Origin of the sequence: Emticicia sp. C21, assembly GCF_003418935.1 — a bacterium.
Taxonomy (GTDB): Bacteria; Bacteroidota; Bacteroidia; order Cytophagales; family Spirosomataceae; genus Emticicia.
Genome location: NZ_QVMT01000017.1, coordinates 1 through 57,671 on the forward strand (window position 1 = coordinate 1; position 57,671 = coordinate 57,671).

At 37.6% G+C, this 57,671-nt stretch carries 56 protein-coding genes (1 of these 56 running past the window's edge); 28 read left to right on the forward strand and 28 right to left on the reverse strand.

The window, feature by feature from the left end; translation table 11 throughout:
- Nucleotides 1–408 precede the first annotated feature (408 nt).
- A complete protein-coding gene (locus D0T08_RS25055) occupies nt 409–588 on the reverse strand; it encodes a twin-arginine translocase TatA/TatE family subunit (protein ID WP_116985500.1) in 180 nt (59 codons plus the stop codon).
- A gap of 91 nt (nt 589–679) precedes the next feature.
- Entirely contained in the window at nt 680–1,111 is a 432-nt protein-coding gene (locus tag D0T08_RS25060) for a YkvA family protein (RefSeq protein ID WP_116985501.1), read from the reverse strand.
- 345 nt (nt 1,112–1,456) lie between these two features.
- Between D0T08_RS25060 and D0T08_RS25065 the strand changes: the two genes are divergently transcribed.
- From D0T08_RS25065 to secG, 3 genes are all read left to right on the forward strand, one after another.
- The gene (locus D0T08_RS25065; RefSeq protein ID WP_116985571.1) at nt 1,457–2,401 is read left to right on the forward strand and encodes a malate dehydrogenase; all 945 of its coding nucleotides are present in this window, start codon (nt 1,457–1,459) and stop codon (nt 2,399–2,401) included.
- 194 nt (nt 2,402–2,595) lie between these two features.
- Nucleotides 2,596–3,258 carry a hypothetical protein gene (locus D0T08_RS25070; RefSeq protein ID WP_116985502.1) on the forward strand — a complete coding sequence of 221 codons (663 nt, stop codon included), beginning with the start codon at nt 2,596–2,598 and terminating at the stop codon, nt 3,256–3,258.
- A gap of 57 nt (nt 3,259–3,315) precedes the next feature.
- Nucleotides 3,316–3,684, forward strand: coding sequence for a preprotein translocase subunit SecG (gene secG / locus D0T08_RS25075; RefSeq protein WP_116985503.1), 369 nt, complete (start codon nt 3,316–3,318; stop codon nt 3,682–3,684).
- A gap of 79 nt (nt 3,685–3,763) precedes the next feature.
- Here the strand turns inward: secG and D0T08_RS25080 are convergent, their stop codons facing one another.
- Complete coding sequence (locus tag D0T08_RS25080) at nt 3,764–4,138, reverse strand: DUF2304 domain-containing protein (RefSeq protein WP_116985504.1); 375 nt, start codon at nt 4,136–4,138, stop codon at nt 3,764–3,766.
- Nucleotides 4,139–4,291: 153 nt separating this feature from the next.
- Nucleotides 4,292–5,533, reverse strand: coding sequence for an ABC transporter permease (locus D0T08_RS25085; protein WP_116985505.1), 1,242 nt, complete (start codon nt 5,531–5,533; stop codon nt 4,292–4,294).
- A gap of 254 nt (nt 5,534–5,787) precedes the next feature.
- On the opposite strand from D0T08_RS25085, the gene D0T08_RS25090 reads away from it, so the two are divergent.
- Nucleotides 5,788–7,350, forward strand: coding sequence for a M20/M25/M40 family metallo-hydrolase (locus D0T08_RS25090; RefSeq protein WP_116985506.1), 1,563 nt, complete (start codon nt 5,788–5,790; stop codon nt 7,348–7,350).
- A 25-nt stretch (nt 7,351–7,375) separates the two neighbouring features.
- On the opposite strand, the gene D0T08_RS25095 is transcribed toward D0T08_RS25090, so the two are convergent.
- Nucleotides 7,376–8,638 carry an RNA polymerase sigma factor gene (locus D0T08_RS25095; RefSeq protein ID WP_229239050.1) on the reverse strand — a complete coding sequence of 421 codons (1,263 nt, stop codon included), beginning with the start codon at nt 8,636–8,638 and terminating at the stop codon, nt 7,376–7,378.
- Between the two features lie 2 nt (nt 8,639–8,640).
- The gene (locus tag D0T08_RS25100; protein WP_116985508.1) at nt 8,641–8,994 is read right to left on the reverse strand and encodes a YciI family protein; all 354 of its coding nucleotides are present in this window, start codon (nt 8,992–8,994) and stop codon (nt 8,641–8,643) included.
- Between the two features lie 206 nt (nt 8,995–9,200).
- On the opposite strand from D0T08_RS25100, the gene D0T08_RS25105 reads away from it, so the two are divergent.
- Nucleotides 9,201–10,463: an asparagine synthetase B gene (locus D0T08_RS25105; RefSeq protein WP_116985509.1), complete on the forward strand. Its 1,263-nt coding sequence runs from the start codon at nt 9,201–9,203 to the stop codon at nt 10,461–10,463.
- A gap of 78 nt (nt 10,464–10,541) precedes the next feature.
- On the opposite strand, the gene D0T08_RS25110 is transcribed toward D0T08_RS25105, so the two are convergent.
- From D0T08_RS25110 to D0T08_RS25120, 3 genes are all read right to left on the reverse strand, one after another.
- On the reverse strand, nt 10,542–10,736 hold the full coding sequence (locus D0T08_RS25110; protein WP_116985510.1) for a DUF2188 domain-containing protein: 195 nt from the start codon (nt 10,734–10,736) through the stop codon (nt 10,542–10,544).
- Between the two features lie 41 nt (nt 10,737–10,777).
- Nucleotides 10,778–11,374, reverse strand: coding sequence for a DUF4142 domain-containing protein (locus D0T08_RS25115; RefSeq protein WP_116985511.1), 597 nt, complete (start codon nt 11,372–11,374; stop codon nt 10,778–10,780).
- A 414-nt stretch (nt 11,375–11,788) separates the two neighbouring features.
- A complete protein-coding gene (locus tag D0T08_RS25120) occupies nt 11,789–12,148 on the reverse strand; it encodes a LytTR family DNA-binding domain-containing protein (RefSeq protein WP_116985512.1) in 360 nt (119 codons plus the stop codon).
- A 409-nt stretch (nt 12,149–12,557) separates the two neighbouring features.
- Here D0T08_RS25120 and D0T08_RS25125 point away from each other — a divergent pair, with 409 nt between their 5' ends.
- Nucleotides 12,558–12,857 (forward strand): GNAT family N-acetyltransferase, encoded by a 300-nt coding sequence (locus tag D0T08_RS25125; protein ID WP_116985513.1) that lies wholly within the window; start codon nt 12,558–12,560, stop codon nt 12,855–12,857.
- A 3-nt stretch (nt 12,858–12,860) separates the two neighbouring features.
- Nucleotides 12,861–13,421, forward strand: coding sequence for a DinB family protein (locus D0T08_RS25130; protein WP_116985514.1), 561 nt, complete (start codon nt 12,861–12,863; stop codon nt 13,419–13,421).
- Nucleotides 13,422–13,501: 80 nt separating this feature from the next.
- On the opposite strand, the gene D0T08_RS25135 is transcribed toward D0T08_RS25130, so the two are convergent.
- Together D0T08_RS25135 and D0T08_RS25140 are read right to left on the reverse strand one after the other, a co-directional pair.
- Nucleotides 13,502–14,974, reverse strand: a complete 1,473-nt coding sequence (locus D0T08_RS25135) for a hypothetical protein (RefSeq protein ID WP_116985515.1) — start codon at nt 14,972–14,974, stop codon at nt 13,502–13,504.
- A 306-nt stretch (nt 14,975–15,280) separates the two neighbouring features.
- Nucleotides 15,281–16,456, reverse strand: coding sequence for an aldose epimerase family protein (locus D0T08_RS25140; RefSeq protein WP_116985516.1), 1,176 nt, complete (start codon nt 16,454–16,456; stop codon nt 15,281–15,283).
- A gap of 173 nt (nt 16,457–16,629) precedes the next feature.
- Between D0T08_RS25140 and D0T08_RS25145 the strand changes: the two genes are divergently transcribed.
- Nucleotides 16,630–18,621 carry a M1 family metallopeptidase gene (locus tag D0T08_RS25145; RefSeq protein ID WP_116985517.1) on the forward strand — a complete coding sequence of 664 codons (1,992 nt, stop codon included), beginning with the start codon at nt 16,630–16,632 and terminating at the stop codon, nt 18,619–18,621.
- A 17-nt stretch (nt 18,622–18,638) separates the two neighbouring features.
- On the opposite strand, the gene folB is transcribed toward D0T08_RS25145, so the two are convergent.
- The 3 genes from folB to D0T08_RS25160 form a co-directional block, all read right to left on the reverse strand.
- Nucleotides 18,639–19,019 (reverse strand): dihydroneopterin aldolase, encoded by a 381-nt coding sequence (gene folB, locus D0T08_RS25150; protein ID WP_116985518.1) that lies wholly within the window; start codon nt 19,017–19,019, stop codon nt 18,639–18,641.
- Nucleotides 19,020–19,073: 54 nt separating this feature from the next.
- Entirely contained in the window at nt 19,074–20,675 is a 1,602-nt protein-coding gene (locus tag D0T08_RS25155; RefSeq protein WP_116985519.1) for a DivIVA domain-containing protein, read from the reverse strand.
- A 194-nt stretch (nt 20,676–20,869) separates the two neighbouring features.
- On the reverse strand, nt 20,870–21,775 hold the full coding sequence (locus D0T08_RS25160; RefSeq protein ID WP_116985520.1) for a WD40 repeat domain-containing protein: 906 nt from the start codon (nt 21,773–21,775) through the stop codon (nt 20,870–20,872).
- 104 nt (nt 21,776–21,879) lie between these two features.
- Between D0T08_RS25160 and D0T08_RS25165 the strand changes: the two genes are divergently transcribed.
- Nucleotides 21,880–22,389: a phosphoheptose isomerase gene (locus tag D0T08_RS25165; protein WP_116985521.1), complete on the forward strand. Its 510-nt coding sequence runs from the start codon at nt 21,880–21,882 to the stop codon at nt 22,387–22,389.
- A gap of 79 nt (nt 22,390–22,468) precedes the next feature.
- On the opposite strand, the gene D0T08_RS25170 is transcribed toward D0T08_RS25165, so the two are convergent.
- Entirely contained in the window at nt 22,469–23,659 is a 1,191-nt protein-coding gene (locus D0T08_RS25170) for a class I SAM-dependent rRNA methyltransferase (RefSeq protein ID WP_116985522.1), read from the reverse strand.
- Between the two features lie 145 nt (nt 23,660–23,804).
- On the opposite strand from D0T08_RS25170, the gene D0T08_RS25175 reads away from it, so the two are divergent.
- Nucleotides 23,805–24,788 (forward strand): sugar phosphate isomerase/epimerase, encoded by a 984-nt coding sequence (locus tag D0T08_RS25175; RefSeq protein ID WP_116985523.1) that lies wholly within the window; start codon nt 23,805–23,807, stop codon nt 24,786–24,788.
- 67 nt (nt 24,789–24,855) lie between these two features.
- Here D0T08_RS25175 and D0T08_RS25180 read toward each other — a convergent pair whose 3' ends face one another.
- The 3 genes from D0T08_RS25180 to D0T08_RS27680 all read right to left on the reverse strand — a co-directional run bounded on the left by D0T08_RS25180 (nt 24,856) and on the right by D0T08_RS27680 (nt 26,271).
- Nucleotides 24,856–25,671 carry a purine-nucleoside phosphorylase gene (locus tag D0T08_RS25180; protein WP_116985524.1) on the reverse strand — a complete coding sequence of 272 codons (816 nt, stop codon included), beginning with the start codon at nt 25,669–25,671 and terminating at the stop codon, nt 24,856–24,858.
- Between the two features lie 100 nt (nt 25,672–25,771).
- Nucleotides 25,772–26,011, reverse strand: a complete 240-nt coding sequence (gene rpmB / locus D0T08_RS25185; protein ID WP_116985525.1) for a 50S ribosomal protein L28 — start codon at nt 26,009–26,011, stop codon at nt 25,772–25,774.
- Between the two features lie 89 nt (nt 26,012–26,100).
- Complete coding sequence (locus tag D0T08_RS27680) at nt 26,101–26,271, reverse strand: DUF5522 domain-containing protein (RefSeq protein WP_310586306.1); 171 nt, start codon at nt 26,269–26,271, stop codon at nt 26,101–26,103.
- A gap of 60 nt (nt 26,272–26,331) precedes the next feature.
- Between D0T08_RS27680 and D0T08_RS25190 the strand changes: the two genes are divergently transcribed.
- Nucleotides 26,332–26,775, forward strand: a complete 444-nt coding sequence (locus D0T08_RS25190; RefSeq protein WP_116985526.1) for a GNAT family N-acetyltransferase — start codon at nt 26,332–26,334, stop codon at nt 26,773–26,775.
- Here D0T08_RS25190 and D0T08_RS25195 read toward each other — a convergent pair.
- On the reverse strand, nt 26,767–27,270 hold the full coding sequence (locus D0T08_RS25195) for a hypothetical protein (RefSeq protein WP_116985527.1): 504 nt from the start codon (nt 27,268–27,270) through the stop codon (nt 26,767–26,769). The two genes, D0T08_RS25190 and D0T08_RS25195, sit on opposite strands and share 9 nt — an antisense overlap.
- Before the next feature lie 33 nt (nt 27,271–27,303).
- Nucleotides 27,304–27,879 carry an RNA polymerase sigma factor gene (locus D0T08_RS25200; RefSeq protein WP_158561344.1) on the reverse strand — a complete coding sequence of 192 codons (576 nt, stop codon included), beginning with the start codon at nt 27,877–27,879 and terminating at the stop codon, nt 27,304–27,306.
- A 137-nt stretch (nt 27,880–28,016) separates the two neighbouring features.
- Between D0T08_RS25200 and D0T08_RS25205 the strand changes: the two genes are divergently transcribed.
- Complete coding sequence (locus D0T08_RS25205) at nt 28,017–28,361, forward strand: DUF6249 domain-containing protein (RefSeq protein ID WP_116985529.1); 345 nt, start codon at nt 28,017–28,019, stop codon at nt 28,359–28,361.
- Between the two features lie 19 nt (nt 28,362–28,380).
- Here D0T08_RS25205 and D0T08_RS25210 read toward each other — a convergent pair whose 3' ends face one another.
- The gene (locus tag D0T08_RS25210) at nt 28,381–29,400 is read right to left on the reverse strand and encodes a YCF48-related protein (protein WP_158561345.1); all 1,020 of its coding nucleotides are present in this window, start codon (nt 29,398–29,400) and stop codon (nt 28,381–28,383) included.
- 46 nt (nt 29,401–29,446) lie between these two features.
- Here D0T08_RS25210 and D0T08_RS25215 point away from each other — a divergent pair, with 46 nt between their 5' ends.
- Nucleotides 29,447–30,799, forward strand: a complete 1,353-nt coding sequence (locus tag D0T08_RS25215) for a BatD family protein (RefSeq protein ID WP_158561346.1) — start codon at nt 29,447–29,449, stop codon at nt 30,797–30,799.
- Nucleotides 30,800–30,801: 2 nt separating this feature from the next.
- On the opposite strand, the gene D0T08_RS25220 is transcribed toward D0T08_RS25215, so the two are convergent.
- The 6 genes from D0T08_RS25220 to D0T08_RS25250 form a co-directional block, all read right to left on the reverse strand.
- A complete protein-coding gene (locus D0T08_RS25220; protein WP_116985532.1) occupies nt 30,802–32,454 on the reverse strand; it encodes an amidase in 1,653 nt (550 codons plus the stop codon).
- A gap of 154 nt (nt 32,455–32,608) precedes the next feature.
- Entirely contained in the window at nt 32,609–34,933 is a 2,325-nt protein-coding gene (locus tag D0T08_RS27840) for a ChbG/HpnK family deacetylase (RefSeq protein WP_199538219.1), read from the reverse strand.
- Between the two features lie 64 nt (nt 34,934–34,997).
- Nucleotides 34,998–35,639: an alpha/beta hydrolase gene (locus D0T08_RS25235; RefSeq protein ID WP_116985533.1), complete on the reverse strand. Its 642-nt coding sequence runs from the start codon at nt 35,637–35,639 to the stop codon at nt 34,998–35,000.
- A gap of 58 nt (nt 35,640–35,697) precedes the next feature.
- Nucleotides 35,698–36,987, reverse strand: coding sequence for an NAD(P)/FAD-dependent oxidoreductase (locus D0T08_RS25240; protein WP_116985534.1), 1,290 nt, complete (start codon nt 36,985–36,987; stop codon nt 35,698–35,700).
- A 149-nt stretch (nt 36,988–37,136) separates the two neighbouring features.
- On the reverse strand, nt 37,137–37,664 hold the full coding sequence (locus D0T08_RS25245) for a DinB family protein (protein ID WP_116985535.1): 528 nt from the start codon (nt 37,662–37,664) through the stop codon (nt 37,137–37,139).
- A gap of 133 nt (nt 37,665–37,797) precedes the next feature.
- The gene (locus tag D0T08_RS25250; protein ID WP_116985536.1) at nt 37,798–38,361 is read right to left on the reverse strand and encodes a YceI family protein; all 564 of its coding nucleotides are present in this window, start codon (nt 38,359–38,361) and stop codon (nt 37,798–37,800) included.
- A 513-nt stretch (nt 38,362–38,874) separates the two neighbouring features.
- On the opposite strand from D0T08_RS25250, the gene iolB reads away from it, so the two are divergent.
- The 9 genes from iolB (at nt 38,875) to D0T08_RS25295 (ending at nt 49,948) form a co-directional block, all read left to right on the forward strand.
- Complete coding sequence (gene iolB / locus D0T08_RS25255) at nt 38,875–39,741, forward strand: 5-deoxy-glucuronate isomerase (protein ID WP_116985537.1); 867 nt, start codon at nt 38,875–38,877, stop codon at nt 39,739–39,741.
- A 10-nt stretch (nt 39,742–39,751) separates the two neighbouring features.
- Nucleotides 39,752–40,771, forward strand: a complete 1,020-nt coding sequence (gene iolC / locus D0T08_RS25260) for a 5-dehydro-2-deoxygluconokinase (RefSeq protein ID WP_116985538.1) — start codon at nt 39,752–39,754, stop codon at nt 40,769–40,771.
- A 27-nt stretch (nt 40,772–40,798) separates the two neighbouring features.
- Nucleotides 40,799–42,265, forward strand: coding sequence for a CoA-acylating methylmalonate-semialdehyde dehydrogenase (locus D0T08_RS25265; protein WP_116985539.1), 1,467 nt, complete (start codon nt 40,799–40,801; stop codon nt 42,263–42,265).
- Between the two features lie 51 nt (nt 42,266–42,316).
- A complete protein-coding gene (gene iolG / locus D0T08_RS25270) occupies nt 42,317–43,348 on the forward strand; it encodes an inositol 2-dehydrogenase (RefSeq protein WP_116985540.1) in 1,032 nt (343 codons plus the stop codon).
- Nucleotides 43,349–43,401: 53 nt separating this feature from the next.
- On the forward strand, nt 43,402–45,012 hold the full coding sequence (locus D0T08_RS25275) for a sodium/sugar symporter (protein WP_116985541.1): 1,611 nt from the start codon (nt 43,402–43,404) through the stop codon (nt 45,010–45,012).
- Nucleotides 45,013–45,102: 90 nt separating this feature from the next.
- Nucleotides 45,103–46,047 (forward strand): class II fructose-bisphosphate aldolase, encoded by a 945-nt coding sequence (locus D0T08_RS25280; RefSeq protein WP_116985542.1) that lies wholly within the window; start codon nt 45,103–45,105, stop codon nt 46,045–46,047.
- A 49-nt stretch (nt 46,048–46,096) separates the two neighbouring features.
- Nucleotides 46,097–47,962, forward strand: a complete 1,866-nt coding sequence (iolD, locus tag D0T08_RS25285; protein WP_116985543.1) for a 3D-(3,5/4)-trihydroxycyclohexane-1,2-dione acylhydrolase (decyclizing) — start codon at nt 46,097–46,099, stop codon at nt 47,960–47,962.
- Nucleotides 47,963–48,008: 46 nt separating this feature from the next.
- Nucleotides 48,009–48,908, forward strand: a complete 900-nt coding sequence (gene iolE, locus D0T08_RS25290; protein WP_116985544.1) for a myo-inosose-2 dehydratase — start codon at nt 48,009–48,011, stop codon at nt 48,906–48,908.
- On the forward strand, nt 48,905–49,948 hold the full coding sequence (locus D0T08_RS25295; RefSeq protein WP_116985545.1) for a LacI family DNA-binding transcriptional regulator: 1,044 nt from the start codon (nt 48,905–48,907) through the stop codon (nt 49,946–49,948). Before iolE ends, D0T08_RS25295 begins: the two co-directional genes overlap by 4 nt.
- 9 nt (nt 49,949–49,957) lie before the next feature.
- Here the strand turns inward: D0T08_RS25295 and D0T08_RS25300 are convergent, their stop codons facing one another.
- Entirely contained in the window at nt 49,958–50,818 is an 861-nt protein-coding gene (locus D0T08_RS25300; RefSeq protein ID WP_116985546.1) for a dienelactone hydrolase family protein, read from the reverse strand.
- Between the two features lie 589 nt (nt 50,819–51,407).
- Here D0T08_RS25300 and D0T08_RS25305 point away from each other — a divergent pair.
- The 6 genes from D0T08_RS25305 to D0T08_RS25330 all read left to right on the forward strand — a co-directional run.
- Nucleotides 51,408–52,457 carry a sensor histidine kinase gene (locus D0T08_RS25305; RefSeq protein WP_116985547.1) on the forward strand — a complete coding sequence of 350 codons (1,050 nt, stop codon included), beginning with the start codon at nt 51,408–51,410 and terminating at the stop codon, nt 52,455–52,457.
- A complete protein-coding gene (locus D0T08_RS25310) occupies nt 52,457–53,200 on the forward strand; it encodes a LytTR family DNA-binding domain-containing protein (RefSeq protein WP_116985548.1) in 744 nt (247 codons plus the stop codon). Before D0T08_RS25305 ends, D0T08_RS25310 begins: the two co-directional genes overlap by 1 nt.
- A 190-nt stretch (nt 53,201–53,390) precedes the next feature.
- Nucleotides 53,391–53,882, forward strand: a complete 492-nt coding sequence (locus tag D0T08_RS25315; protein ID WP_116985549.1) for a hypothetical protein — start codon at nt 53,391–53,393, stop codon at nt 53,880–53,882.
- Between the two features lie 182 nt (nt 53,883–54,064).
- On the forward strand, nt 54,065–54,697 hold the full coding sequence (locus D0T08_RS25320) for a hypothetical protein (RefSeq protein ID WP_229239051.1): 633 nt from the start codon (nt 54,065–54,067) through the stop codon (nt 54,695–54,697).
- Nucleotides 54,698–55,752: 1,055 nt separating this feature from the next.
- Entirely contained in the window at nt 55,753–56,430 is a 678-nt protein-coding gene (locus D0T08_RS25325; protein WP_116985573.1) for a response regulator transcription factor, read from the forward strand.
- A gap of 9 nt (nt 56,431–56,439) precedes the next feature.
- A protein-coding gene (locus tag D0T08_RS25330; RefSeq protein WP_116985551.1) for an ATP-binding protein crosses the window boundary here: on the forward strand, nt 56,440–57,671 show its 5' portion. 136 nt of this gene lie beyond the right edge of the window; 1,232 of the gene's 1,368 nt are visible here — the first part of the coding sequence; the start codon lies at nt 56,440–56,442; its stop codon lies off the right edge, out of view.

The window sequence follows — 57,671 nt, forward strand, 5'->3', positions numbered from 1 at the left end:
AAGCATTACTAATTAGATATGAGGCTAAAGCTTTAAACTGGCTTTGTCTAAATATTATAGGGATAGCTGTCTGTTTTGTAAGAAAAATAAATCGTCAACTAAAATGTTAGACAAGTTCTATATAAGAGTATACGCAAGGGTATATAAAAACGGCAACAGAACGTTTGATAAAGTAAAATATACAAAGAGTTTCAGCATTAAATCAGGAGCCTCCGATTGGTGTAAAAGAAGACATTGGTGATACATGGCACTAGTAGTAAGAAAATACCGAAGAATAGATACTTGTGATTTTGAAGAACAATATGTAATTGCGTATTAAACTTAGCAGTCTATAAACAAAAAACAATAGCAATCCATGCAAAAACATGAATGCTATTGTTCTATAGATTAGGGCTGAATAAGAAAATATTATTTACTATCTTCTGTTGCTGCCTTTTCGATATTTTCTTTTACTTCACGAGAAGCATCTTTGAATTCACGGATACCTTTACCTAATCCACGAGCTAATTCTGGAAGTTTTTTAGCTCCGAAGAAGAAAAGGACAACTACTAAAATCAAAACCATCTCTGTTGTTCCAAGACCAAACATGACGTAATAAGTTTAAATGTTTTCTACAATAATTTAACACAAATATAAACGAAATTCGAACAACTAAAAAATTAAATTCCTCTTAAATCCTTTACTTTGGCTGAGGGACAGCCTTTTTCCATTGTTCAAATTTTTCAATTTCATCACTGATACTTTTAATAATAAACATCAGCAAAGCGACATCGTCGGTCAGACCGACAAAGGGCAAAAAATCCGGTAACAAATCAATTGGGGAGATAAAATAAATAAACCCCGCAACGACTTTTAACAGATTCGGTAATGCAATATTTCTATATTCGCCTGTTGCATAGGCTTTTAATAATCCACCTAATAAAACGATTCTGTCTCGCAGTACATCAAATGTTGCTCCCACTCCCATACCCTGTACTTTGACAAGCGCGCTCTTTAAAAGATTAAGCAAACCTGGCGCGTTTTTCACCATTCTTGGGGCTTTTCTTAAAGCACTTTTATAAAAGGCTGATTCTAATACTCTAATAAGCAGGTTTTTGGTGTCTGATGCCATTTAAGTTTTATAAAGCTTTATGTACTTATATAAACGTTTAATTTACAAAAAAAGATAAGCCTTTAAGAAAAAATACAAAAAAAACGTATAAAAACCTTGTATTATATTAGTTTTGTCCAATAAATTTGGGCAAAATTTCTTAGTTACCCACTTAAAGCGCTTAATCTTATATCATAAAAGAGAAAAAAGCCCCGATTAGTTCATAATCAGAAGTTGGTAGCTCAATTATTACATTTATTTATTTAAAATATTTATGAAACTTCATGTGAATAAATTACCCCAAAACATGAGATGTTTCCAACCAAACAAGCTCTTTTCAGAGCATTTATGGGGTATTATTATCAAATGAAAGTAACCGTAGTTGGTGCAGGTGCTGTAGGAGCAACCACCGCCGATAACATCGCTCGCAAACAGATAGTTGATGAAGTAGTATTGCTAGACATCAAACAAGGTGTAGCAGAAGGAAAAGCAATGGATTTAATGCAAACCGCTTCATTAGAAGGTTTTGATACAAGAATCATTGGTTCGACTAATGACTATGCTAAAACAGCAAAATCTGATGTAGTAGTTATTACTTCTGGCTTGCCACGTAAACCGGGTATGACTCGTGAAGAATTAATCGGTATCAATGCAGGTATTGTAAAAGGAGTAGTTACTCAGATCCTTACGCACTCGCCAAAAGCTATTTTGTTGATTGTGTCAAACCCAATGGATACGATGACTTACCTTGCCTTGCAGGTAGCTCAATCGATGGGTGTGAACAAAAAACGTGTAATCGGTATGGGTGGAGCGTTGGACTCTTCACGTTTCCGTTACTTCTTATCTCAGGCAATGGGTGTTTCTCAGGGAGACTTACATGCTAATGTAATCGGTGGACATGGTGATACAACTATGATTCCATTGACTCGCCTGGCTACCTGGAATGGTATTCCGGCAAGCAGATTTATCTCTAAAGAAGCTTTGGCTAAAGTTGCTGCTGATACTATGGTTGGTGGTGCGACTTTAACAGGTCTTCTAGGAACTTCGGCATGGTATGCTCCAGGTATTGCTTCTTGCTCAATGGTAGAAGCGATTATCCGTGACGAAAAACGTATTGTTCCTGCTTCAGTTTCTTTGAATGGTGAATATGGTCAAAAAGACATTTGTTTAGGTGTGCCGGTAGTTTTAGGGAGAAATGGTTGGGAGAAAATCGTTAACTATCGCCTGAACAAAGAAGAGCAAGAAGCTTTCGCAAAATCGGCTGATGCAGTAAGAAACATGAATAATGTTTTAAGTACTTTAAGTATCTAATAGGTAATAGAATAGAAGATTTATTTCTGTTTTTTTATACTAAAGAATCTCGTAGCTATTTCACTACGAGATTTTCTTTTCTAGAAGCAATTATTCTAACAAAACAATCATATTTAATGTTTTATTCATAAATTTGATTAAGAATCCTAATATAAAAGCTATATCCCTAATTGTTTCTATAACCGTGCTTACAAATGCTTGACAAGAATAATTTTATCGACTTCCTGAATAATCCGCAGTCGTTAAGTCTTAACGACATTATGCTCATGGAAAATATGACCAAAAAGTATCCATATTTCCAGTTGGGCTATACGATGATTGCGAAAGGGATTTACACCAAAGCCCCCGAAATTGCCCACGATGCTATCCGCAAAGCAGCCATTTATGCCCTAAGCAGAAATGCGCTTCGCAAAGTGATAGAAAACGATATTGACTGGAACGCCAATATTACCGCCCGATTAATTGACACACCCACAGAAGTTAAATTTTCGCCTGATTCCATTGAGGAGGAACTAAACCGTGAAAAGTTGGAAGAAGAACTGATAGAATCTATTGCTAAGCCTGCTCTACGTAATATTCAAGAAGAACAATTAGCGCTTATTGAGCAATTTATTAAGAAAGAACCCCGTATTCAGCCTATACGTACTAATATTAATGCAGAAGAAGTTGAAGACCTTAGTGAGCGTAGCACTACCATGAAAGGCCCACTTTTAACCGAAAGTTATGCAAAAATTTTATCTCGTCAGGGAAGATTTGCACAAGCCATAGAAGTTTATCATAAACTTATTGCAAAAAATCCCGAAAAAAATACTTACTTTGCAGAAAAAATAGCGGAATTAGAAAAGAAGATTCTCTGATAAGGAGGTTCTTGATTCGAGATAAATCATTGGTCAATTTAATTTTTATTTGAAAAGATGTACACTACAATCTTAGTTTTGATGGTTATTGTTGCCATTTTATTAGTTTTAATTGTATTAATTCAGAATCCAAAAGGTGGTGGCATATCAAGCGAGTTTAGTGGTGCTGGTTCACAAATGTTTGGTGTGCAACGTACAGGAGATTTATTAGAGCAACTTACCTGGGGTTTCTTTGCATTTATTATTGTAGGAGCTTTGGTATCAGGTATTTTTATCGATAAAACCGGGTCTGGTGCACAAGACAATGGTCTGAATGTAGAAAAAACACAGACTCGTCCGGCAACTACTCCAGCTCCAACACAAGCCCCTGCAACTGCTCCGGCTCAAACACCTGCTAATACAACTCCTGCTCAACCGCAGAAATAATATTAGTCTAAGATATTTAAAAGCCCTGATAAGTTCTTTATCAGGGCTTTTAGTTTTATAGACTTGTGCAAATAGATTATTAATTGTTAGTCTTCTTAACTGACTCTGTTTCTTTCATTTTCTGCTCGTTTTCTTGTTTTAAGAGTGCAATCTCCTGCGCTAATTTCGTCATATTCTTTTGCAGTTTCGAATTAACTATTGAGAGGTGAAGTAGATAAATTAAGATAATAAAGATAAATCCTGTAAAAACCAGATTAGGTGCTTCGTAAACGCCAAACAATCTGGACATAACTTCAAGACCATTCCTCCAGATAGAGAAGACTCCTAAAACAATAGTACAAATCAGCCATACAATCGCGTATTCTTCCCGTAATTTTCCTTTTATAATTAGATAAGCAATCGAAAGGATGAAAAAGAAATTAATAACAATGGTAATAATCTGAATGCGTGCCATAGTAGTAACAGATAATGTAGATTTAAGGATAAGCTGTCTTATTTCTGCGAATAACAGAAGTAAAATTAAGAAAATTACTCACAAAAACATCATAAACAATAAAGGGTATAGAAACTGATTTCTATACCCTTTAGTTTTGCGATTATACTTTGCTTATTCGTAACGAAGTGATTCGATTGGATCTAATTTTGATGCTTTATAGGCCGGGTAAATTCCTGAGATGATACCTACCACTACGCAGACGATTATACCCATAATCATCCAGCCCCAGGGAACAATAAAGCTACTTTTCTCACTAATTACTTTAGCAATCACATTCCCGACGGATATGCCTAATATAATCCCTCCTATCCCTCCTAAAATACATATAACAATGGCTTCCATCAGGAATTGTAATCGTATTTTAAATGGGGTAGCACCAATCGCTTTTCTGATACCAATTTCGCGGGTACGTTCTGTTACCGAAACCATCATAATATTCATCAAGGCTATAGCCGCACCTAACAAAGTAATAGTACCGATACCAAAACCACCTATTCTTAAGTAACCCGTTACATCTTCAAAATCTTTTGCTAAAGCATCAGACCTTTCCATCTCAAATGATTTAGGTTTGCTAACAGGGTCTTTTCTTACACGTCGCATAACAGCCTCTGCCTCTCCCATAATATAATCCATATCTGACACATTGGGAACAGAGGTGGTTATATCAAAAGTAAGCGTTCGGTTACCTGCTATTTGTCTGCCGGTCTCTAAAGGGACTAATGCCACACGGTCGTCCCCTCCCCCATTAATACTTCCTTTTTTCTCTAAAACACCAATTACCTTAAATCTCAAACCAAGCAAAGTGATGTCTTTATCAATTGGGTTTTCTTTTGGAAATAATAAGGTAGAAAGTTCATTACCCAGAATCACCACATTATTGGTAAAGTCAATGTCATTTTTATTAATATCTCTACCTGCCTGCAGCTTATAGCCCTTAATCGTCAGGAAATCCTCATCAATCCCACGTATCAGAGTATTAGGATTAGTTTTAATTGATTTATACTTTAATTGTGCTGCCCCTGCCACATTGGTATAGATACTGATGGTAGCAGGTGTTTTGCCTTGAAACAAAGTTTTATACAATTTTGCCTGACGGTAATCTATTGGCGGAAAATCTTTATCGTTTACGCCCCCACTTCTGCGTCTCCAGGGCCTTGGGCCTTTAATATCAAATGAATTAGCCCCCAGGCCTGCAAAACTATTATCTACCGAGCTTTGCATACCATCAATGGCCGTTAGGATACCTACCAGAGAGGTAATACCGATAGCAATAATCAATGCCGTCAGCACCGTACGGAGCATATTTCCTTTGATAGACCGAAGTCCTTCCCGGACGTTTTCTTGTAAATTCATTTGATACTCGCTTAAAATGGAGAGAACAGGGAGACGCCAGAGGCATCATTTATATTTACAAAGTTCCATAAGAGTTTTGAAACCTACAAACCAATGAGATAATTGATTCAGCCGTTTATCATTATTTTCAGACGAATCGTCTCTTTTTTCTCAAAAACAGGGCCTCATTTGATACTTTTAGATAAAATTAACCAAAATAAACAGAGAAATACCTAATTTGGGTATTTAAATAACCTCATCTAACAAATTCTTTCATGAAAAAAACTACCCGTTCTCTTATTGTTGGTCTGATGCTATCTGGTAGCTTTAGTTTTGCACAAACCAAAGAGACTTCGAAAGACCCTGTTATTGCCAACATTATTAAAGAAGAAACTGAAAACTCTCAACTGGAAAAGATTGCCTCTGAGTTAATGGACGGCATCGGCCCACGTCTGGTAGGCTCTCCACAAATGCAACAGGCGCACGATTGGGCTATTGCCAAATACAAAGAGATGGGAATCCCAGCCAGAAATGAGAAATGGGGCGAGTGGCGCGGTTGGGAAAGAGGTGTATCCCATATTGATATGGTTTCGCCACGTGTCAAATCATTAGAGGGGATGCAATTAGCCTGGAGCCCAAGTACAAAAGGACAGGCAGTTATAGCCGAAACAATTATTATACCTGATTTGGCAGATTCATTGGCATTCAAGAAATGGTTACCTAACGTAAAAGGTAAATTTGTGATGATTTCTATGAATCAACCAACGGGTCGCCCAGATTATAACTGGGAAGAATTTGGTACCAAAGAATCGGTTGAAAAAATGAAAGTTGACCGCAATACTCAGACTGAGGCATGGACAAAACGTATTAATAAAACAGGTTACACTGCACGTACGCTTCCTGTGGCTTTAGAAAAAGCAGGTGCAGTGGGTATCGTGATGTGTTATTGGTCGAAAGGTTTTGGTGCCAACAAGATTTTTGGTGCGAATACAAAGATTGTCCCAACCATTGATATTTCAGTTGAAGATTACGGACTTTTATACAGATTAACTGAATCGGGTATTAAGCCTAAAATCAGTGTTCGCGCCGATTCTAAAGAATTGGGTGTTGTCCCTACATTCAATACTATCGCTGAAATAAAAGGCACTGAAAAGCCAAATGAATATGTGATGCTTTCGGCTCACTTTGATTCTTGGGATGGCGGTACAGGAGCAACCGATAACGGAACTGGTACGATAGTAATGATGGAAGCCATGCGTTTGTTGAAGAAATTCTACCCAAATCCTAAAAGAACTATTCTGGTAGGCCACTGGGGTAGCGAAGAACAAGGTCTGAATGGTTCAAGAGCTTTTGTAGAAGATCATCCTGAAATTGTGTCAAATCTGCAAGCTTTGTTTAATCAGGATAATGGTACTGGCCGTGTGGTGAATATTACAGGCCAAGGTTATTTGCATGCGTACGATTATTTAGGCCGTTGGTTATCAAAAGTACCTGCTGAATATAAGAAAGGACTAGAAACCCGTTTCCCTGGTGCTCCGGGTGGTGGTGGATCTGACTTTGCATCTTTTGTTGCAGCAGGAGCTCCCGGATTCTCTTTGAGTTCATTAAACTGGTCGTATGGCACGTATACATGGCATACAAACCGTGATACTTACGACAAAATCGTATTTGATGATGTGCGTAATAATGCTATTCTGGCTGCTATATTAGCGTATCAGGCAAGTGAAGATCCTGCCAGAACTTCAACAGAGAAAAGTGTTTTACCACTCAATGAAAAAGGAGAAGCAGGTGCCTGGCCTGCAAAGAGATCTCCAACGCGTAAAGGTGGTTTAGATTAATATTTACAAAGGCCTATGAAGAAAATCATAGGCCTTTTATTTGATTCAATTTCTTTTCTATTAATCGTTTTTCTGGTTCTGACCTGACTAAGGTCAAAGCTTTTTCATAACATTGCCGGGCTAAAGTATAATCTGTTAACTCGCTATGCAAATCGCCCTTGGCAGTATGATAGATATAACTTTGATTCAGACTATATAAATTTTCGAGGTCTTCTAAAGCTACTTTTGCACCATAGACATAGCCCTTAGCAATAGCTCTACTTAAATATACGAAAGGCGTTGGTTTCAAATCTGCCAGCAGATTGTATAATCTTAAAATTACCTCCCAATTAGTTTTCTCAAAACTTTCAGAAGAGGCATGATATGAGGCAATGGCGGCTTCAATATGATACTCACTGATTTCAATACCTGCTGAAGACAGTCTGAAAAACTGGTATGCACGAGAGGTCATGAAATTATCCCATAAACTGCGGTCCTGGTCTTGCAATAAAACGATAGCGCCTTTATCATCTATTCTCGCTGGAAAACGCGCCACCTGAAAGCACATCAAAGCCAGAAGCGCATTGGTATTGGGCTGGTTAGTTACCGGGTTTCTGGTTAAGAGCAAGCAAATACGAATTGCATCTTCACACAAATCTTGTCTGATTAACTGATCCGGGTAAGAGGAGCTATACCCCTCATTAAAAATCAGGTAAATGATTTTTAGAACTGCTTCTAATCGGGCGGTTAATTCTTTTGATTGAGGTACTTCTAGTTCAATACTTTCACTCCTTATTTTTTCCTTTGCTCGATATAAACGTTTATTAACGGTATCTTCAGTTGTCAGAAAGGCCCGTGCAATTTCGGCAGCATTCAAACCGGCTAATGTTTTAAGGCTTAGCGTAATTTGAGATTCTAAGGCTATAGCAGGGTGACAACAGGCAAATAACATTCTTAGCTGGCTGTCTTCTATTTCGTCTGATAAGAATAGTTTGCCAAGAGTATTTTCTTCATGGTCTGAAAAATACGTTAACTCCTGACTTATTTCATTGAATAGTTTTTCGCGACGTAATAAATCAAGCGCCTGATTTTTAGCGACTCGATAAAGCCAAGCTGAGGGATTATCAGGTATCTTACTCCTCCACTCATTAAGGGCCTTTAGAAGCGTATCCTGTACTATGTCTTCAGCAATTTCAATGCGGTCAAAACCAAACATACGCGCTAAAACAGCAGTCATCTTTCCTGCCTCATGACGGAAAAGATGACTAACTAGCTGATTGATATGCTCGTATTTGTTGTTTTCAGTCAATTTTACTCAAAATTCTGAATTGGTCTTACTTCCACTATGCTATCGTATTCATACATGGGGCAACCTTTTGATAATTGAATAGCTTCTTCAATTGAATCGGCTTTCAGAAGCATATAGCCGCTTACAATTTCTTTGGCTTCGGTATAAGGGCCATCAGTTACTATATGATTTAACCCCTTAACGCTCTTGCCTGTAGGGTAAAGTGCATCAGTAGCTATCAGTTTGCCTTGTGCGGCTATGCCACCAATCCAGGTATTCCACTTTTGTAGTTCGGCCTGCATGTCTTCAGGTGAAAAATTTTCGTACATTGATTCAACTTGCATTTCGTTGCGGAAGATAAGCATAAATTTTTCCATGATTCTGTAGTTTTAAATAGTGATAAAATTAAATTTCGCTCTGAAGACGAATCAAACTTTCAGTTTTGGACAATCATTCAATATTTTTTTTTAAATTGCTTAATAGCTGAATTTTAAAGAACAGGTCAAATCCAATAAGGCTACTTTTTTTTCGTTTATTGGTATAATGATTGCTGTAATATCATAAATTAATCCGGTTTTTACCCATGAAGAAATTATTAATTTTAATATTGTTTTCGATTTCGTTTGTCACTCAGGTATTCGCAAATAAAATACTGATTCCGATGGACGAAAGGCAAAAAAATCACCTGAAAGCTTATGGCATTGCATTCTGGCTTTTGAAAGAACATGGGACAGAGATTGAATGGTTGTTGAATTACAGAGGTGGAAGTTTTTTATTTGATGCTTCTCAAAGTTACATTAATGAGTGTGTAATCAGAGGTGTTAGTTACGAAACTATTTCGGATGCTGAATCACAATCTATTTTAGCGCAGATTGCCTCACCTGATGCCAATATGGATGCCGTAAAGCTAAATAAAGCGCCAAAAATAGCAGTATATTCTCCTAAAACAACCCAGCCTTGGGATGATGCCGTGACACTGGTTTTAACCTATGCCGAGATCCCTTACGACAAGATATTTGACGAGGAGGTATTAGAAAATAAATTGCCTGAATACGATTGGCTACACTTACACCATGAAGATTTTACGGGGCAATTCGGTAAGTTCTTGCGTATGCGTGGGCAAGCCTGGTATCAGGAACAAAAGCAGGAAGCAGAAACCATTGCCAGAAAATATAATTTCTCAAAAATTTCAGATCTGAAATTATCAGTTTCTAAAAAAATCCGTGATTTTGTATTTGGTGGGGGCTATATGTTTGCCATGTGTAATGCAACCGATACTTTTGATATTGCGCTGGCAGCGGATGGAATCGACATTGTTGAATCTCCTTATGATGGTGATGGTGCAGACCCGAATGCAGACAAAAAGTTGAAATTTGAAAACGGTTTTGCTTTTCAGAATTACAGATTGTTCATGAATCCTTACGAAATGGAGTTTTCAACGATTGATAATCAGCAGGAAGAGCGGGGTGTAAATGAAACTAATGATTATTTCTCGTTATTCCAGTTTTCTGCTAAGTGGGATCCGATTCCGACCATGCTTACGCAAAACCATGCAAACCTTATTAAGGGGTTCATGGGACAAACTACTGCTTTTAAGAAACAATATATCAAACCTGATGTCATTACGATGGCAGAGAATCGTTCATTAGGCGAGGCACGTTATATTCATGGAACAGCGGGCAAAGGCTTCTGGACTTTCTACGGTGGCCATGACCCCGAAGATTATCAACACTATGTAGGTGAAGAGCCGACCGATTTAAATCTTCATCCTAATTCGGCAGGTTATCGTCTTATTTTGAATAATGTATTATTCCCTGCGGCAAAGAAGAAAAAACTGAAGACTTAATTTTTTTTACAATACTTAATGCACTAAAAGAGCCACTAAGACTAACGCTAGTGGCTCTTTTATATTCTTATCAATTCGTTAAGATTCACCTTTCTTAACTTTCTTACCCCTGTTTTTTGCCCATTCTTCTGCTTTAGAAGTGGCAATTGCAATGGCTGAACCTTCTTCTCTCCCGTCTTCTAATAAAGCGTTGGCAATTTCAACCGCTTTATTTCTGACTGGTGCAGAGAGATTTTTCATGGATTGCGGATAATCTGATTTTGTCCATGGCATAACTGTATTATTTAAGAGAATAGATTACCTATTCTCGTTTTCTACATTTTATCTGTTATTTTCTCAATTCTTTCGGCTTCCTCCTTATGATGTTTTAGTGTTGGAAGCGTTTTAGCTGCAAATGCCTTCAAGTCAGCATCATTACCTTTATCAGCTAATTTCTCGAATTTATCGATGTCTTTTTTATGGTCTTCTACCATTTCGTCCATATATTTTCTATCGAAATCTTTACCGCTTTTTTCTGATACATCATTAATAGTTTTCTGATGTGCATCAGGTAAAGTTGTTGGTAAAACTATGTTTTTGTTACTAGCCAGAGTTTTCAGTTCATCATTGGCTTTGGTATGATCATCAATCATCATTTGTGCAAATTTCTTTACTTCTGAAGAGGTAGCTTTTGTAACTGCAATTTTTGCTAACTCAACTTCCATCATTCCGCCACCTGCTAAATCTACTACCATTTCTGCATCATCTTTCTGTGCTGAGGCTACAGAATCTGTTGGTGCTGTAGCTTCAATTGCTTCATTGTTTACTTGCTCGGTGGAGTCTTTAGAATCTTCGCTACTGTTTGAATTACATGACGCCATTCCTAATGCAAAGACGATGGCTGAGCCTAATAATATGCTTTTTGTTTTCATGATAAAATAAAGGATTTAGTTTACATAGAAGAACTTTAAAAAAGCTGTGCCAATCCTTAAAAAAGCAATTTTCTGGGGTTTATTTTCTACTTATATTTTTTAATAATAAAATATAGAGTTTGTATGCCAATGAAGAGTTCTGGATATTTTCTTTACTAGAATGGGCAATATATTCTACATATTGGGAGTTTATTTGCCGAGCAGTGGGGATTAAGGAAATGTTTAAAATTTGCTTAAGATATACTGAAATTGAGACATTAAGTGGATTAAATTACCCATTTGTGATATAATAAGACTTATCTACTATCTTCAATAAATACACAACTAATTTATAATGAATGAATTATAAAAAAAAGCGATCGGATGAATAGCAATTTCATCGGACCGCTTACGATATATTTTAAGATGCTAAAGCTAAATTTGCTTGTATCTTGCTTCAAAATCTTTAATCCGACGTCTTGAAATAGATAGTTCTTCGCCTGATTGAAGGTAAACCGAACCAGTCAATTTCTCCAGTTTTATTTTTTCAATATGAAGCATATTAATAATTACTCCTCTGTGAATTCTGAAAAAATAAGGTAATCCCATGAGTTTTTGCTCATAAACCTGTAAATTTCGTGCGCTCAATAAGGTTCTTCCTTTTGTCAGATAAAGAATCGTATAATTAATTTTACTTTCAAGGAATATGATTTCGTCGGGGCGAATGAACTTAGATTTGCCTCCACTCAAAAAACGTAAGGTAAATGATGGATTCATTGGAAAGGAAGTTTTCATGGCGTTTATAACAAATTCTACTTATTTCTAAGCAAAACCGCTACCAAAGTAATAAAATATAATACAATTCTTTTAAATGATGTAAAATATGTATGCCACTGCTAGCAGATGTGCGGTAATATAATCTTCCCATTTGCTATTGAAACCAACAATCCCCGCAATATTACTCTTAGTTTATGACTTATTCTCAGCTGCCTTTAAAATTTCAAAGTGATTCCTATTTAATTAAATCATCTTTGATGGTTGCATCTTGGTAGATTTATAAGAATTAAAATTGTAAAAATGATTCAATAGAAAATCTATTCTTTATTAACTTATTTCATACTGAATAGCTAAAAAACATTTTATTTTCAGGAAAATCTGTAATTTTATAACGTTTCAATTTTCAATTACTACATATGAATATATTATGACAGATACCCTTAAAGTTACGCATCAGCCAGAAGATAATCTTTTTCTTATCAATATTGGTGAAAATATGGCTTATCAGGAATACATTCAAACAAAAACTGATCTGGTTATTATACATACTGAAGTGCCCAGAGAACTGGAAGGGAAAGGTATAGGAAGTTTACTTGCAAAAAATGCCTTAGTTTATGCAGAAGAAAATGGACTGAAACTCATGCCGTTATGTCCTTTTATGGCTGCTTATGTACGAAAACATTATGAAGAATATAAGCACTTACTAGCTCCTGGTTTTAATGTCTGACGAATGAAAATATCACGAAAAAATGCCTTAAAATCATTGTTCGGAACATTGATAGGCCTGCCTGCTCTGGCAAAGAGTGATGATAAAAAAGACCTGTTAGGATTTAAGGAAGAATTTAGCGCAGCCTGGAAAAGCTCGCAAGACTATACGCTCAAAATCTTTAACCAGATGCCCGAAGAAAAACTCGAATATAAGTATACGCCTGAGTCTTTTTCTTTCAGAACTCAGTTCGTGCATTGTATTACTTTTACAACAGCACAAATTTGTGGGAGATTGAATCTGCCAAACCCCTATGACGAAAAAGAAAAGCAGAATGGCTATTGGGCGAAACTATCTAAAGTAGAATTAGAAGCCGAATTGAAAGGATTTTATGCATGGGTTGAAAAAACTGTATTACAAACCAAGCCTGATAAATTGGCACAATTGGAAGGCTATGCTGGTGACAAGATTCCGGTCTGGAGATTATTATATGCTTTAGAAAACCATATCATTCATCATCGTGGGCAAGCAATCTGCTATTTACGTCTGAACGGTATAATACCTATTGGATATATTGGCTGGTAAAATTCATTTATTAATATGCCAACAAAAAACCTCTGCAAGTATTACTTACAGAGGTTTTTTTATTTCAGGTAAACAATTTCTTATTTTTCTACACAAGAGCCTTCTTTACCATCTTTGCAACAACGGTTGTAAGATTTGCTTAGTTTTTTGTATTGGCCTTCATCGATGCTTACATATAATTTATTGTAGTCACCAACCATTACATCTTGTTTTGTAAAGTTATAATTCAATGTTACCGGAATATTTACATTTTGATCAGGAAGTGGGTTACCGTTAGCGTCACACACTCTGAAGATTTTAGAAACGTTGCTTAAACCTGAAGTAACAACTTCGTAGCTAGATTTAACAGGCACCGAGAAAGAACCTAAGCAAAGGTATTTTTCTGGCATTTCGCCTTTAGCTAATTTACCTGCTTTTTTGTATACACCAATTACAGTTACGCTTGGGCTTGCACTCTTAATGCTACCATCCTGAATTTCAGTTCTACCTAAGAAATTGATTTTCTGGTCAGCACATTTAGCAGCACCTGCTGTTCCAATAGTAACATCAGACGGGCTTTCAGATAAAACTTTTTTCTCGAAAGTCTGAGTACTTGCAGTTGTAGCACTTGGAGAAACCGGACAATCTTTGTACGCTTTACCTAGAGCTTTGAATTGTTTTTCGTCAACGTTTAAATAGATTTTATCTCCTTCGCCAACCATTACTTCTGATTTTGTAATTTTATAATCCAGGTTCAAAGGTAATACAAGATTCATTGCTGCAGGAGCCGCTGCACCTTGATCAACACAAACTGGAATTGTTTTTGAATAAGCCATTTCGCCTTTTACGTTGAAATCGTAGGTAGCACGAGAAGCAACCGGATATGAACCTAAGCAAAGACCTTTAGTTCCATTTACAGCGATAATTTCCATTGTTTTGCTGGCGTTCAATACATCACCACTTGAGATTTCACCTTTAGCACTGATACTGATTTGTTGCTCAACACAAACAGTTGGTGGTACCGGCGGCACTGGAGGAACAAATGGGAAATAAGAAGGAATATGGAAAGCATTACCGCATTTTTTCATTACATATATGTAACAATCGCCTGTTTTTGCTTTTATTTTGAAAGTTTCAAAATCGCGTCCTAAGATTGACCACACATATTTGTGACCTCTTGCATAAGCACCCATCCAGCCAGTAGCTCCTTTTTGGAGAATTTCAGGTGTGATGGTACTTACAGTAAATGCAGGATCGTTGAATCCTGTATAGCCCAAGGCTATCAATAAATCATCCATCTCTTTCTTGATGCCTCTTTGATTTCTCTGATAAACCCTCTTCAGGTGGTTATAGGCAGATTGTGCCGTATGACTAGGAATTTCTCCAAATTGTGGGCTGGTACCAAGTCTGTTCAAAACAACAGGTTTTCTATCGGCATTGCCTTGGAACACTTTATAAGGTAATGTGTTACAAGGGTTCAGTTGTTGTTGACTCGGCGTTGGATTCTGTTGGGCATAACCCAGCAACGGTAATAATACCACAAGTGTGAGAATTCTAAATGAAGAAGTTTTCATTTTTTTAGATTTTTAAAGTGTCTGAATAAATTTCTAATCCAATCGGATACAAAAATAATTTATTTAAATTAAAGTGACAGAAACGGATCCTTTATGAAAAGATTATTTCTATCTATTAGGTTTTGTGAGTTTTTAGGTCTCTTAAGGTGTTTTAGAGAATGATTACGAGACTCTTTCCCGCAAAAATGGTAATTATTTAATTTAAAAACAAAAACTAACACAGAATGTTATTAGCTCCTGGCGGTTTTCTTTATTTTTTTGCATCGAACGGTTTAAACAGGCTTTTATTAAAAAACAGGACAATTCTTATTTGCTCGAAAATTTATATATCGTGGTAGTCTTATACGTTTCACCCGGACGTAGAACTACAGTCGGAAATTTAGTCTGATTTGGTGAGTCAGGGAAGTGTTCTGTTTCGAAACAGAAACCATAACGCTTCTTATATACTACACCGTTTTTTCCGGTAATTGATCCGTCTAAAAAGTTTCCGGTATAAAACTGTACTCCAGGTTCAGTAGTCTTTACTTCCATAAAACGACCAGTAGTTGGCTCATATGCCGTTGCTGCCAGAATCAACGAATCCTTTTTAGGTTGATTCAGCACCCAGCAATGGTCATATCCACCTCCTGCTTTTATTTGTGCATCAGTCGAATCATTAATTCCTTTGCCAATTGTTTTTGGTGTTGTAAAATCAAATACTGTACCTTTTACTGCTTTTAACTCGCCAGTAGGTATTAATGTTTCGTTCACTGGCAAAAAACGATCTGCATTAATCATTACTTCATGTCCTAAATGGTCTGTTTTACCGCCTGTCAAATTGAAGTATGAGTGTTGAGTCAGGTTCAAAACCGTTGGTTTATCAGTAGTTGCCGTATAGTTTATTTCAAGCGCATTATCCTCGGTTAAAACATAAGTAATTTCCACATTCAGATTGCCCGGATACCCTTCATCACCATCTTTACTTACATGATTTAACTTCAATCCGTTTCTACCATCTTTTAACTCTTCACTTTTCCAGATTACTTTATCGAAGCCGATTTTTCCGCCATGCAGGTGATTAGGGCCATTATTTTTTAATAAATTATAGGTTTTGCCATCTAAGGTAAATTTCGCATTGGCAATTCTATTACCGTATCTACCTACTAAAGCACCAAAGAATGGGCTCGATTTCAAGTAGCCAGATAGTGAATCATACCCTAATACTACATCTTCATATTTACCATCTTTGTCAGGTGCCGTCCAGTGAGTAATCAATCCGCCATAATCACTAATTTTTACCTCCATACCTTTTGAATTTTTCAAGGTATAAAGGCTTACCTCCTGGCCATCAGGTAGTTTCCCCCACGATTGTTTTGAAATAGATGCTTCTGCTTTTGTTGTTTCCATTGTATTTTCGCTCTTTTTAGACTGACAGGCAATACTGGTGTACATGAGTAGGATTCCTGCCAAAAACAATTTGGACTGCGTTTTAAAATTATTCATAATTATTGAAGGGGGTTGTTTTGATTGCCAATATTACATAAAAACTGTTAAAATAAGACTTTGTTCGATAAAGATTTATGAATTTTAACCTCTCTCGTTAAACGAAAAGCCTATCTTTACCGTTAATTGAGCATTATTTAACAATTTCAAACCAATATTATCTTCATCCAGATATGCAAATACGCAAGATATTTATTGTCGGCCTATTAGTTGCGACACATATAACTCAGGCACAAACCCCCGCTGTATCCAAATACGATCACAGGGATGCGTTTAACCCTTTGTTTAATTTCATGCCCGGTACTGCTTACCGTAGTGGTACAGGTGCACCAGGGCCTATGTATTGGCAAAACAGGGCAGATTATAAAATCAATGCTACGCTTGATGAAAACGCCAATACCCTTACAGGAGAAGTAGAAATTACCTATAAAAACAATAGCCCTGACAAACTTCCTTTTGTCTGGTTACAGTTAGATCAAAATCAGTTTAATGACAATTCTCGTGGGGGTAAAACTACTGCCATTGTGGGTGGTCGTTTTGGAAATACAGGTTTTGAGGGAGGGTATACTGTACAATTTGTCAGTGCCGAGAAAAAAGTTGCTACAGGTAAAAAATCGTCGCAACGGTCGGTATATGCAGAGCATTTAATTGATGACACGCGCATGCAGATACGTTTATCTGAACCATTAGCAACTGGCGAAGAATTAAAGATAAAAGTAAGCTACTCATTCAAAGTTCCGCGTTATGGTTCTGATAGAATGGGTAAACAGGATACACAAAACGGAACAATTTATGAAATGGCGCAATGGTATCCTCGAATGGCTGTGTATGATGATGTAGAGGGCTGGAATACGCTTCCTTATCTTGGTGCCGGAGAGTTTTATCTGGAATACGGTGACTTTGAATATAATGTTACTGTACCCTGGGATCATATCGTAGCAGGCTCAGGAGAGTTGACAAACCCTAGTGAGGTGATGACTGCCGAGCAAATCAAAAGATTTAATGAAGCAAAAAACAGTGATAAGACAGTTATTATCAGAAGCGCAGTGGAAGTGACAGATGCTAAGTCAAGACCAAGAAGCAGTGGCACATTGACATGGAAGTTTAAATGTAAACAAGCACGCGATGTAGCCTGGGCATCATCTAAAGGATTTGTATGGGATGCCGCTAAAATTAACCTACCTAGTGGTAAAACCTCTATCGCTCAATCGGTATATCCGGTTGAAAGTGCAACCAATGATAGCTGGAACCGCTCTACGGAATACGTAAAAGGTTGTATTGAGTTTTACTCGAAATATATCTATGAATACTCGTATCCTTCAGCAACAAATGTGGCAGGTGTAGTAGCAGGTATGGAGTATCCGGGTATTGTTTTCTGTAGCTACAGAGACAAAACCGAGAGTCTGTGGGGAGTAACTGACCATGAGTTCGGGCATAACTGGTTTCCGATGATTGTGGGAACCAATGAAAGAAAATATGGCTGGATGGACGAGGGATTCAATACTTTTATTAATACACTTTCAACCAAAAACTTTAATAATGGGGAATACTATCAGCCTGAAAATGCTCGTCAGTATGCGCCGTATTTTTATGATCGTGACCCAATCATGAATATTCCTGATGTTGTTCAGGCAAATAATCTGGGCTTGGCGGCTTATGTAAAACCCGGTTATGGTTTGACAATGTTGAGAGAATTAGTTCTGGGTGAAAAACGTTTTGATTATGCTTTTAAAGAATATGTAAACCGTTGGGCATTTAAACATCCTACTCCTTTAGATTTCTTCAGAACCATGGAAGATGCAGCTGGTGAAGATCTGGGTTGGTTCTGGAAAGGCTGGTATGTGAATGATTGGAAAATTGACCAGAGTGTAAAAGATGTAAGCTATATTCAGCAGGATGCGACAAAAGGCTCGGTAATCACGATTGAAAATCTTGAAAAAATGCCAATGCCGGTAATTGTTGAAATAAAAGAGGCTAACGGTACTACCAAACGAGTTGACTTACCTGTGGAGGTATGGCAACGCGGAAGTTCATGGAGCTTTAAATATCCATCAACTTCAGCTATTGAATCAGTTGTCGTTGACCCAGATAATAAACTACCAGACGTAAATGCCAAGAATAATATCTGGAAACCTACCAGATATAGTTCGCCACAGGCAAATTAATAGAGAATAAAAGCTTTTCAGCCTTCTTCTACCGGAGGAAGGCTGAAGGGTGTAGTGATTGAAATTTTTGAACGTTCGCAGACCCCTCCAATAGGTGGATTGAATTTTGAAACATCCACCGTTATCTGTTGAATTTCGGGGAATTGTTCCTTAACCGCTTCAATAATTTTATAAGCAATATGTTCTAATAGCCGATGTTTTATTTTCATAACATCGGCTATTATTGTATAAACCACTTCATAATTGACTGTCAAACTTAATCTGTCTTCCTGTGCTGCACGATTCAAGTCGGCTGTGATGGCAATATCAATAGAATATTTATTACCCATCTTTTGCTCTTCGTCGTAATAACCATGATAAGCAAAAAACTCTAAGCCTTCAAGCGAGATTATTCCCATAAATTTTACTAATCAATTAAATTTTGTGTGAGTATCTATTTGTTTTTGAGTGTATCAGATATTATCAAAGAATGAGCCACCCCCACTAGTATCATTATTTTTACCAATCACATCATTGACAGTTGGTAATGGGGAGGTATCTTTTGCTGGGCTATCTGCTTTCTCTACCATAGCCTTTCTAATAGCTGCTTTTACCTTGTTTACTTTTTCAAGCATTTCTTCGGTAATAGACTCAATATTATTATCAGCTACCGGTTTAGGTTCTTCGGCTTTCGTAGTTTCGACTTTATTAAAAGGCACTTCATTAACAGGAACCTCCTGTGGCTTAACTGGGGTCTCTTTTTCTTCTTCCTGAGTTTCACCAATAGTATCAAAAAATGCTACGTTACTATCAATGCCTCTTTCTTCTACATCTTCTACTATCCTGCCACCTACCAGACGGTCTTTCATTTCTTCCAGCTCTGCAAAACGGCCTTCCGCGGCTAGCAAGGATTGCTCTACCCAAGTACTTGGGTCGTGCATGGCGTAATGAGGGCCTGCGTTTTCAAGAATCTCACGAATTTTGAAAACTGGTGTAGTAGCTAAGTCTTTGAAAGTAAATATGCCGGAATCATACAATAGCATGGCTATTTTTGGTCCAATTCCTTCTATTATTTCTAATTCATCAGGTTTCTTTTGGTCTGCAACTGACACTTTTTGTGCTACAGGCGTTTGTTCAATAGGGGCTTGTGGCTCAGGCTCAGATTCTTCTACCTTGGTTTTAGCCTCTTCCTCTTCTGTTTCTTCTACAGGACCTTCTTCAATAATATCATTGGCTGATGAATGAACGGTGCTTTCTTCCGTTTCTTTTTCCTCATAATCCGCATGATTTACAGGCGTGGCTTCTACTTCATTTTCTAATTCTTTAACCCCATTTGCTTCCGTCTCTTCTTCAGTTTCCTCAGAAGTTTGCTCTATTGCTTGCTCCTCAACTGGTTCAGCAGCTACTTCGGCAGAAGTTTCTTCGCTTTCTCTTATTTCTTCAACTATCGCTTCTGTTTCCGGCACTTCCGGTTCGTCTTCTTCAAGCTCTGGTGTTTGTTCTGCACCTGATAAGATACTGCCTGCTTCCTGAATCTTCTTATTGATACCCTCTTTATCAAATTTATCTTCAAAGCGTTGTACATGCTCTAAAGTAGCATTAGAAAGACTACGCATTTGAACCAATAAGTTAGTCTTGTAATGATCCATGGCTTTGAAATCACGTTCCAAAGCTTTTACTTCTCCTAATACTTCATCTTTGATATATTTGGCTCTGGTTTGGGCTTCCCGTAATATTTCTGCTGCTTTAGTATTTGCTTCTTCCAGTATTTGCTCACTTCTTTGTTTCGATTCCTGAATATGCTTCTCAGCTTGCTGATTAGCCTGTTCAGTAATCATAGTACTTGTATCTTCTGCTGTTTTAAGAGTCTTAAATAAGGTCATTTCAATCTCCCGAAGCTTGCTTGCTTCTTTTTCAGCCATTTCAAGTTGCATTCTAAGCATCTTGCTTTCGTTAAGTATGCGTTCCCATTCCTGCGAGAGATTCGCTAAAAAATTATCAACTTCTTCGATATTGTAGCCTCTGAAAGTTTTTTCAAATTCATGTTGGCGTATTTCGAGCGGTGTAATTTTCATTGTGTCAATGTTTTATGGAAATATTAAGGCAAAATTAATAAAAAAACTATCGGTACTCCTTATTTAAGCTATTTTCTTCAATTTTGCAAGAAAGCAGGTAAATAAAAATTCGGTTTCAATTAGTTAAAATAGTATAACTAATTTAAATAACTGTTTTGTTGGGGTTTTGATTATATTTTTTTTATCGAAAGGCGCTATTCGAGCAATTTCCATACTGAAATTGTACGGTCATCACTACATGAAACAATTTGTTGGTCATAATCTGACCACAAAACCTTGTTTACTGAAGTACCATGTCCAGCATGTCTTGCACGGTCTATTACCTTTAGTAGTTTCATTTTTTCGGCATCCCAAACCTTAATAGACTTGTCCATACTACAGGTAACAAATCGCTGACCGTCAGGACTAAACGATAGATGATTAATGGCAAAAGTATGCGCTACAATCTCTTCTTCTAAGGTATATTCACGCTCTACATTCCAGATTTTCAGGCGAGCATCTCTACTTCCTGACAATAGTAAATTAAAATCGGGAGAGTACTTAATGGTAAAGACAGAATTGTTGTGAGCGGCTATGATTTTCTTTAAATCAAAGGTCTTTAAATCGAATATTTTAATAGTATTATCACTATAACCTGCTGCTAATTCTCTTTCTACCGGATTAATTGCCAGGCATCTTACACTCACATTTGCAGCTTTAATATGTTTACGAAAACTCAAAGTTTCGGTATCAATAACTGAAATGATACCATCACCACCTGCAATAAACGCCTGATTATCGTATATCTGAATATCAAAATACAAGGCAGGAGCTAATTTTAGTGAGCGGATTTCCTGTTTGGTTTGAATATCTATTACATGAATGCCCTCCTGATTCTCGGCTATCCATAGATGATTAGGTTGTGGCAGATAGGCTAAAGTATAAACCGAGTTTTTTACTTTGGCGATGAGTTCCCCGACATCAGGCTTTTGGAGATTCCATCTAACGATAAAACCATCTCCTGCCGCTGAAAAAAAACGGTGATTTTCTCCTGACTTTTCTAAGGCATATACGCAATCGCGATGGCCAGTAAATGTATCTATTTTATCAACTTGTATCATGGCTTTACATGATTTTTTCAGTCATGTAGCTAATTGTTTTCTGACAATACTTACTTTTGCTTGCAAAACTAATTCTTAAATATATCCATTAATCTTTTTATCTCATGAATTTTTCGGCAAACATAGAAAAAAACGTTGTTTTTAAAGAGGTAGAAAAAGTAATTACCGATTTAGGATTCACTATTGCCAATCAGGATCAGAGCCGTCCATGGGGTGGTTTCTTTGTCCTGGATGAATCTCAGGCATCAAAATTTATCGAAACATATTTTCCTCATTTATCTATTAATGATTTTGGAGTCGGACAAAAGCTAAGCCCGAAAATCCTGGTCGTTGCGCCTAATAAGCGTCTATCCTGGCAATATCATTTCCGTAGAGCCGAAATCTGGAAAGTGGTTGGCGGCATTGCAGGAGTAGTTACCAGCGAGACAGATGAAGAAAATGAATTGCAAACTTTAGCTTTGGGAACCATAATTAACCTGAAACAAGGTGAAAGACATCGTTTGATTGGCCTGGACCAATGGGGAATTATTGCCGAAATATGGCAACATACAGATCCTGAAAACCCATCGAACGAAGATGATATAGTACGTGTACAAGACGATTTCGGTCGTTAATATGTGTACAACGATTTTTAAATCGTTGAAGAAAACGTTTGCTTTGAAGAATGTTTATAAGCAAGCGTTTTCTTAAAATCTATTCTACATACAATACCAGTCCTTTCAGATAGTGCCCTTCCGGATGGAAAAGGTTTACCGGGTGGTCAGCTCCCTGGTTCAGATGATGTAACACTCTTACCTGTCTGCCTACTTCCAATGCCGCCGAAACAATAGTGTTATAGAAAAGTTCTCTGTCTACTACCTGTGAGCAGGAGAATGTAACCAGAATCCCACCTTTGGCCAAGCGTTTAATGCCCTCCATATTCAATCTTTTATAACCCTGCACAGCCTGATGACGTTTGGCGATACTTTTGGCATAAGCTGGCGGGTCAAGCACGATTAAATCATAAATCTGGTCGTTTTGTTTCAGGAAGCCCATAACATCTTCAGCATAGGCTTTATGATTATCAACTTCACCAAAATTGGCCGCTACATTCTGATTTACCAGTTCAATAGCTTTTTTGGAGACATCAACTGAGTGTACCAAAGCGGCACCTGCCTTTAAAGCATAAATTGAAAAGCCACCTGAATAACAAAAAGCATTTAATACTTTTTTATCTTTGGCATATTTAGCCAATAAGGCTCTATTATCTCGCTGGTCAAGGAAGAAACCTGTTTTCTGCCCCGTTTCCCAATCAATCAGGAATTTATTCGCGTTTTCCAGAACTGGGTGTGGTAAAATATGACTAATGTCTCCTTTAGAAAAAAGATAAGTATTGGTTACTGACTTAGAGAATTCATCTGGCAAAGTTTCAGCACTTTTATCATAAATAGCCACCAAAGCATTTTCATAAACTCTTTTGAGCGCATTGACAATTTTTTCTTTTTCACGCCACATGCCTATCGTATGTGCCTGAAAAACGATGACATTCTGATAATAATCTAAAATTAATCCCGAAAATCCATCTCCTTCGCCATGTGTCAAACGGTAACAAGTGGTGTTATCACCTAGTTGAATAAGCTGTCTGACTTCAAAGGCTGTTTTTAGCTTTTTATACCAGAAATCTTCATCGACCGTAACCTGCTCGTACGAGAAAATTTTTATGGTTATGCTTCCCTTATAAAAATGACCTGTGGCCAGATAATTTCCTTTTTTATCACAGACCTCTACTATATCTCCATCGTTTGGTTGACCCTCTGTTCTGGCAATGGCTCCCGAAAACACCCACGGATGTAGCCGCTTAACTACCTGTTCTTTGCCTGCCTGTAAAAATACTTTTGCGTACATATCTACTGTTTAATTCTCTTTCGTTATACAAAATAAGAAAATATCGTGCGCAAAGAAAACGTTTTTACGATTTTATATTTACATTTACTTTCCTATAAATTACAGTAGACTTTGTTTCTAACCCCTTAACATCATTAAAAGCACTATGAAGCTAAACCGTCGAAATTTTCTACGTAACACGGGCCTGTTGGCAGCTACTCCTTTGTTAGCTAATCAATTGTGGTCATGCACTCCCTCATCAAAAACAGAAGAAAAAAGCGCCGATTCAACCGCTACCTCCTCAATGGTGGCCGACCCCTCAGTAAAAGATTTTGGTATTCAACTCTGGACAGTGAAAGAAGACCTTGCTAAAGACCCTAAAGGGGTTCTGAAAGCATTGGCAAGCTATGGATACAAACAAATTGAGAGTTTCCAGGGTGATAAAGGTGTTTTCTGGGGAATGACCGCCAAAGAATTTAAGATATTAATGGATGATATTGGTAGTAATCTGATAAGCACACACTGTAGTCAGGATTATACCATGAAAAAGGAGAAAGAGGATGAGTTTAAAAAATTAGTGGATGATGCGGCCAGTATTGGCATGAAGTATCTAATTAACCCATACTTAGGTGATTTAACAAAAGAAGACGAATGGAAAAAAGCTGCTGAAGGCCTGAACCGTCAAGGAGAAATTGCTGCTAAGGCTGGCTTACGTATGGCTTATCACAATCATAATTTTGAGTTCAAGAAATTTGCAAATGGTACAATGCCAGAAACTATCCTATTAGATGGAACCGACCCTAAGCTGGTAGATTTTGAAGCTGATTTATATTGGGTAGTTGCCGCAGGAGAGAATCCGGAAGAATGGTTGACTAAATACAAAAATCGTTTCCGTCTGGTACACGTAAAAGATATGCTGAATGATGCAAAAGTTGCTGAAATCACGGAGAAGGAAAAAGTGAAAGACCCGCTTTTCTCGTTCTCAACTACTATAGGCCAGGGCAAGATTGATTTCCCTAGATTATTGAATGTAGCTAAACAAAACGGTGTGGATTATTTCATTGTTGAACAGGAACGTTTTGATGGAACAACCCCACTAAAAGCAGCAGAAGCGAATGCGGGTTATATGAAGAATTTAGTTTTTGCTTAAAATAGAGTTTACTATCCAATGAAACAGGGCAGACTTCCTTCTGCCCTGTTTCATTGGATAGTAAGTATTAAAGGTTACCAATCAGTTCTTTCATGATAAAAGTCATGGTAGGCTCTGCCTTATGAGCGGCCTCAAGAATTCTGCTTAACTCTGCCTTTTTTAGTAATTCAGGAATACCCATGTCTGTAATTACCGAAATACCAAATACAGGAATTTCCATCTGTCTGGCTACGATTACCTCCGGAACTGTGCTCATTCCTACGGCATCTGCGCCAAGCATTCTCAGTAACCTGTATTCTGCTTTGGTTTCAAGACTTGGGCCTGCAACACTTACATATACACCTTTATGAATACCTTCTAAACCATTTTGAGTGGCAATTAGTAAGGCTTTTTCTACCGTTTCTATCTCATATGGTTCGCTCATATCCGGGAAACGGTCTCCCATGATATTCTCCCCTATCAATGGATTCTCGGGTAAGAATAAAGAGATATGGTCTTCGATAATCATCAAATCGCTCTCTTTATAAGTAGGGTTTAAACCACCTGCTGCATTGGAAACAAAGAGTCTTTCAATGCCCAGCATTTTCATTACCCGCACAGGGAAAGTAACCTGTTGCATAGAATATCCTTCGTAATAGTGGAATCTTCCCTGCATACAAACTATTTTTTTGCCATTAAGCGTACCAAATAATAATTTTCCTTTATGAAATTCAACTGTGGCAATAGGAAAATGTGGTATATCGCTATAATTGAGAGTAAAAGCAACTTCTATTTCATCGGTTAGTTTTCCTAAACCTGTCCCTAAAATGATTCCGAATTGCGGTCTGAAATCACCTATCTGAGATTGTATATAAGCGGTAGATTCTTCAAATAATTTAAGCATAAATACAGAAAAAAATTGTTTAGGTAAACAAGGTACGAAATAAACTAAAAAAGCACGACTCTCCGAGCCATGCTTTTTTATCTACGAACGAGAATATATCTTACAACGCCAATGTACCTTTGCGAGCCGCATCAACTAAAGTAGCTTCTAAGCCTTTTTTGTTGATAGTACGAAGGGCTGAAGTCGAAACTTTCAATGAAACCCATACACCTTCTGATTCTAAGAAGAACTTCTTAGTTTTAAGATTCGGGAAAAACTTACGCTTTGTTTTATTGTTAGCGTGCGATACATTGTTACCGACTTGCGTTCTTTTACCAGTGATTTGACAAACCTTTGCCATTGCCTTATAAATATTTTCTATGTAAAAAAGATAATTCCTTAAACGGGAGTGCAAAAGTCGTAATTTTTTCGGAAATAAAAAAGTATGTTTCACTTTTTTTTGAATCCATACGGACAATGCCGGCAGCTATTTTTACAGCAATACCCCCTTTTTTTGTGATATATTTCTGTGAAAACCATTAATCCTCTCTCAAAATAATAGTCTTCTTCTGTTAAAGGTGGTAACAATGGCTCAGTCTTTTTATTTTTTCCGTTTGCCAATTTTGATATAATCTTTTGTTCTATTAACTTTTGTTTTCAATTAAACGTTTCCTGAAACCAATGAATCTGACTATCCGCTTAGCAACTATTGACGATGTTCCTATCATTTTAAGCATTTATGCAGCAGCCTTAGACAATAATAAGGTGCTTTCAACCGAAGAGGCCCAAAAGATTTTTATCCAACAAAGTAAATATCCTGATTATCATGTTTTTTTAGCCGAGATGGATAATGAAGCAGTAGGCACCTTTGCGCTTTTAGTAATGGAAAATATGGCTCATATGGGTACCCCATCAGCGGTGGTGGAAGATGTAGGGGTGCTACCTAATCTTCAGGGAAAAGGCATCGGAAAAAAAATGATGGAATATGCCCTGCAATATGCCAAAGAAAAAGGTTGCTATAAGATGAGTCTTTCCAGCAACCTTCGTCGTGAGCAAGCTCACCAATTTTATGAATCTTTAGGCTTCAAAAAACATGGTTTCAGTTTTCTGATGGAATTAGCCTAGTCTCATGCTACGCTGTTTGAAATATGGGCGAAGTACTTTTCTATCAAATAGTGCCAGTAGTACCATTAGATTTAACAGAATGGCAATCTGGGTGAAATAACTTCTTATAAAGTCATTGAAAACTTCAACAACCTGATTTGGTTGCTCTATCGTTGTTTCAGAAGATGGCAGATAGAATATAGCAACCAAAATCGTCGTAATCAATACCCCTATCATCGTTCCAAAGAAACCATACATAAATTTTGCACTCCATTTCTTCTTCTTTGCAATTACAAAAACTGGTTTTTCAGATGGAAGTGCTGCTAATATATTGGCAGTAAAATCAGCTGATGTTTTCTCTAATGGCATATCTGCCAAATCAAAATGTATCGCTGCCAGTTCATTAAAATATTGCTGGTAGACTACCGAACCAGCCAATAGATGTGTATGCTTCTGCAGAATTTCTGCATCGGCACAGCCATCAAGAATGTCGAATATCTGTTCGTCTGTTAGCATAATTCTTTCATTATTTATCCTTTCTACACCTATCTATATTAAGCTTCTTACTTCTTCTTTCCAATGTTTTTTCATTTCTTCTGCCAGGCGTTTTCTTGCCCTATGAATTTTTACTTTAGCAGTATCGGCACTGATTTGTGTAATAGCTGCTATTTCTTCTAAAGATTGCTCTTGCAAATAGAATAAGGTTATTAATAAAACATCATCAGCCTGTAATTGTTGCATGGCCCGCCTGATAGCCTGCTGACGTTCGTTTTTTCTTATATCTTCGCTCGAATCACTCAGGTTGCTTACCAATGACGCTTGAGGGGATTCTGATATATCTTCTGTAAATATACGGTTTTTCCGTTTCTGCATCAAAGCCGCATTAAAAACTATCCGGTAAAACCAGGTAGTAAATTTTGCTTCAAAATTAAAAGAGTGAACGTTCTTAAATACCTGTAAAAACGCATCCTGTGCTATTTCCTCGGCATCTTCCCTACTATTTAAGATACGATAGGCTACTGTAAACGCATATTCTTTATGGCGATTGATTAACTCTTTATAAGCTAACCGATCACCTGCCTGAATGCGTTTCAATAGGGTAATATCTTTTTGTTCGTCGTTCACTGTATCATTGGATGCAGTTTTTTGAAAAACGTTACACCTTAGAAGAAAAAATATTTTTTTTAATCAGCCTGTAACCTCCCGCTAAAGGCCTGCATCCTATCGCTAAAATATTGTTTCACTATTAAAATAAATAAATTATGCCTCCAGCAGTAGCTATAGTTGTTCCGGTAACTGCAATCGTATGTATTGTAGGTCTATTGGCTCTTTTAAGAAAATTTGATAATGACGAACGAATGGCCATGATTGAAAAAGGCCTGACACCCCCGCAAAAAGATAGCATGAGAGTAAACCCAGCATCCGCTTTGCGTTGGGGTTGTTTATTTATGGGTGTGGGTTTGGGTATATTTATAGCAAATATATTTCAAAGTGCATCAGACAAGGATTCGGAGGCATTGTATCCGGCATCGATTTTATTCTTTGGTGGTTTAGGCCTTCTTTTTTCTTATTATATACAATTAAAATTAGATGAAAGACATAAATAGTTCGTCCATCCAGAACTGTCTATTTTTTCCATTTTGCTAAATTACCCTTAGCCCCAATAGTCCAACAGTCATTTTTATAACATGAGATTGCATGGAAAGCTTCGGTATCGACAGCTTTCCATTTTTTACCCATATCTGCAGAAAGACCTGTACCTGAAGTCCCTACTACCAATAAACTTTTGTCAGATAATACCCAGCTTGATTCTTTCAAACCATCAGGTTTGGCCTGGGCCGCCAAAGCCCATGTTTTTCCTCCATCGTGAGTAATAGCAACATTATCAGATACTATTTTATCATCTTTATAATCGCCTCCGGTAGCAATTCCGTCTTTATCTGTATAAAAGTGTAAGCCAAAAATACCTGAGGTTTCCCCTTGTTTAAAAGGAGTTTCGGCTACCTGCCAGGTTTCGCCTTTATCGGTTGTATAGAAAACCCTGCTTTGGGTGTTAATCCATGCCAGTTTTTTGCTCCGTGTATTTACGCAAGTACCGCTGGAAGCAAAAGAAGCTTCTTTAGGTTTAATAGCCGGGAGTTTTTCTTTTGGTATCCTCTGCCAGTTTTCTCCGTCTAAAGTTCTTAAAATATAAGGCTTCTCATCAATAGGATCTCCTATCAGAATACCCTCCTTATCGTTCCAGAAATCGAAAGAGTCGAAGAATGCTCCTTTTTCTGTGGTTTGATAAATTATTTTCCATGATTTACCTCCATCCGTGGTTTTATAGATTCTGGCGGCTCCTTTATCTGCATCACCCGCGCTCATAGCATAAACTACTTCAGCACTTGCACCATGTATATCTCTGAAATCTAAAGCTTCTGCTCCCTCTACTTTTAAAACCTGCCATTGTTGTCCACCGTCAGTTGTTTTTAACACTGTTCCTTTGGTACCTCCAGCCCAGACAATCTTACTATTCACTGCACTGATAGAGCGAAAAGAAGCATCAGTACCGGAATTTTGCTTAATCCATTGGGCTTTTGCGGTGGTAATAGATAAAATTAAAAGAAGAGATAAGCGTTTTTTCTTAAAAATAAAGGTAATCATATCAATCATTAAGAATAGTGTCTATTTTTGTACGATGAACCAACGAATGTACATATTTCTTTCTACTCTTTTCTTTTTTGCTATCAGCTTTTTTGCTTCTGCGCAAGAAGATGTAAGAATAGAGTTCGGGAAAAAGAACCTGTTGATTGATGAAAATTTAGTGATAACTGTGGTGATTACGGGTAGTGATAAATCTACTGTTAGTACTTTCCCTGAAATACAAGGATTCACCAAAGCGGATAGAAAAATTACCCATGCTAAAGGTCAAACTCATAACATAACTCAATATTATACTCCTACTAAAGAAGGTACTTTTAGAATTGTTTCTTTTGAATTGACTGTAAACGGAAAGGCCTATGAATCTGAATTGACTACCATTGTAGTTACATCTCCCAAAGAAGACGATGAAGAAGACGGTACTGAAGCAATCAGCTTAGAAAACATTAAGGAGAATGCCTTTTTGGCAATGAATGTTGATAAAGGCAGTGTTTATGTTGGCGAGGGATTCAGAGTAACACTAGCATTTTACATTGCTGAAACAAATACCATGCAAATGGGTTTTGCAGATGATTTGAATGCACAGGTAGATGCTATTGCTAAGAAAATCAAATCTCCGGATTGCCTGGAAGAGCGAATAAATATTACGAATATAGTTGAAGAACACCGGACTATTAATGGTAAACGATTCTTAGCTTATAAATTTTTTGAAGCACTCTATTTTCCATTGAATGGTCAGCCTGTAAAAATCCCTTCGGTGGAGTTAAGAATGGATCAGAGTAAGAAAAACGGGGGTGAAAAAGAATCAATTAGCTTTACTAATAAACCTTATACTGTTAAAGTATTGACTCTGCCAGATCACCCGTTGAAAGACAAGGTAGTAGCAGGCAATTTTAGTTTAGTAGAGCAGATTGAAACCAGAAAGATTAATACTGGTAAGAGTTTTAACTATAGTTTCAAGATAGTTGGGCAAGGGAACTTCTCAACTATCAACGTTTCGTCTCCTGTTAATGATAGTTTTTTTGATTTTTATCCACCGGAAGTAAGAGAGGTACATAATAATGACTTAACCGTTCGGGAGAAAGAGTTTCGTTACCGTGTTGTGCCTAAAGATTCTGGACAACAAGCTTTGGATAAGTATTTTTATTGGGTGTATTTCAATACCAAAAGTAAGACCTATGATACGCTTAAATCGAAACTGAAGATAAAGATTCTGGGCAAGGCAATTGCAGATAAAGAGTCTGATACTTCAGAAGATATATTTGCAGGTATTGATAAATTAGATACTTCGGTGATTCAGACGAATTATCAGGAGGTTGTTAAAAATATTTCAAATCTCCTGATAATCTGTATGATTATGGGTTGCATTTACTTATTCACCTGGAAACGAAGAGCGAAATAGGCTTATAATACAGGGTGTTTTTTATGGAAATCGGTTGCGTCCTGATAAGCCTTAGCAACTTGTAATAACTTAGCTTCTCCAAACAATTTTCCCATAAAAGTGATACTTGTTGGGCGCCCCTCCATTCTGAATCCATTGGGTAATACCACACAAGGGTGACCAGTTAGATTGGTTAATGTCAGGTTCCTACCAAAAGATGGAGATAGATATACATCAATACCTTTTAAACGGCGTTCCATTTCCTGAATCAATAAAGTGCGATGGCGATTCGCCTGAATATACTCTACCGCAGGAATAAATCGGGCAGAGCGAAAGGCATTCGGCCAGGCATTTTTATTCTGACGAACCATCAAATCATCTTTACCCGAACGTGTCAGTTCATCAAAAGCAGCTGCGGCTTCTACCCCAAGTAAGAAACTAATGTCATTTGAGGGTAAATTTGGCAACTCCATCGGAATCAATTCTGCGCCTAGTTTCTGCAAAACTATTAAACTCAATGAATCTTGTGCTTTTGTTGGATATTTACGTTCAAAGTCACTTTTCAGGTAGGCAATTTTGATACCTTTTAAATTTTTATTTGTGCCGTCATAATTGAATGGTGCTTGCATACAAGTAAAGTCTTGCCCGTCTACTCCCTGAATGCTATTAAATACAATGGCACAATCTTCTACAGTCCGGCAAATTGGCCCCAATTTATCCATACTCCAGCTTAAGGTCATGGCTCCAGTCCGGGGAATTCTACCAAAGGTTGGTCGTAAGCCTGTAGTACCACACTCTGTTGAAGGTGAAACAATTGAACCTAATGTTTCACTACCAATGGCAAAGGGCAACATTCCGGCCGCAACAGATGAAGCTGACCCTGCTGATGAGCCGCTTGAACCACGGTTTAAATCCCAGGGATTAAGGGTTTTTCCACCAAACCAAACATCGCCCATGGCTAATTCTCCTAATGTCAATTTAGCACAAAGCACAGCTCCGGCTTTTTCCAATCTTTGAACTACTATGGCATCCTGGTCAATTATCTGGTCTTTATAAGGCCCTGAACCCCAGGTTGTTTTATAACCTTTTACGGCCAATAAATCTTTTGCTCCATAAGGAATGCCATGTAGAAGTCCTCTGTATTTTCCTATTTTTATTTCATTATCGGCTTGTGTAGCTTGTTTCAAAGCTAAATCTTCTGTAATGGTGATAGCATAGTGCAATTTCCCATCATACTTTTTTAGCCTTTCAATAAAAAACCGAGTGAGTTCAACACAGGAAATCTTCTTAGTACGAATCAACTCAGCTAATTCTCTTACAGAATAATAAGCCAAATCATCCCGATTTGCGGGTAGGTTTACCACTCCGATTTGAGAGGCTTTAAAAGGTAAATAAGTTTTTTCAAATTCAAAACCCACCGGCAACGGATTAAAGTATAGGGCCGGAGTAACACTATTATTTAAGGGTATTTTTCTGATACTTTCAAAATCTTTACGATTGTCATTCAAATCATTAATCATCGAATCGGCTTCGGCATCAGTGAAATCTAAACCAAGAATCTTTTCAGCCTGGTTTATTACTTCAACTGTTATAGGAGGGCTATCGACTATTTTTGTGATAAATGCTCCCAGACCTAATGATATAATGCAGGCAACGGGTAGTAAGAGTTTTTTCATGATTAGAGTAATAGTATTGTTGAGTAAGTTTTGAGGTAACAATATAGATAATATTTGAGATAATCTTTATCTGGATTTAAATTAAATACCCTTAAAAAGATTGAGACAGGGCATCGCCCTGTCTCTACCTGTAATACATTAAAAAAAATAAGAATTACTGTTTCATCGCCTTAATAACATCTTTATAACTTACCAATTGAATACCTTTTTGCTCAATGGCTTCTTTTACTTTCTCGCTGGTAAAGATATTTGTTACATCCTGACGACCTTTGGCTACATCTTCGTAACCAATATGGTAGATAGCTCTAAGTTCATCATTATCAAGACCAGGATGCTCTACATAAACATACGTTTTGCCTTCTTCAAGTTTATCTAACATAGTAATAAAACCTTGAATACGTTCGTCAGTAGTTTTATTTCTGAAATCGAATCCGGTATAACTAATACCTGAATCTGTATCAATCATAGCCAGTTTATATTCCTTAGCTACCCTTTTGGTCATTTCTTTTACTTCAGGTGTAAAGGCTGTACTGCCCATGTGGCCTGAGATATGGCTTAATCTTGGAATATATTTTAAAGCCATCTCTATCTGCGCTCTTAATTCTTTTTCTAAGTCCGCCAATTTCCAGGCGTTATCAATCACCGCCTGTTGCGGATAATTGTTGTTATGAAAAAGCATCGGATAAAAGTAGCCATCTTTGTTTCTTAAACTTGGGGCATCAGTCAATGGTTGCCATTTGATATTATCCCATTCGGCAGTTATGGCAAAATGAAGACCTACATCTACCTTTTTGTTTTGTTCTAATAATTTTACTGCCTCCGGAAACCATGGCGATGGTACAATTACCTCAATGGAAGTTTCGATACCTTCTTTATAACATTTTATCAGGGCATCATTACCTGAATGAGAAAAGCCCATGTCGTCACCTCTGACAATTAATTTAGGTGGATTAGCTAAACTTTTTCTTAGTACCCCGTTTTTACTTGACTTACTGAAAATATTGGCAAATTCAATGTTAACCTTATCTCCATCAAAGGCCAATTTAATGGTTTCTGTATGAGGGCTTTCAATGTATCTGAGTGTCAATTCTAAATTGTTATCGTCTTTCCAGGTATAGCTTCCTGCTACTTTAAATGTAGGTAAATTACTTCTATTAGCTTTTGCCCTGGTTACCAGATACGGGCCAAACTTAGTCGTTTCGCTGTATTCCCATTTGCCCGAACCGAATGGAATACGATGGGCAATAGAATCAGTTTTTAAGCTTAAATAACAGATATTGTTTTTGAATTCAAGACCTATATTTTCGAGTGTTCTATCTTTAGCTATTACGCCAAAAGTTCTACCTGAAATCTTAGTTTCCATAGAGGAAGTAGCACTTTTTTGAGGAATCGCCAAGGCTAACTGGCTTACTCTCTCTTTCAGACTCGCTAACGCTTTTGGGTTTGCAGGTAGTTTTTTAGGTTTGAAAGCCGGAAGAATATATTTCCAAACCAGATTTATTTCTGATTGCATATCTGGTGCTTCAGCAGTTAAAAGTACAACGGCATCCTGGTCTGGCATAACAATAATAAACTGCCCATTGGCACCATCACCTCTGTAGGCATTGTTGCGGCAACGCCACATCTGGTAGCAATAACCCTGCAGCCAATCGCTTGAATCTTTTTTGGCTTGTGAGGCATTTGGGTCTTGCATGATTTTCATGGTTGAAGCTTCTTCTACCCATGAAGCAGGTAAAATCTGTTTGCCTTTCCACAGGCCTTTTTGCAGGAACAACTGGCCAAATTTTGCCATATCTTCGGTTTTTACTCTCAATCCCCAGCCGCCTGTATTAATTCCTTGAGGGCTAACTTCCCAATCTATACCTTCAATGCCTAGTGGGTCAAATAATCTTGGTTTTAGGTAATCTACTATCTTTTCTCCAGTTACTTTCTGCACAATGGCTGAAAGCATATAGGTTGCTACTGAGTTGTATAAGAATTTTGTTCCTGGTGCATTTACAATTGGCGTACCTAAAAAAGTTTTTACCCAGTTATCGCTTACTGCCACCGGCCCTGTCGGGTCGGGTACTTGTCCGGCACTCATGCTTAATAAATCTTTTACTTTGAGTTCAGCTAGATTAGGACTAACCTTGGCTGGTAAATCATCAGGAAAGAAAGAAATAACTTTATCATTAACAGTAAGTTTTTTCTCAGCTACTGCAAAACCCACTGCTGTGGCAGTAAAACTTTTACTACACGAATACATCGTATGTTTTAAATCAGCCCGGTAAGGATTCCACCAACCCTCTGAAACTACCTTACCATGACGAACAATCATAAAACTATGAAACTCATGCTTACTTTTGGATGCAGCTTCTAAAAACTGATTGATGCCCTCACTTGAAACTCCTTCGGCTTCTGGAGTGCTTCGCGGAAGAGAGGTATTTTTCTGGGCAAATGCATAAACACTAAGAAAAAGGAAAAAGAGAATTTTCTTCATGAGTATCGGTTGAATAGGTTAATGAGAATAGAAAAACTCATGAAAGATACTGATAATAGAGTTTTTATGCAAGAGTCACCCGAAGTATCTCATTTAGCTCTTTTGCCTTATTTACTGTCATAAAGTGCCCTCCACCTTTTATAACAATATCAGACTTGATACATTGTAAAGGTAGAATATGATCATTATCTCCATGTATATGTATGATATTTGAGTAAGTAGTTTGGTTCTTCCAACAAACAATTTTATCAATCGCCCATTTCAAAAAATCTCTATCTAAATCATTGAGGATTTCAGAAAGCATTATTTTGTGCTCTTTCTCTTTTATTCCAAAAAACCAATCACTTAAAAAATTATGCTGTTTGAGAAGTTTAGAAGACAGTATCTTCTGTAATTGTAAACAGCCTGCCCAACGATAATAGAGTGGAACTTCTTTGTAAGTTTTGGCAGAAGCAAGTAGAATAATCTTTTCAATTTCTAAATATTTTGCTACCTCCAGAGCCATCATTCCACCAAAGGAGAGACCAATTAATATGGGAATTGGAGTAATTATCTGAGCAGTTAATCTTTTCGCATAATCCTCTATACGCTCATTTTCATCAGGCTTTATCCATTTAATAAAAGTTACATCAAATCCTGTAAAATCCAGGTATTTGAATACTCTTTCGTCTACGCCTAAGCCACTGAAAATGTAGATATGCTTCATACTTGCACTAAAAATAAAATGGAGAGGAACTCAATCCTCTCCACTTTAAAATACTCATTTATGAATTACTTACTTTCGTCTTGGGTCTGATAATCAACCTTAGCGATTGGTCGTAGGTGACATAACTCCAAAGCCAGTTGATAAATACCATCACTTTGTTTTTGATACCTAAGATTGACATCAGGTGAACAAACATCCAGACATACCAGGCAAAAGCTCCCTGGAATTTCCAGAAAGGTAAATCAACCACCGCTAGATTTCTACCCACGGTTGCCATTGAGCCTAAATCTTTGTATTCAAAAGGGGTTGGCTCCTCCCCTCTCATGAATTTAAGGATATTTTTTGCCAATAAATTCCCTTGTTGAATGGCAGGCTGGGCTACTTGCGGGTGTCCGTTCGGAAACTTCTCATCACCACTCATTAAGGCTATATCTCCGACAGCAAATACGTTAGAGAAGCCTTCAACCTGATTGAACTGGTTTACTTTCATACGTGCTCCCCTACCATAAATTTCTGGTGCAAATCCATCTAAGGTATTACCCTTGACACCTGCAGCCCAAACAACGTTGTTAGTTCGTATTTTTTCGCCAGTACTTGTATGTGCATGTTTTCCGTCAAAATCAGTAATTCTTACACCTGTCTTGACAATCACTCCTAGGCGTTCCAAATACTCTCTACCTTTTGCGGAAGCCTCATCGGACATTACCTCCAAAACCTCATTTGAAGATTCAAACAAATAAATCTTCATCGTATTAAAATCAACATCAGGGTAATCTTTTGGTAAAATGATATGCTTCATTTCTGCCAATGTTCCCGAAACTTCCACACCTGTAGGTCCACCCCCTACTACAACCATATTCAGCATGCCTTCTCTGGTATCGGCATCTTCCGCTGTGAGGGCATCTTCAAAATTCTGTAGTACTCTATTGCGTAGATAAATGGCTTCTGAGACTGATTTCATCGGTATGGCATTGTCAATCATGTTTTGCATGCCGAAGAAATTCGTTCCTGCGCCTGTGGCCAGTACCAGGTAATCATACTTAATCTCCCCTAGTTCTGTTTCAATCTTGCTTTGTTCTGGCATTACTTTCAGAACTTTAGTAATGCGGATATGCACATTTTTCTTTCTTTGAAATATTTTGCGAAGAGGGAAAGAAATCGAACTGGGTTCGAGACCCGCCATCGCCACCTGATAAAAAAGCGGCTGAAACTGGTGGTAGTTATTTTTATCAATCAATACAATCTGGACATCTCGTTTGGCAAGTTTTTGTGCTAGTGCCAACCCTCCAAAACCCGCACCAACAATCACGATGCGCTTTTGGGAAGTATCAGGAATATTAGGTTCCATAATATTTGTAGCCGAAGCCGTTTTTTGGATTATTCTAATAATAGAACGCCAAAGCAAATACTTTTGTTCGACTTTTTCAAGATTTATTCAAGATATTTCCACAAATAAAAAACCCGTTTAAAGAATACTTCAAACGGGTTATATTTTGCTTAGAATAACATTTCATTCGGTGGTTTTATACCCTTCATACGGATATAAATCGTGGTTTGTCCACGGTGGTGGGTCTGGTGTTCAAAGGCTTTGGCAAAAACCATTTCTTTGTTCATTTCATTATTACCCATTTTCACCATTTCTTTCATTTGTGCGTCAGTCATACCTTTCAAAGCATTAATCACGAAATCGTAGCTGTCTAGTACCGTTTTAGTTGTGGTTGCTTTCGACTTATCTGCAGATTTCTCAAGCGACCCTCTTTCAACAGGGCTTTTAACACCGCTCGCCAAAGAAGCAAAGTTATAATTGGCATTAGATAAGTGCATCATTTGGTCGGCAAATGAACGAATATCAGGTGATGGTTTGAAATCAAAGCCATCGTCAGGCATTGTTTCCAGGTACAATTTAGTGTAGGTTTTGGCTCTCTCCCACTCTTTTATCATTTGCTCTTTATCAAGTGCGCTGGCATTTGTAAAGCTAAAAACAAATAGTGTCAATAGGCTTAGTAGTAAAGATGTTTTTTTCATAGTAATAGAATTTTAAAAGTTAAAAGAAACTGTTGGAGTTAAAATTTTATGAATCAAACAGTTTTCAAAGTAAATGTAACAAAAAAGAGACTTACTGCTCATAGTAAGTCTCTTTTTAACAATTTATTAAAAATTAGTTTGCTACGAATTCGCCACTGGCTCTTAGTTCTACTTCTTCGCTAACAACTGCTGCAGGCATTGCACCTACACCAAAAGCTGTACGGTTGATTGTACCAGAAGCTTTGAAACCAGCTAGTTTTTTACCTTGACGGTTTTGGCCAGTACCAACCAAAGTCAAGTCTACAGTTACAGGTTTGGTTACGCCTTTAATTGTCAAATCACCAGTTAACTGGAATTTCTTAGGGCCCACTGGTTTGATAGATGTGCTTTTGTAAGTGATTGTTGGATATTTTTCTGTATCAAACATATCAGCTCTGTTCAAGTGAGCATCTCTATTTTCCTGGTTGGTATTTACACTTTTTGCATCGATAGTGAATTCAAAAACTGCATCTGAAAAATCTTCTTTAGATGAAGTAAGTTTAGCATCGAAATTTCTGAATGTACCATCTACTTCTGATAGCATTAAGTGCGTTACAGTAAAGTTTACTTTTGCGTGAGCTTTGTCAACTGACCACGTCTGAGCAAATGCGCTAACTGACGCCAATAGGCTAAGTACCAAAACAACTGTTTTTTTCATTAGTCTGAGTAATTTTAATTAATAATAGTGAATTGATTAAGAGACAAATGTAGATACATAGAATTTATCTACAAGTATTTTTTCTTGTTTTAACAAAATATTAACTTATTTAAGTTCAACAAAGATTAGAAAACAGGTCGCAATACCTCTGCGCAAGTCGACATATTCCGTAAATCACTCGGCATTCTTTTGTATTAAGCAGATTTTATAATTCACTCAAAACAACTAAAAAATCCAACTAAATGTTTACTCTCATCGGTACACTTTACATTTCTGGTTTTTACCGAAACAATTTAAAACGTTTGCACGACGATTTGAAACGTTTGCGAAAATAAATATTTTTATATTTAGTCTTTATATAATACTATTGCATCTGTTATTTGTCTTCCCGACAATTATTCTCTGTCTAAAGTTTGTCTGCACAAAACAGATAAACTAATTTTGCCCCAACTTGTCTATACAAGTTACAACAAAAAATTAACCTATAGCCTGCTATTTAGCTGTATCCTTTGTATGAACAACCTGAATCTTTTAGTTAAAGCACAACAAAAACATGTTTATCAAAACTTTACTGCCGATGAAGTTGGTTGGACATATCTGAATTTTGGTGCGCGGCTGATGCAAAATGGTGAAACCTGGGAACATGATACTACCGAGCATGAAATGGCCATTGTGATTTTAGGTGGGAATTTTAAAGTAAATTCAGATAAAGGCAACTGGGAAGTAACCAACGGACGCAAAGATGTTTTCAGTGGCATTGCTCATACCCTTTATTTACCCCGTCATACTAAATTCACACTTACAGCTACTAGTGATACGCTAGACATCGCTTACTCATGGGTAGAAACTGATCAGGATTTTCAGCCGTATCTGAAACAACCGCAAGAATGTGCGATAGAATTAAGAGGAGGTGATAATGCCAATCGTCAGATAAATAGCCTGATTCAGCCGGGTTTTCCTTGTCATAAAATTGTTTGCGTGGAAGTGTATACGCCATCTGGTAACTGGAGTTCTTTCCCTGCACATAAGCATGATGAAAGAAAAGTAGATACAGATGGGAAACTGATTGAAGCTGAACTTGAAGAAATCTACTTTTATAAATTCCAGTCTCCGCAGGCGTATGCCATTCAGCAGGTGTATACCTACGATAGAAGCTTAGATGAAATCATTCGTGCCCGAAACAACGAGGCAGTATTGGTTCCTAAGGGTTATCACCCTGTTGCGGCTTGCCACGGATACCACGCTTATTATCTCAACTTTTTAGCCGGAAGTGATCAGGTTCTCACTGCTACTAATGATCCAGACCATGAATGGATTTATGGTACCTGGAAAACACAAGACGCCAGATTACCATTGGTAACGGCAGATATGAACGTATAACTAATTTTGCATGCAAGAAAATACTAAGAAATATGATATTCTGACAATGGGGCGCTCCTCTATTGACTTATATTCTAATGATATAGGCTCGCCTTTTGTTGATATTACCTCATTCGGCGCATTTGTAGGGGGTTCACCTTTGAATATTGCGGTTGGTTGTAAACGCCTGGGTTTGAATACCGCGTTTTTAACAGCTGTAGGCAATGATCAGGTTGGGAAGTTTATTCTCAACTTCTTAGATAAAGAAGGTATTAACACGGCTGCAATTCCGACTATTAATACTGCTCGTAGTTCGGCAGTTATTTTAGGGATTGAGCCGCCGGATAGATTCCCCTTAGTGTATTACCGCGATAATTGTGCAGATATTCAAATAAATCTTGACCATATCCGACAAGCTGATATTTCACAGTATCGCTCGGTTATGTTTTCAGGTACTGCTTTTAGTAAAGATCCTAGCCGTACTGCCATGTTTTATGCCATTGAAGAAGCAAAAAAACATGGAGCTGTAACGGCACTTGACATCGACTTCCGTGCTGACCAATGGTTCGACCCACTGGCTTTTGGTGTAACCATCAGAGCCGCGCTTCCTTACATGGATTTTGTCTTAGGCACAGAAGAAGAAATTCTGGCTACCTTTATGACAGACCCCAAACAATTAGAAATTAAGCATCAACAAATCTCTGCTCCTGAAATCAGAGGTAATATCGACAATGCCATTCAGGAGATTTTGCGGAAAGGCGTCAAGACGCTGATTGTTAAACGAGGAGCAGAGGGTGCTTCCATTTTCCGCCAGGGGGAAGAAGAAGTAAAAGTACCAGGCTTTCCGATTGAGGTAGTTAACGTATTAGGCGCAGGAGATTCATTTGCTGCAGGCTTTATGTATGGCTATCTGCAAGGCTGGGAGCTATTCAAAGCGGTGCGAATGGCTAATGCCACAGGTGCTATTATGGTAACTAAGCATGGCTGTGCAAATTTTATGGCAACGCTTGAAGAAGCAATGGCTTTTGCCAATAGTAAAGGGGGGTTATAATCAATCAGAAAAATTCTATTAAAATACATGGTAAAGTTAAATAACTATATAGACGGACATTGGGTAAGTAGCTACTCTGAGGCGACATTAGATGTGAAAAATCCTGCTAATCAGGAAGTGATAGCGAAAGTGCCACAAGGTTCGGTACAAGATGTACAAAAAGCAGCTGAAGCTGCTGCCAAAGCATTCCCGGAATGGAGAAATATTCCGGCTCACCGCAGGGTACAATACCTATTTAAACTGAAAACACTATTAGAAGATAATATTGATGATATTTCAAGAACCATCGTACTTGAAAGTGGCAAGACCTTTGGCGAAGCAAAAGCAGAAATGCAACGTGCCATTGAAAACGTAGAAAATGCTTGTGGCATACCAACAATGATGCAGGGGGATTTCTCGGAAGATATTGCCAGAGGAGTGGATGAATTTATGATTCGCCAGCCAGTAGGCGTGTGTGCCTGTATCTCTCCTTTCAACTTTCCTGGCATGATTCCGTTCTGGTTCCTGCCTTATGCTATTGCCTGCGGTAATACCTATATTATAAAGCCATCTGAGAAAGTACCTTTAACTATGACAAAGGTTGTAGAATTGATGGAAAAACTTGATTTACCAACAGGGGTAATAAATCTGGTACATGGCACCAAAGAGGTGGTTGACGGTATTTTGCAACACCCGGTTATCCGCGCTATCAGTTTTGTAGGCTCAAGTAATGTTGCTCGCTATGTGTATTCACAGGGCGCTTTGTATGGTAAAAGAGTACAGGCACAGGGTGGAGCTAAAAACCCGGTATTGGTATTACCTGATGCGGATATTGAAATGACAACTCAGATTATTACTGATAGCGTATATGGCTGTGCCGGACAACGTTGTTTAGCGGCTTCAACGATTATTACTATTGGAGACCATAAGCAAATTACAGAAAGTCTCGTTGAAGCGGCAAAAGGTCGTACAACTGGTTTCGGATTAGACGAAAAGAGTCTGATGGGGCCTGTCATAACTCCTGAAAGCAAGAACAGAGTTGAGCAATTGATTCAACAGGGAGTGCGTGAAGGTGGAAGGCTATTGGTTGATGGAAGCAATGCCAAAGTATCAGGATTTGAAAACGGTAACTTCATCTTACCAACTATTATAGAAGACATTCCATTAAGCAGCCATGTGGCAGAAACCGAAATTTTTGGCCCGGTAATGTCACTTATGCACCTGAACAATGTGGATGAAGCCATTGAGTATATTAATAGTGGTAAATATGGTAATGCGGCCTGTATTTTTACAAGTAGTGGTGCCAGTGCGAGAAAATTCAGACATGATGCAGATGCCGGAAATATTGGTATCAATATTGGAGTGGCCGCCCCGATGGCTCAATTCCCATTCTCAGGCTGGAAAGATAGTTTCTTTGGCGATTTACATGGTCAGGGTATGCACTCGGTTGAGTTCTTTACCCAAACCAAAGTGGTGATTGAACGCTGGTTGAAAGAATGGACACGTAAATTCTAATGAATCCACCCAACAATTCTATTCGAACTATAATTTACCTATATAATATTAATGAAAAATACTTTAAAAATCGGTATCGTTGGATTAGGTCGTATCGGACAAATCCACCTTTCCAATATAGCCACTCGAATAAAAAATGCTGAAGTAGTTGCTGCGGCAGACATCTCTGAGAATCTTCTGGATTTTGCTAGAAGACACGGCGTAGAAAACGTTTCTACAAGCCCTGAATCGGTGCTAACTAACCCGGAGGTTGATGCAGTGGTTATCTGTACCCCTACCCCAACGCACGTACCATATACTATTCTAGCAGCGCAACATGGTAAACATATTTTCTGCGAAAAACCACTTGATTTAAGTATAGACCAGATTCTGGCAGCTAAAGAAGCGGCTGAATTAGCTAATGTGCAATTAATGCTGGGCTTTAACCGTCGCTTTGATGCCAACTTTTTGAAAGTGAAAGAAATGGTGCATGAAGGATTGGTTGGTGATCCACATATATTGAAAATTACCAGTCGCGACCCTAATCCGCCGCAGATAGAATATGTAAAATCGTCAGGTGGACTATTTATGGATATGGCTATTCATGATTTTGATATGGCACGTTACGTAATGAATAGCGAAGTGGTAGAAGTATATGCTAAAGGTAAAGTATTGGTAGATTCACGCATTGGTGATGAAGGTGATATTGATACGGCCATCACTACCCTGACATTTGCGAATGGAGCTGTAGGTGTAATTGATAATAGCCGTAAGGCAGTCTATGGCTACGACCAACGCATTGAGGTTTTTGGCTCGGGAGGTATGACACAAACCAAAAATAATACGCCTGATACCCACGAGTATTATAATGAAAAAGGAGGGCATTTATCGTTGCCTTTGAACTTTTTCTTAGAAAGATATGCCGAGTCTTATGTGAATGAAATAAATGTATTTGTTTCGAGCGTGTTGAAAGGTGAGAAAGTACCTGTAGATGCACATGATGGATTAATGGCTACAGCCATTGCTATTGCCGCTAAACAGTCTTGTCAGGAAGAAAAACCCGTTAAAATAGAAGAAGTGTTAAATGCCTTAATGGCACAATAGTCTGAGAGTGCCTAAAAGTAACCTATTCACCCTTATAACCTGCAATTAATTGAATGGAATCATCCGGTTTACACACGCTCGACTATGTAGTATTCTTTCTATACTTTGTTCTCATACTCGGGTATGGCTACTGGGTATTTCGTAAAAAAAGTGCTGATAACAACACAGCCAACGGTTATTTCTTGGCAGAAGGTTCGCTTACTTTCTGGGCAATTGGTGCTTCATTGATTGCTTCTAATATTTCGGCAGAACACTTTATCGGTATGTCAGGCTCAGGCTTTGCTATTGGTTTGGCCATATCTTCTTACGAGTGGATGTCGGCTGCTACGCTTTTAGTAGTTGCTGTATTCTTTCTGCCTGTTTATCTGAGAAACAAGATTTATACCATGCCGCAGTTTTTGCGTCAGCGTTATAATCCCGTAGTAGCTACGACGATGGCTGTTTTCTGGCTATTGCTCTATGTGTTTGTAAACCTTACTTCTATTCTTTATCTGGGAGCTTTGGCGTTGGAGGTAACCGCAGGAGTCGATTTCAATATGTCGATTATCGCTCTAGCAGTTTTTGCTATTATTATCACTATTGGTGGTATGAAAGTGATAGGTTATACTGACGTAATTCAAGTGGTTGTTTTGGTATTAGGTGGATTGATTACAACTTATCTGGCAATGGATTTGGTGGCTAAACATTTCGATAAGCCCAATATTCTCAGTGCTTTTGGTACTTTGAAAGAACAAGCGGATTCGCATTTTCATATGATTTTGCCAAAATCCAGCCCTTACTATAAAGACTTACCGGGTTTAACGGTAATCATAGGTGCTATGTGGGTAAATAACCTGAATTACTGGGGTTGCAATCAATATATTGTACAACGTACTCTGGGAGCTGACCTAAAAACTGCCCGCCAAGGGATCGTCTTTGCCGCTTTCCTAAAATTATTGATTCCCTTAATTGTAGTTATTCCGGGTATTGCTGCTTTTGTATTATATCAGAATGGGGTATTTCAAAAAGAAATGTTAGATGCAGCAGGAGTTGTAAAACCTGATCATGCCTATCCGGTTCTTTTGAATTTATTACCATCAGGACTGAAAGGGATTGCTTTTGCTGCTTTAACCGCTGCCATTGTAGCCTCATTAGCCGGAAAAGCCAATAGTATCTCAACGATTTTTTCTTTAGATATTTATAAAATTTATATCAGACCTGATGCTTCTGACAAACATCTGGTAAAAGTAGGTCGTATTGCAGTATGGGTAGCTATGGGTATTGCGGCATTGATTGCGCCACAACTACGTGTACTTGACCAAGCTTATCAGTTTGTGCAGGAGTATTCAAGCTTTATTACCCCGGGAGTTTTTGCTATTTTCTTCTTAGGTTTATTCTGGAAACGTACTACAGGCACTGCTGCCTTGGTTGCTGCATTATTGACTATTCCATTATCTTTAGGTGGTAAACTCTGGTTTGAAGAAATTCCTTTCCTTGACCGCATGGGTATTATCTTTCTGATTTTAGTAGCACTTATGGTAGCTATCAGTTTGACATCGAAAAATGCAGATAATGCTAAAGGCATGGACATTGGAGTGCCTAAGCCCAATTTCACGACTGGATTTATCATTTATAGTATTATTATCTGCGGGGTTCTAGTAGCTTTATATACAGCCTTCTGGTGAGACTAGTTTGGACTAATTTAAGATTATCAATATTTATTTACTGCGAACGGGACGCGAACGTCGCCCGGCTCGCGCCACAATTTTTTAACAATGCTTTTAACAACCAAAGAAATATTCAGGAAGAGTTATGGCAAATATGGTATTCCTGCCGTAAATGTCTTTTTTATGGAAGAGGTGCACGGCCTTTTTGCAGCCGCAGAAAAAGCCAATGCTCCTTTTATTATACAGACTACTCCCTTTGCCCGTGATTATGCTCATCCTAAGATGTTGCTTGCCATGATTGAGGCAGCGGCCAAGATTTATTCGAAAGTAGTTTACGCAGTGCATGTAGATCATGGAGTGGAAGAACATATTTATGATGCCATTGATAGTGGAGGGTATAGCTCAGTGATGATTGATGCCTCTCATGATGATTTTGATACCAACGTAGCACGTACCAAAGCTGTTGTTGACAGAGCACATGCCAAAGGCATTAGTGTTGAAGCAGAATTGGGTGTACTGGCAGGTATTGAAGATGATATTGTCATCGAAGCAGGAAAATCGTCTTATACCAATCCAAAAGATGTAGAAAGATTTGTAAAAGCAACCGATTGCGATTGTCTGGCAATTGCTGTTGGGACTAGTCATGGGGCCTATAAATTCAAAGGCAAACAAGGAATTCAGTTTCATATATTAGAAGAAATTCAGCAGCGTTTACCTGAGTTTCCATTGGTATTGCATGGTGGTTCATCAGTCAATCCTGAGGAAATTCGTCGTATTAATAATGCAGGTGGCGCTTTGAAAGAAGATGCCCAGGGCGTATCGATGGCCGAAATCCAGAAAGCTATCAGCCTGGGCGTTTGTAAAATAAATATTGCTACGGATACCAGATTATTATGGACAAGAGTAACACGTGAGTTTTTCAGAGATACCCCGGAACAATTTGCCCCAACATCACCTGGTAAAGTTCTGATGGAAGAATACGTAAAATTCATGCTCAATAAATTTGACGATTTCGGCACCACAGGTAAAGGAGTCGACTTTGGAATTAGTTAAGAGTGAAATAATAATCACTCAATCGCTCATTCACTCAATCACCAATGAAATGACTATCAAGCTAACCGTTGCACAGGCAACTATAAAATTCTTAAAAAACCAGTTCATCGAAAGAGATGGTATTGAACAACCTTATTTTGGAGGTTGCTTCGGTATTTTCGGTCATGGTAATGTAGCTGGTCTAGGGCAGGCATTGCAACAAAACCCTGATTTTCGGTATTATCAATGCCGTAATGAGCAATCGATGGTGCATACAGCCGTTGCTTATGCTAAGGTAAAAAACCGTTTAGGTGCTATGGTTTGTACGTCTTCGATAGGCCCCGGTGCTACCAATATGATAACCGGAGCTGCCCTGGCTACCATCAATCGCTTACCTGTGTTACTTTTACCAGGTGATATTTTTGCTACTCGTGAGCCAAACCCTGTTTTACAACAATTAGAAAGTAGTGTTACACAAGATATATCGGTTAATGATTGTTTTAAGCCAGTGTCTAAATACTGGGATAGAATCAGCAGGCCGGAACAATTGATATACTCTTTGCCTGAAGTGATGCGGGTGCTTACTTCGCAGGCGGAAATGGGAACAGTTACGCTTTCGATGCCGCAAGATGTACAGACCTTTGCCTATGAATACCCTGAAGAATTATTCAGGAAAAGAGTATGGAATGTAGCCCGTCCTAGGCCCGATGTGACTGCTTTGAAAAAAGCGGCTGAATTGATTCGTAACGCAAAATCTCCTGTAATTGTGGCAGGTGGTGGTGCTACTTATAGTGATGCTAACACTATATTACACCAGTTTGCTACTAAAACGGGTATTCCTGTTGGCGAAACCTTTGCTGGTAAAGGAGCAGTTCGTTATGATGCACCTTATGCTATCGGTGGTTTAGGTGCTACTGGTACTAAGTATGCTATTGAAATTGCGAATGAAGCGGATGTAGTAATTGGTATCGGCACACGCTATAGCGATTTTACTACAGCATCAAAATCAATTTTCCAGAATACTGATGTGAAGTTTGTTAATATAAATATTTCTGATTTTGATGCGTTTAAGCATGCTGCCTTGCCATTGGTGGGTGATGCAAAAGCAACTTTAGAAGAATTGGCTGAGCTATTGGGTGATTTTGAAGTTTCTGCTGATTACAGAGCACGAGTTGAACAAATGAATAAAGCCTGGGATGATGAAGTAACCCAGATTTATGCTGAGGGCAATGGTACAGTACCTCCTATTGATCAAGCCATCGTAATTGGTACTTTAAATAGTTTCATGGAAGATCGGGATATTATGATTAATGCTTCGGGCTCCGCCCCAGGAGATTTACATAAACTATGGCGCGCTACTGACCCTAAGAATTTCCATCTGGAATATGGATTCTCTACGATGGGTTATGAAATTGCTGCAGGTTTAGGAGCTAAAATGGCTGATACTTCAAGAGAAGTATATGTAATTTGTGGCGATGGTGGTTACCTGATGAATAATCATGAGATTGTTACGGCTATTCAGGAGGGGTATCGTTTTACAATTTTATTGCTTAACAACAATGGGTTTGCCAGCATCGGTGGTTTATCTCAAAGTATTGGTAGTGAACGTTTCGGAACAAGATATGTGTATCGTGATGAAAACACCGGACAATTATCAGGAGATTTCCTACCTGTTGATTTAGCTAAAAATGCTGAGAGTCTGGGAGCAGTAGTTATTAAAGCTACTGATAAAGAATCTTTAGAAAACGCATTAGCCGAATCGAAGAAACAAGATAGAACAACAGTTATTTACATAGAAACGAGCTTATATCGTACTGTTAAAGGCTATAATGCCTGGTGGGAGGTTCCTATTGCAGAAGTTTCAGAATCAGAAGGTGTGCAAAAAGCTTATGAGACTTATAAGGAGAATAAAAAGACACAGAAGATTTATTTATAATTTAATTATCTATTCAAGACATACAACGTACTAACGTATTATTCATATGAGTGCTCAAAATATCAAATTAGGTGTAGCTCCTATCAATTGGACAAACGATGATCTACCGGAATTAGGTGCAGAAAATACTTTCGAACAATGTATTAGCGAAATGGCTCTTGCAGGCTTTGCAGGTTGTGAGGTAGGAAACAAATATCCACGTGATACGGAGGTTTTGAAGAAGGCCTTGAATTTACGAGATCTGCAAATTGCCAATCAATGGTTCAGCTATGAATTGACTACTAAATCTTTGCAGGAGAATATCACAGAGTTCAACAAATTGCTTGACTTCCTTGGGGCGATGGGTTGCACGATTGTAGGTGGTGGAGAAACTGGCAATAGTTGCCAGGGTAAACCCGTTCCTGTTTTTGAGGGTAAAGGCATGTTACATTCGGCTGCTGACTGGAAAAAATATGGTGAGAATATGAATGAATTAGGTAAGATAGCTTCAGACAGAGGTTTTAAATTGTCTTTCCATCATCATATGGGTACCATTGTTCAGACTATGGAGGAAACGGACAAGTTTCTGGAAAATACCAATCCTGATTATGTATATCTGAACTACGATTGCGGTCACTTCTATTTTGCAGGAGAAGACCCGGTTGCAGCATTGAAAAAATATGTGAGCCGTGTAGGACATGTGCATTTAAAAGATGTTCGTCCGAAAGTATTACAAAAAGTACATGATGAAAAATGGAGTTTTTTGACTGCCGTTAAGAACGGTGCATTTACCGTTCCGGGAGATGTAGAAGGTTGTATGAATTTTCCGGCAATATTCTCTATCTTGCAAGAAAATAGCTATAAAGGCTGGGCAATTGTAGAGGCAGAACAAGACCCTGCCAAAGCTAATCCTTTAGAATATGCTTTAATAGCACGAAATTATATAAAAAAGAACCTCGGTATATGAGTGGACAGTCTCAAATTACCATTAAAGATATTGCCAGAAAATTCAAATGTTCGCCCTCGACCGTGTCGAGGGCATTGAATGACCACGACGCTATCAATATTGATACACGTAAAACCATTCAGGAATATGCTAAAAAAATGAATTATCAACGAAATCAGGTTTCGTTGAGCTTATTGAATAAAAAGACCTACTCCCTGGGTGTCGTTGTCCCCTCTCTTAAATACAGTAACCTTGAAGCCTCAGTTATTGAAGGCTTACAATCGGTTTTGCAACCCTTAGGTTATACTATCAGCATCTTTATTTCGCAGGAAAGTCACGAGATTGAAGCACAAAATGTTGAGCAATTATTGGCCAGCCGTGTAGATGCCATTTTCCTTTCTGTGAGTCAGGAGACTTATAATTTAGGTTTTTATGGGCATTTTGATAGAATCATCAATGCCAATAAGAGCCTTATCTTTATTGACCGTGATTATGAGGGCTTTAAATCGAGCCGGGTCGTAGTAGATGATTATCAGGGAGCATACATTGCCGTAGAACACCTAATTAAAATGGGTTGCAAAAGAATTGCCCATTTGAAGGGTCAGAGTGGTACTTCGGTATCCGAAAAGCGCTTAGAGGGTTATATAGATGCTTTAAAAAATCATGGGATGTCAATTGATGAAGATCTGATTCAGACCTCAGGCTTTCTATCAGACAGAGCAATTTTCCCAACTAAAACGCTATTAGATAATCCAAATAGACCAGATGGGATTTTTGCTGTAAATGATCGCGCGGCTATTGGTGCTTTATCTGTAATTCGTTCAGAAGGATTAAGTGTACCTGCCGATATTGCCGTAGTTGGTTTTGATAATGACCCTTCTTCAGCCTATATCACTCCTTCATTGACAACTATTTCGCAGCCAAGTTTTGAAATTGGCAGGGAGGCTGCTCAGCTTTTTCTGAACTCGCAGAATGTAGAAAAAGAGGGAGAAGCAAAATTTGAAAAAATTATACTTCCCCCTGAATTATTGATTCGTGAATCTTCCTTGAAAATTCTCTAACATTCTTTATTAAGATAGCGTATCTTTAAACAGTCTTAAAGTGCGTTCCCATGCCAGTTTTGCTGCCTCCGGGCTATAGCGTGTCGGTGCAGTATCGTTATTGAAAGCATGGTTGGCGCCTTCATATACGTATAACTCATATCTAGTTCCTGCAGCTTTTAATGCAGTCTCATAAGCCGGGATACCTGCATTTACTCTTTCATCCAGGCCACCATAGTGTAATTGTAGGGCTGCTTTTATTTTGGGCACATCCACTGCATCTGCCTGACGGCCGTAGTATGCCACTGCTGCATTGAGTTCAGGTGAATTTACTGCCAATTGGTTGGCTAGCCCCCCACCCCAACAAAAACCCACAACACCTGTTTTGCCATTACTTTCAGGTCTTGCCCGAACGTAGTCTAATCCTTTCAGAAAATTATTGATATTCTTTTGCGCATCTAATTTAGCGAATAACGCTCTTGCATCATCTTCATTGGCAGGTGTACCTCCAAAGGGTGATAGCGCATCTACTGCTACTGCTAAATAACCCGCTTTAGCTACACGCCTTGCCACATCTTTTATATGTGGATTTAAGCCTCTGTTCTCATGAATTACAATTACTGACCCCAATTTTCCTTTAGCATCTTTTGGTTTGGTCAGATAACCCCGCATAGTTGTGTCATCTCCTGCAAAGGTGATACTTTCTATAATTAAGTCATCATCTTCTTCATTCACAGTTGCCGCATGTGCATAGTTAACTTCTAATAGAGGTAGTACAGCCAAAGCTGCAGCGGTGCTTCCGGTAAGCTTGGCTAAGCGTTTCATAAATTCCTCACGACTTAAGGGCTTGTGAGTATACTCGTCAAACAAATTAATAATTTCTTGATTCATAAACGCGTGCTTTAAATTTTTGAAATATTATACTTGTATTTGGAGGTTATGTTTGAGGCTAACGTTTTTCTCAGCAGTCTTCACAGAAAAGTTCTATTTTTTAATCACAGCTTTTGTATTGACAAATATATAAAAAAGAAGCTTGTCGCAAAGCAACAAGCCTTTTTATTAACCTAATTTTATATTTAAAATCTTTATCGCTTCTTTAAACATCAAAAGAAAGATGATCTGTTAAGTCGAAAATCTATAAAACTCTGATTACTCTTTTTCGAGTATTTTTTATAGATGAAAATCATTTGATTCAGGTTTCACTAATTACTTCACTTTAATGTTTATTTAATTCACATTAATAACTTTTCAACCTAAATTTTGTTCAAAACAACTAACAAAAATTATATGTTCAAACATCTATTATACCATCTGGCATATTTTCTCGACAAGTACCCACAATTATTATAAAACAGTCGAGTTTTTTCGACAACAAGTCGGTAAAACCCAGTAAACTGTATAAAAGCTTGGTCTTAGATTAATTATATAATTTGTTTATTACCTAATATGTGCGTATTTCGTTATCATTTTTTATTCAGGCATGGCTATTCAATTTTTTGTTCAACGTCACCGAATCCTGGTAGTTCATCTGGCATTCTGGTGTTCTTACTTTTCTTTTTTCTTTTATCAGATTAGCTTTCAGAATGGCGACGAAAGTAGCTATACCCGCCTTTTAATCGACGCACTTGCTCATGTCTCAGTTATAGCCGCTGCCAGTTATATGAATTATTTCTTTTTTTTGCCCCGGTTTCTTAAACATAAAAATATCTGGCGATACCTATTAGAGTTCATTATTCCCTTTTTCTTACTCCATGTTTTTCTGATTTATGTAAAAAGGCAGATCTATATTGATAGTGGAGATATTCGACGGATTGAGGTGGTCTATAGTTCAAAATTCTTTATTAAAAGTTTTATCAGCGCCATTTTCATTGTCGTTTTTGTGGGGATGTTGAAATTTGTGGAAGACTGGTTTGAACTGGAAGCCAGGAAAAAAGAAGTAGAAAACGAAAAACTGATTGCTGAGCTAAGATTTTTAAAGGCCCAAATTAACCCGCACTTTTTATTCAATACACTCAATAATCTGTATTCGTTGGCATTTACCAATTCGCCTAATACAACGGAGGTGATTGCAAAGCTATCAAAAATGATGCGCTATATGCTCTATGATTCCAATCATGCCAAAGTGCCTTTAGACAAAGAGATTGAATATATAGAAAATTATATAGGCCTTGAAAAATTACGGTTGAATCATCAAATACCTATAGATTTTGAAGTAAAAGGCAATACAAATCAGGTAATGATAGTACCTTTGGTATTGATTACGTTCCTGGAAAACGCCTTTAAGCATGGTGTAAATGGTAATGATCCTAATTCGTGGGTAAAAGTACTCCTGCATGTAGACGGCAAAAGTTGTACTTATACTGTTGAAAATAGTACATTGGTCTCAATGAATGGCACTACCCGTGAAAGCTCCGGAATAGGATTGCAAAACCTGAAAAGACGTCTGGAATTAAGCTATCCTAACACTCACGAATTAAAAGTAGAAAATAAAGATAGTAAGCATAGTATTCAGTTAAAGTTAGATTTGTGATGAACATGAGGTGTATTATTGTTGAGGACGAACCCTTAGCCCGAAACTTATTAGAGCAGTATATACAAAAGTTACCTTATCTGGAACTAGTAAAATCCTTTTCTAATCCCTTAGAAGCATTAGATTTTCTACACACGAATGCTATTGATATACTCATTTCTGATATCCAAATGCCTGAACTGACGGGTATCAGTTTACTGAAAGTCTTACCTGTAAAACCCTTAATTATTCTTACCACTGCCTATCCTGAATATGCCTTAGAGGGGTATGAACTGGATGTGATGGATTATCTCCTGAAACCCATTACTTTCGAAAGATTCCTGCAGGCTATGGAAAAAGCCAAGAGCCGACTACAAGTTATCATAAAAGCAGCAGTTCAGGAAACCAGCCCTGTTAAGCCTTTTATCTTTGTAAAAGACCGAACTAAACAGGTAAAGGTTAAATTAGAGGATATTATTTATGTAGAAGGGTTGAAAGACTATATTATTATCTATACCAAAGATCGAAGAATTGTTCCGCTGCAAACCCTTAAATCTTTTGAGAATCAACTACCTGCTAACCAGTTTATCCGTATCCATAATTCCTATATCGTTTCTTTTGATGCTATTGAGGCTATTGATAAGGAAAAAGTACAGATTGTGCCCGTTACTTATCAGACAGGTACTCCTGCAAAAACTTTTTTGCCTATTAGTGATACTTATCGCAAAGCTTTTAAAGAGTTTATTGAGAAGCAGAGCCATTAATTTTAGCGAAATATTTTACCCTTATCTTAACAGATTTTCTAGCCTGAAAGATAAGCTAAAGGGTACAATACAGACAACAATAAATTTTTCCGAACAAAGTTATACAATGGCGAGTCTGCACAAAATAGAGTCTTTGAAATTGTGATTCGTCAAAAAAGTTTAATTTTGTATCAATAAAAACATTATACCTATGCTTAACGCTCAAAAAATATTGAAGTTTACTCTAAGTCTTATATGCGTTTTCTTCTTGTCCGTTTTATATACGCATGCGCAATATTATCCGGGCTATGGTCGTGGATATGGTGGTGGATATGGCGGAGGCCTTAACAGATATGGAAGCGAATTTGATAATGTAAAACCAAAAGGTCCTTTAGACCCTGATGAACTGGCTAAAGAAGAGACCAAATGGATGGTAAAAAAGCTAAAGCTAACTGATGAGCAGGAAATTCTGATATCATCTTTAAATGAAGACTACGCTTACCAACGTAAGGATTTATACGACAGAATAAAAAAAGAGTTTGGTACTGAGCGCCCGACTCCGCAGCAAATCTCTGATGCAAAAGACAAGATGGCTGCCCTGGAAGAAAAGCAGAATAAAGAGTTAGAAAAAATACTCACCCCTGAACAATTCAAAATATATTCAGACAAGAAAGCGGATGCCAAGAAAAAAAATAAACAATAAGATAACTATCTGGTTATAAAATAGATACTAATGATCTTATTATTTATGATTGATCAATGCGCATTAAGTCTCTTTTAAAAAGAATACATACTGTCTGTTGTTGCTTAGGAGCTTCAATTTTTTTTAACTTTTTTCTATATTCAGTCTCGCTGGCACAAAGTACTCATTTGTTGTCAGATTCGATGTTATTAAAGCCACCTGATGCCCCTAAAAGAGGTTTGGGTTTTGTCCTTAACTGGGACGCCCGCAGGTCTTTTGTTAAGAATCAACGGGTGAATATCTGGGGAGTTAATACAGGTATTGTTTTTGGAAAGAAAAGAAACCAGATTACAGTGGGTTATTATTGGTTGAACTTTAATTCTTATCAGAAACTAATTGATTTCAGAAGAACAAACTCCAAACTGGTTAATCTGGATTCTTATACCAAAACAGACTTATATTTTTTTAGTCTGATGTACTGGAAGAATTTTATTGAAACCAGACGCTGGCGTGTAAGTATGCCCGTTGAGGTGGGCATAGGTGCCACAAAAAACCAAGGTACAGAATTATTAACCGAAATTCAGATCTGGAAAAGAAAAGATTTTTTTCTTCCGGTACAATCAGGGTTATATGCCAAATGGAAAGCCACCAGATGGGTAGGTTTGTCGATACAGGGGGGGTACAGATATGCACTCATCTCTCAGAATATTCAGCAAAACTACGACGGTTTTTATTATAGCTTCGGTGCTGAACTTCAACCTGAATTATTCAGGGATGTTTATCGCTGGCTATTTAAAGGAAAGAAAACTGAGGCGACTATATCAACTCAACCTTAATGAACTGAGCAGTTTTTTGTGCACATAATAAAAGTTAAAAACTAGAGCTTATTATATTCAAGACCGTGAGATAGCAATAAAAATTTAAAGATTAAATGATTTTATTTCATTATATTTATATTTCTTTGCAGTAAAAACCCAAATAAATGAGTTAGGGAAAATAAATGGCCTATAAATAGAAAAAAGTTTTGTAGCTATATTTTTACCATTCGTCTATAAATTCTTTGAAATATAAATTTTGCAGTATATAAAATTTGTATTAAATTTGGCTTAAGAAACGAGGAGATAAGGACCGATAACGAATAAATTTCAAGAAAATTATAAAATTTCTTGTTTTTTTACCAGAGTTTTTTTTAAATTTGTCCTATCAAAAATAAATAATTGAAAAAATACTTGTTTAGTTATTAATTTCGTTTTTATATTTGAATGTGAAATCCTTAGTAAAGGAAATGGAGAGAATGGTAAGATTTCGGAGAAATGCTTTAAAGGATTAGACAATATTTTCATTAGATAAAAATATTAAAGATAAAAGTTGTGTGGATTTAGTAGCGGGAAAGGCTGGAGTCATTTACTCCAGTCCTTTTTTTTTATTTGCATTCTTGTATTTTAATCCCTTTTTAACCTGCTATTAATAACAATTTTAATAGCTTCTTCTAATTTTGTGGCAGACAAGACGAAAAGATTGTTAATCTCTCGCTTTCAAAAACTTTCAGATTCGATATTATTAAGTACGTAATATAGTTTTTTCATAAAAGTTGTGTGGATTCAATAGGACAAAGGCTGGGCAGTTTGACCCAGCTTTTTTTTTGACAATATTCTGATTTCAGGATTGGCTTAGAACATATAAGGAAACTTCTTTCAATGTTTTTTAACTCATAGAAAAGCATAGAGGCTTTTAACCTGTTTTTAATTTCATATTAAAGCTATCTTCATGTAGCGCTCTCAACTTTGCTGTCGTCATAAATGGTATTATCAAATTTTAAATAAACTTTTTGAGATTTTATTTTATCAAATTTATTAATTAACTTAAAATCAATATAACTATGCCAAACGATATGAGAGTATTAGTAGTAGAAGATGAACCTAAGCTTGCCGAATTTGTTAAAAAAGGATTAGAAGAAAATGCCTGTAACGTGGATGTTGCGTTTGATGGACAAATTGGTAAAAATATGGCATTGAGTAATCCCTACGATGTTTTAGTACTAGATGTAAACTTGCCCAAAATAAATGGTTTCGATTTAGCCCAGCAACTCCGGCAAGAACAATTAAGCACGCCTATACTGATGCTTACTGCCATGGGAAGTATCAACGATAAATTAATAGGTTTTGGTGCCGGTGCTGATGACTACCTGGTAAAGCCTTTCGAATTTAGAGAATTATTGGTGCGTTTAAGAGCATTACAACGTCGTTCAAACGATATGATGCCTCAACAAAACGTATTAAAAGTAGCTGATCTTGAGCTTGACCTGAACGAAAAGGTAGCCAGACGCGGCCAGCATACTATTGACTTGACTGCCCGTGAATTTGCGTTATTAGAGTATCTTATGCGCAACAGAGGTCGTGTAGTATCACGTGTTGATATTGCAGAAAAAGTATGGGATATACATTTTGACACAGGTACAAACACCATTGATGTATATATTAACTTCTTACGAAAGAAAATCGACAAAGATTTCACAGTTAAATTGATTCATACTGTAGTAGGAATGGGTTATATTCTGAAAGAAGACTAAGGAATTCGAATGAAAATTGTAGATAGACAGCCACTGCGTGCCTCCCTGATCGTTTCTATATTATTTGGGGCGTTCTCTATTGTCATCTATAATTTTTATGCTGATTTCCGTCAGAAAGAGTTTCTTAAAATTCTGAAACAGAATGCGATTTCACGTGAACGTTTATTAGCCGACAGTAGTTCTCTTACCCCTCAGATTCTGGCGCGTATCGAAACCAATTCCGAATTCAGAATGACCGGTGAAGCCACAGGTATTTATGATACGCATGGCAAGGCTATTTATGTAGCTTCGGCCGAAAAAGAACTTGCTCCCTCTTTACTCAAACATGTACTCAAGAAAAAAGAGGTATCTATAGATAGCCTCGAGGTAGACCGTATCTTATTTCTTTACGAAATCCCGGAAACACATCAAAAAGTAATTTTATCAGCCTCTGCAGTTGATGATTTTGGCTATGCTAAACAGGAGAGGCTAAGAGACTTATTGATTGTTGGAACATTTATCGCTATCATTGTTATTATTTTGATGATGCGCTTCTTTGTAAAGCGCGACGTAAAACCCATTGGTCAGATAGCAGACCGTATGGAGCAAATTACGGCACACGATTCGAATAAACGATTACCTGAAGCCAATTTGCAGGATGAAGTAGGGCAAATGGCGCGAACATTTAATGATTTACTTGACCGACTGGAATTTGCCTACACCCAGCAAAGAAATTTCGTTTCGTATGTAACGCATGAGTTACGCACACCCCTAACCATCATGCAAGGGCAGGCAGAGGTAGCTCTGATGAAGGAGCGTAGTAATGAAGAATACAGACAAGCCCTGGAGTCTGTAAAAGCTGAGGTGCAGGATATGATTAAGTTGGTAAACGAATTATTAGAGTTAGTAAGAGCCAATGCAGATGCCCATCTGGTAGATTTAAGACAAGTAAGAATTGATGATTTATTGTGGCAAGCTCGTGGACAATTAATACAGAAAAAACCACATTATGAAATAAATGTAGGCTTTGAAGAAGTTCCGGAGTCGGAAGATATAACGGTTATGGGTAATGGAGCTTTGTTAAAAATGGCTTTTATGAATATTATGGAAAATGCCTGTAAGTATAGTACTGAACCCGTTTGTCAAGTATTAATTCATACACGTAGGAAAGAGGTTGAAGTACGTTTTGTTGACCAAGGAGCAGGTATTTCGGAAGAAGATTTACAACATATATTTAAGCCCTTTTATCGTTCTGTAAACAC

Excerpts from the sequence above, each read along its gene's own strand:
- D0T08_RS25300 (WP_116985546.1), bottom strand. The coding sequence starts at position 50,818 with ATGAATCAAGAAATTATTAATTTGTTTGACGAGTATACTCACAAGCCC.
- D0T08_RS25115 (WP_116985511.1), bottom strand. The coding sequence starts at position 11,374 with ATGAAAACAAAAAGCATATTATTAGGCTCAGCCATCGTCTTTGCATTA.
- iolE (WP_116985544.1), top strand. The coding sequence starts at position 48,009 with ATGAGTGCTCAAAATATCAAATTAGGTGTAGCTCCTATCAATTGGACA.
- D0T08_RS25325 (WP_116985573.1), top strand. The coding sequence starts at position 55,753 with ATGAGAGTATTAGTAGTAGAAGATGAACCTAAGCTTGCCGAATTTGTT.
- D0T08_RS25055 (WP_116985500.1), bottom strand. The coding sequence starts at position 588 with ATGTTTGGTCTTGGAACAACAGAGATGGTTTTGATTTTAGTAGTTGTC.
- D0T08_RS25310 (WP_116985548.1), top strand. The coding sequence starts at position 52,457 with ATGAACATGAGGTGTATTATTGTTGAGGACGAACCCTTAGCCCGAAAC.
- D0T08_RS25065 (WP_116985571.1), top strand. The coding sequence starts at position 1,457 with ATGAAAGTAACCGTAGTTGGTGCAGGTGCTGTAGGAGCAACCACCGCC.
- D0T08_RS25105 (WP_116985509.1), top strand. The coding sequence starts at position 9,201 with ATGAAGAAATTATTAATTTTAATATTGTTTTCGATTTCGTTTGTCACT.
- D0T08_RS25265 (WP_116985539.1), top strand. The coding sequence starts at position 40,799 with ATGGTAAAGTTAAATAACTATATAGACGGACATTGGGTAAGTAGCTAC.
- D0T08_RS25090 (WP_116985506.1), top strand. The coding sequence starts at position 5,788 with ATGAAAAAAACTACCCGTTCTCTTATTGTTGGTCTGATGCTATCTGGT.
- D0T08_RS25135 (WP_116985515.1), bottom strand. The coding sequence starts at position 14,974 with ATGAAAACTTCTTCATTTAGAATTCTCACACTTGTGGTATTATTACCG.
- D0T08_RS25220 (WP_116985532.1), bottom strand. The coding sequence starts at position 32,454 with ATGAAAAAACTCTTACTACCCGTTGCCTGCATTATATCATTAGGTCTG.
- D0T08_RS25315 (WP_116985549.1), top strand. The coding sequence starts at position 53,391 with ATGCTTAACGCTCAAAAAATATTGAAGTTTACTCTAAGTCTTATATGC.
- D0T08_RS25235 (WP_116985533.1), bottom strand. The coding sequence starts at position 35,639 with ATGAAGCATATCTACATTTTCAGTGGCTTAGGCGTAGACGAAAGAGTA.
- D0T08_RS25275 (WP_116985541.1), top strand. The coding sequence starts at position 43,402 with ATGGAATCATCCGGTTTACACACGCTCGACTATGTAGTATTCTTTCTA.
- D0T08_RS25100 (WP_116985508.1), bottom strand. The coding sequence starts at position 8,994 with ATGGAAAAATTTATGCTTATCTTCCGCAACGAAATGCAAGTTGAATCA.
- D0T08_RS25080 (WP_116985504.1), bottom strand. The coding sequence starts at position 4,138 with ATGGCACGCATTCAGATTATTACCATTGTTATTAATTTCTTTTTCATC.
- D0T08_RS25280 (WP_116985542.1), top strand. The coding sequence starts at position 45,103 with ATGCTTTTAACAACCAAAGAAATATTCAGGAAGAGTTATGGCAAATAT.
- secG (WP_116985503.1), top strand. The coding sequence starts at position 3,316 with ATGTACACTACAATCTTAGTTTTGATGGTTATTGTTGCCATTTTATTA.
- D0T08_RS25320 (WP_229239051.1), top strand. The coding sequence starts at position 54,065 with ATGTTATTAAAGCCACCTGATGCCCCTAAAAGAGGTTTGGGTTTTGTC.
- D0T08_RS25245 (WP_116985535.1), bottom strand. The coding sequence starts at position 37,664 with ATGAAAAAAACATCTTTACTACTAAGCCTATTGACACTATTTGTTTTT.
- D0T08_RS25110 (WP_116985510.1), bottom strand. The coding sequence starts at position 10,736 with ATGCCATGGACAAAATCAGATTATCCGCAATCCATGAAAAATCTCTCT.
- D0T08_RS25195 (WP_116985527.1), bottom strand. The coding sequence starts at position 27,270 with ATGCTAACAGACGAACAGATATTCGACATTCTTGATGGCTGTGCCGAT.
- D0T08_RS25155 (WP_116985519.1), bottom strand. The coding sequence starts at position 20,675 with ATGAAAATTACACCGCTCGAAATACGCCAACATGAATTTGAAAAAACT.
- D0T08_RS25140 (WP_116985516.1), bottom strand. The coding sequence starts at position 16,456 with ATGAATAATTTTAAAACGCAGTCCAAATTGTTTTTGGCAGGAATCCTA.
- D0T08_RS25190 (WP_116985526.1), top strand. The coding sequence starts at position 26,332 with ATGAATCTGACTATCCGCTTAGCAACTATTGACGATGTTCCTATCATT.
- D0T08_RS25145 (WP_116985517.1), top strand. The coding sequence starts at position 16,630 with ATGCAAATACGCAAGATATTTATTGTCGGCCTATTAGTTGCGACACAT.
- D0T08_RS25250 (WP_116985536.1), bottom strand. The coding sequence starts at position 38,361 with ATGAAAAAAACAGTTGTTTTGGTACTTAGCCTATTGGCGTCAGTTAGC.
- D0T08_RS25165 (WP_116985521.1), top strand. The coding sequence starts at position 21,880 with ATGAATTTTTCGGCAAACATAGAAAAAAACGTTGTTTTTAAAGAGGTA.
- D0T08_RS25215 (WP_158561346.1), top strand. The coding sequence starts at position 29,447 with ATGTACATATTTCTTTCTACTCTTTTCTTTTTTGCTATCAGCTTTTTT.
- D0T08_RS25060 (WP_116985501.1), bottom strand. The coding sequence starts at position 1,111 with ATGGCATCAGACACCAAAAACCTGCTTATTAGAGTATTAGAATCAGCC.
- iolC (WP_116985538.1), top strand. The coding sequence starts at position 39,752 with ATGCAAGAAAATACTAAGAAATATGATATTCTGACAATGGGGCGCTCC.
- D0T08_RS25085 (WP_116985505.1), bottom strand. The coding sequence starts at position 5,533 with ATGAATTTACAAGAAAACGTCCGGGAAGGACTTCGGTCTATCAAAGGA.
- D0T08_RS25295 (WP_116985545.1), top strand. The coding sequence starts at position 48,905 with ATGAGTGGACAGTCTCAAATTACCATTAAAGATATTGCCAGAAAATTC.
- iolB (WP_116985537.1), top strand. The coding sequence starts at position 38,875 with ATGAACAACCTGAATCTTTTAGTTAAAGCACAACAAAAACATGTTTAT.
- D0T08_RS25160 (WP_116985520.1), bottom strand. The coding sequence starts at position 21,775 with ATGATACAAGTTGATAAAATAGATACATTTACTGGCCATCGCGATTGC.
- D0T08_RS25210 (WP_158561345.1), bottom strand. The coding sequence starts at position 29,400 with ATGATTACCTTTATTTTTAAGAAAAAACGCTTATCTCTTCTTTTAATT.
- D0T08_RS25240 (WP_116985534.1), bottom strand. The coding sequence starts at position 36,987 with ATGGAACCTAATATTCCTGATACTTCCCAAAAGCGCATCGTGATTGTT.
- D0T08_RS25125 (WP_116985513.1), top strand. The coding sequence starts at position 12,558 with ATGACAGATACCCTTAAAGTTACGCATCAGCCAGAAGATAATCTTTTT.
- folB (WP_116985518.1), bottom strand. The coding sequence starts at position 19,019 with ATGGGAATAATCTCGCTTGAAGGCTTAGAGTTTTTTGCTTATCATGGT.
- D0T08_RS25180 (WP_116985524.1), bottom strand. The coding sequence starts at position 25,671 with ATGCTTAAATTATTTGAAGAATCTACCGCTTATATACAATCTCAGATA.
- D0T08_RS25175 (WP_116985523.1), top strand. The coding sequence starts at position 23,805 with ATGAAGCTAAACCGTCGAAATTTTCTACGTAACACGGGCCTGTTGGCA.
- D0T08_RS25205 (WP_116985529.1), top strand. The coding sequence starts at position 28,017 with ATGCCTCCAGCAGTAGCTATAGTTGTTCCGGTAACTGCAATCGTATGT.
- iolD (WP_116985543.1), top strand. The coding sequence starts at position 46,097 with ATGACTATCAAGCTAACCGTTGCACAGGCAACTATAAAATTCTTAAAA.
- D0T08_RS25070 (WP_116985502.1), top strand. The coding sequence starts at position 2,596 with ATGCTTGACAAGAATAATTTTATCGACTTCCTGAATAATCCGCAGTCG.
- D0T08_RS25305 (WP_116985547.1), top strand. The coding sequence starts at position 51,408 with ATGGCTATTCAATTTTTTGTTCAACGTCACCGAATCCTGGTAGTTCAT.
- D0T08_RS27840 (WP_199538219.1), bottom strand. The coding sequence starts at position 34,933 with ATGAAGAAAATTCTCTTTTTCCTTTTTCTTAGTGTTTATGCATTTGCC.
- rpmB (WP_116985525.1), bottom strand. The coding sequence starts at position 26,011 with ATGGCAAAGGTTTGTCAAATCACTGGTAAAAGAACGCAAGTCGGTAAC.
- D0T08_RS25120 (WP_116985512.1), bottom strand. The coding sequence starts at position 12,148 with ATGAAAACTTCCTTTCCAATGAATCCATCATTTACCTTACGTTTTTTG.
- D0T08_RS25130 (WP_116985514.1), top strand. The coding sequence starts at position 12,861 with ATGAAAATATCACGAAAAAATGCCTTAAAATCATTGTTCGGAACATTG.
- D0T08_RS25170 (WP_116985522.1), bottom strand. The coding sequence starts at position 23,659 with ATGTACGCAAAAGTATTTTTACAGGCAGGCAAAGAACAGGTAGTTAAG.
- iolG (WP_116985540.1), top strand. The coding sequence starts at position 42,317 with ATGAAAAATACTTTAAAAATCGGTATCGTTGGATTAGGTCGTATCGGA.